This is a genomic window from Glaciecola sp. XM2, assembly GCF_018595715.1.
Taxonomy (GTDB): Bacteria; Pseudomonadota; Gammaproteobacteria; order Enterobacterales; family Alteromonadaceae; genus Glaciecola.
The window spans coordinates 1-57671 of the sequence record NZ_JAHEOJ010000026.1; the positions used below are offsets into that span (position 1 = coordinate 1).

The 57671-nt window shown below is 44.0% G+C and carries 54 protein-coding genes (1 of these 54 running past the window's edge); 22 read left to right on the top strand and 32 right to left on the bottom strand.

All coding sequences use genetic code 11. The annotated features are described in order from the left end of the window. Positions 1–115: 115 nt before the first annotated feature. Positions 116–1270, top strand: a complete 1155-nt coding sequence (locus KJ365_RS13585) for an IS110 family RNA-guided transposase (protein ID WP_214449579.1) — start codon at positions 116–118, stop codon at positions 1268–1270. A 398-nt stretch (positions 1271–1668) separates the two neighbouring features. On the opposite strand, the gene KJ365_RS13590 is transcribed toward KJ365_RS13585, so the two are convergent. The 8 genes from KJ365_RS13590 to KJ365_RS13625 all read right to left on the bottom strand — a co-directional run bounded on the left by KJ365_RS13590 (position 1669) and on the right by KJ365_RS13625 (position 8339). After that, entirely contained in the window at positions 1669–1980 is a 312-nt protein-coding gene (locus KJ365_RS13590) for a hypothetical protein (protein WP_214452225.1), read from the bottom strand. 163 nt (positions 1981–2143) lie between these two features. Further along, on the bottom strand, positions 2144–2497 hold the full coding sequence (locus tag KJ365_RS17060; protein WP_352109414.1) for a DUF2845 domain-containing protein: 354 nt from the start codon (positions 2495–2497) through the stop codon (positions 2144–2146). Between the two features lie 116 nt (positions 2498–2613). Further along, positions 2614–2781, bottom strand: a complete 168-nt coding sequence (locus tag KJ365_RS13600; protein WP_214452227.1) for a hypothetical protein — start codon at positions 2779–2781, stop codon at positions 2614–2616. 91 nt (positions 2782–2872) lie between these two features. Then, the gene (locus KJ365_RS13605) at positions 2873–3376 is read right to left on the bottom strand and encodes a hypothetical protein (protein ID WP_214452228.1); all 504 of its coding nucleotides are present in this window, start codon (positions 3374–3376) and stop codon (positions 2873–2875) included. Positions 3377–3514: 138 nt separating this feature from the next. Beyond that, complete coding sequence (locus tag KJ365_RS13610; protein ID WP_214452229.1) at positions 3515–4249, bottom strand: TrmH family RNA methyltransferase; 735 nt, start codon at positions 4247–4249, stop codon at positions 3515–3517. After that, positions 4239–4697: a WapI family immunity protein gene (locus tag KJ365_RS13615; RefSeq protein WP_214452230.1), complete on the bottom strand. Its 459-nt coding sequence runs from the start codon at positions 4695–4697 to the stop codon at positions 4239–4241. Before KJ365_RS13615 ends, KJ365_RS13610 begins: the two co-directional genes overlap by 11 nt. An 872-nt stretch (positions 4698–5569) precedes the next feature. Continuing rightward, positions 5570–5971, bottom strand: coding sequence for a hypothetical protein (locus KJ365_RS13620; protein WP_214452231.1), 402 nt, complete (start codon positions 5969–5971; stop codon positions 5570–5572). Between the two features lie 352 nt (positions 5972–6323). After that, positions 6324–8339 carry a methyl-accepting chemotaxis protein gene (locus KJ365_RS13625; RefSeq protein ID WP_214452232.1) on the bottom strand — a complete coding sequence of 672 codons (2016 nt, stop codon included), beginning with the start codon at positions 8337–8339 and terminating at the stop codon, positions 6324–6326. A 133-nt stretch (positions 8340–8472) separates the two neighbouring features. On the opposite strand from KJ365_RS13625, the gene fur reads away from it, so the two are divergent. Then, positions 8473–8901 carry a ferric iron uptake transcriptional regulator gene (gene fur / locus KJ365_RS13630; RefSeq protein WP_214452233.1) on the top strand — a complete coding sequence of 143 codons (429 nt, stop codon included), beginning with the start codon at positions 8473–8475 and terminating at the stop codon, positions 8899–8901. Here fur and KJ365_RS13635 read toward each other — a convergent pair. From KJ365_RS13635 to KJ365_RS13650, 4 genes are read right to left on the bottom strand one after another with little or no spacing between them, the layout of a single operon-like run. Beyond that, positions 8898–9755: an aminotransferase class IV gene (locus tag KJ365_RS13635; RefSeq protein ID WP_214452234.1), complete on the bottom strand. Its 858-nt coding sequence runs from the start codon at positions 9753–9755 to the stop codon at positions 8898–8900. The genes fur and KJ365_RS13635 overlap by 4 nt on opposite strands. A 36-nt stretch (positions 9756–9791) precedes the next feature. Next, on the bottom strand, positions 9792–10820 hold the full coding sequence (locus KJ365_RS13640; protein ID WP_214452235.1) for a 5-oxoprolinase subunit C family protein: 1029 nt from the start codon (positions 10818–10820) through the stop codon (positions 9792–9794). Then, on the bottom strand, positions 10817–11641 hold the full coding sequence (locus KJ365_RS13645) for a 5-oxoprolinase subunit B family protein (RefSeq protein WP_214452236.1): 825 nt from the start codon (positions 11639–11641) through the stop codon (positions 10817–10819). Before KJ365_RS13645 ends, KJ365_RS13640 begins: the two co-directional genes overlap by 4 nt. Before the next feature lies 1 nt (position 11642). Continuing rightward, positions 11643–12380 carry a 5-oxoprolinase subunit PxpA gene (locus tag KJ365_RS13650; RefSeq protein ID WP_214452237.1) on the bottom strand — a complete coding sequence of 246 codons (738 nt, stop codon included), beginning with the start codon at positions 12378–12380 and terminating at the stop codon, positions 11643–11645. Positions 12381–12454: 74 nt separating this feature from the next. Between KJ365_RS13650 and KJ365_RS13655 the strand changes: the two genes are divergently transcribed. Genes KJ365_RS13655 through KJ365_RS13665 form a run of 3 tightly spaced genes read left to right on the top strand, consistent with a single transcriptional unit; the run spans position 12455 to position 14794 of the window. Further along, positions 12455–13300 (top strand): CvfB family protein, encoded by an 846-nt coding sequence (locus KJ365_RS13655; protein WP_214452238.1) that lies wholly within the window; start codon positions 12455–12457, stop codon positions 13298–13300. A gap of 1 nt (position 13301) precedes the next feature. After that, positions 13302–13706, top strand: a complete 405-nt coding sequence (locus KJ365_RS13660) for an OsmC family protein (protein WP_214452239.1) — start codon at positions 13302–13304, stop codon at positions 13704–13706. Between the two features lie 14 nt (positions 13707–13720). Continuing rightward, positions 13721–14794 carry a hypothetical protein gene (locus tag KJ365_RS13665; protein ID WP_214452240.1) on the top strand — a complete coding sequence of 358 codons (1074 nt, stop codon included), beginning with the start codon at positions 13721–13723 and terminating at the stop codon, positions 14792–14794. A 5-nt stretch (positions 14795–14799) separates the two neighbouring features. Here the strand turns inward: KJ365_RS13665 and KJ365_RS13670 are convergent, their stop codons facing one another. After that, positions 14800–16323, bottom strand: coding sequence for a DNA recombination protein RmuC (locus KJ365_RS13670; protein ID WP_502793493.1), 1524 nt, complete (start codon positions 16321–16323; stop codon positions 14800–14802). 97 nt (positions 16324–16420) lie between these two features. Continuing rightward, positions 16421–17950, bottom strand: a complete 1530-nt coding sequence (locus KJ365_RS13675) for a fumarate hydratase (RefSeq protein ID WP_214452241.1) — start codon at positions 17948–17950, stop codon at positions 16421–16423. Between the two features lie 165 nt (positions 17951–18115). Here KJ365_RS13675 and pabB point away from each other — a divergent pair, with 165 nt between their 5' ends. The 3 genes from pabB (at position 18116) to KJ365_RS13690 (ending at position 21642) form a co-directional block, all read left to right on the top strand. Beyond that, the gene (gene pabB / locus KJ365_RS13680; RefSeq protein WP_214452242.1) at positions 18116–19540 is read left to right on the top strand and encodes an aminodeoxychorismate synthase component I; all 1425 of its coding nucleotides are present in this window, start codon (positions 18116–18118) and stop codon (positions 19538–19540) included. Then, positions 19537–20133: a CoA pyrophosphatase gene (locus KJ365_RS13685; protein WP_214452243.1), complete on the top strand. Its 597-nt coding sequence runs from the start codon at positions 19537–19539 to the stop codon at positions 20131–20133. The genes pabB and KJ365_RS13685 overlap by 4 nt, the downstream gene beginning before the upstream one ends. A gap of 135 nt (positions 20134–20268) precedes the next feature. Continuing rightward, positions 20269–21642: an L-serine ammonia-lyase gene (locus tag KJ365_RS13690; protein WP_214452244.1), complete on the top strand. Its 1374-nt coding sequence runs from the start codon at positions 20269–20271 to the stop codon at positions 21640–21642. 70 nt (positions 21643–21712) lie between these two features. Here KJ365_RS13690 and cysB read toward each other — a convergent pair whose 3' ends face one another. Next, positions 21713–22687: an HTH-type transcriptional regulator CysB gene (gene cysB, locus KJ365_RS13695; RefSeq protein ID WP_214452245.1), complete on the bottom strand. Its 975-nt coding sequence runs from the start codon at positions 22685–22687 to the stop codon at positions 21713–21715. A gap of 221 nt (positions 22688–22908) precedes the next feature. Between cysB and KJ365_RS13700 the strand changes: the two genes are divergently transcribed. Then, positions 22909–23622, top strand: a complete 714-nt coding sequence (locus KJ365_RS13700) for a sensor histidine kinase (RefSeq protein ID WP_250884243.1) — start codon at positions 22909–22911, stop codon at positions 23620–23622. Between the two features lie 34 nt (positions 23623–23656). Beyond that, a complete protein-coding gene (locus tag KJ365_RS13705) occupies positions 23657–24427 on the top strand; it encodes a hypothetical protein (protein WP_214452246.1) in 771 nt (256 codons plus the stop codon). 13 nt (positions 24428–24440) lie between these two features. On the opposite strand, the gene KJ365_RS13710 is transcribed toward KJ365_RS13705, so the two are convergent. The 3 genes from KJ365_RS13710 to KJ365_RS13720 all read right to left on the bottom strand — a co-directional run bounded on the left by KJ365_RS13710 (position 24441) and on the right by KJ365_RS13720 (position 26975). Next, positions 24441–25478 carry an endonuclease/exonuclease/phosphatase family protein gene (locus KJ365_RS13710; RefSeq protein ID WP_214452247.1) on the bottom strand — a complete coding sequence of 346 codons (1038 nt, stop codon included), beginning with the start codon at positions 25476–25478 and terminating at the stop codon, positions 24441–24443. An 88-nt stretch (positions 25479–25566) separates the two neighbouring features. Continuing rightward, a complete protein-coding gene (locus KJ365_RS13715) occupies positions 25567–26070 on the bottom strand; it encodes a GNAT family N-acetyltransferase (RefSeq protein ID WP_214452248.1) in 504 nt (167 codons plus the stop codon). A gap of 5 nt (positions 26071–26075) precedes the next feature. Further along, a complete protein-coding gene (locus tag KJ365_RS13720) occupies positions 26076–26975 on the bottom strand; it encodes a LysR family transcriptional regulator (protein ID WP_214452249.1) in 900 nt (299 codons plus the stop codon). Between the two features lie 108 nt (positions 26976–27083). Here KJ365_RS13720 and KJ365_RS13725 point away from each other — a divergent pair, with 108 nt between their 5' ends. From KJ365_RS13725 to KJ365_RS13735, 3 genes are all read left to right on the top strand, one after another. Continuing rightward, positions 27084–27788 carry a CoA transferase subunit A gene (locus KJ365_RS13725; protein ID WP_214452250.1) on the top strand — a complete coding sequence of 235 codons (705 nt, stop codon included), beginning with the start codon at positions 27084–27086 and terminating at the stop codon, positions 27786–27788. A 3-nt stretch (positions 27789–27791) separates the two neighbouring features. Next, complete coding sequence (locus KJ365_RS13730) at positions 27792–28451, top strand: CoA transferase subunit B (protein WP_214452251.1); 660 nt, start codon at positions 27792–27794, stop codon at positions 28449–28451. A gap of 66 nt (positions 28452–28517) precedes the next feature. Beyond that, the gene (locus KJ365_RS13735) at positions 28518–29852 is read left to right on the top strand and encodes a DEAD/DEAH box helicase (RefSeq protein ID WP_214452252.1); all 1335 of its coding nucleotides are present in this window, start codon (positions 28518–28520) and stop codon (positions 29850–29852) included. Positions 29853–30223: 371 nt separating this feature from the next. On the opposite strand, the gene KJ365_RS13740 is transcribed toward KJ365_RS13735, so the two are convergent. From KJ365_RS13740 to KJ365_RS13750, 3 genes are all read right to left on the bottom strand, one after another. Then, positions 30224–30487 carry an EF-hand domain-containing protein gene (locus KJ365_RS13740; RefSeq protein WP_214452253.1) on the bottom strand — a complete coding sequence of 88 codons (264 nt, stop codon included), beginning with the start codon at positions 30485–30487 and terminating at the stop codon, positions 30224–30226. Between the two features lie 79 nt (positions 30488–30566). Beyond that, positions 30567–31562: an oxygen-dependent tRNA uridine(34) hydroxylase TrhO gene (gene trhO, locus KJ365_RS13745; protein ID WP_214452254.1), complete on the bottom strand. Its 996-nt coding sequence runs from the start codon at positions 31560–31562 to the stop codon at positions 30567–30569. A gap of 122 nt (positions 31563–31684) precedes the next feature. Then, positions 31685–32194 carry a VC2046/SO_2500 family protein gene (locus tag KJ365_RS13750; protein ID WP_214452255.1) on the bottom strand — a complete coding sequence of 170 codons (510 nt, stop codon included), beginning with the start codon at positions 32192–32194 and terminating at the stop codon, positions 31685–31687. A 184-nt stretch (positions 32195–32378) separates the two neighbouring features. Between KJ365_RS13750 and KJ365_RS13755 the strand changes: the two genes are divergently transcribed. Then, entirely contained in the window at positions 32379–34025 is a 1647-nt protein-coding gene (locus KJ365_RS13755) for a tetratricopeptide repeat-containing response regulator (protein WP_214452256.1), read from the top strand. A 152-nt stretch (positions 34026–34177) separates the two neighbouring features. Here the strand turns inward: KJ365_RS13755 and KJ365_RS13760 are convergent, their stop codons facing one another. Then, positions 34178–36289, bottom strand: coding sequence for a TonB-dependent receptor (locus KJ365_RS13760; RefSeq protein ID WP_214452257.1), 2112 nt, complete (start codon positions 36287–36289; stop codon positions 34178–34180). A gap of 267 nt (positions 36290–36556) precedes the next feature. Between KJ365_RS13760 and KJ365_RS13765 the strand changes: the two genes are divergently transcribed. Then, positions 36557–38482, top strand: a complete 1926-nt coding sequence (locus tag KJ365_RS13765) for a methyl-accepting chemotaxis protein (RefSeq protein ID WP_214452258.1) — start codon at positions 36557–36559, stop codon at positions 38480–38482. 515 nt (positions 38483–38997) lie between these two features. Here the strand turns inward: KJ365_RS13765 and KJ365_RS13770 are convergent. Both KJ365_RS13770 and KJ365_RS13775 read right to left on the bottom strand, forming a co-directional pair. Further along, positions 38998–39456, bottom strand: a complete 459-nt coding sequence (locus KJ365_RS13770) for a hypothetical protein (RefSeq protein WP_214452259.1) — start codon at positions 39454–39456, stop codon at positions 38998–39000. 286 nt (positions 39457–39742) lie between these two features. Further along, complete coding sequence (locus KJ365_RS13775) at positions 39743–40585, bottom strand: DUF6279 family lipoprotein (RefSeq protein WP_214452260.1); 843 nt, start codon at positions 40583–40585, stop codon at positions 39743–39745. Positions 40586–40652: 67 nt separating this feature from the next. Here KJ365_RS13775 and KJ365_RS13780 point away from each other — a divergent pair, with 67 nt between their 5' ends. Next, positions 40653–41648: an ATP-dependent 6-phosphofructokinase gene (locus tag KJ365_RS13780; protein WP_214452261.1), complete on the top strand. Its 996-nt coding sequence runs from the start codon at positions 40653–40655 to the stop codon at positions 41646–41648. A 3-nt stretch (positions 41649–41651) separates the two neighbouring features. Here KJ365_RS13780 and KJ365_RS13785 read toward each other — a convergent pair whose 3' ends face one another. Next, the gene (locus KJ365_RS13785; RefSeq protein WP_214452262.1) at positions 41652–42113 is read right to left on the bottom strand and encodes an Mpo1 family 2-hydroxy fatty acid dioxygenase; all 462 of its coding nucleotides are present in this window, start codon (positions 42111–42113) and stop codon (positions 41652–41654) included. Between the two features lie 211 nt (positions 42114–42324). On the opposite strand from KJ365_RS13785, the gene KJ365_RS13790 reads away from it, so the two are divergent. The 3 genes from KJ365_RS13790 to gnd all read left to right on the top strand — a co-directional run bounded on the left by KJ365_RS13790 (position 42325) and on the right by gnd (position 46417). Next, complete coding sequence (locus tag KJ365_RS13790; protein WP_214452263.1) at positions 42325–44136, top strand: M61 family metallopeptidase; 1812 nt, start codon at positions 42325–42327, stop codon at positions 44134–44136. A gap of 128 nt (positions 44137–44264) precedes the next feature. Next, positions 44265–44768 carry a hypothetical protein gene (locus tag KJ365_RS13795; protein WP_214452264.1) on the top strand — a complete coding sequence of 168 codons (504 nt, stop codon included), beginning with the start codon at positions 44265–44267 and terminating at the stop codon, positions 44766–44768. Positions 44769–44950: 182 nt separating this feature from the next. Further along, positions 44951–46417 carry a decarboxylating NADP(+)-dependent phosphogluconate dehydrogenase gene (gnd, locus tag KJ365_RS13800; RefSeq protein WP_214452265.1) on the top strand — a complete coding sequence of 489 codons (1467 nt, stop codon included), beginning with the start codon at positions 44951–44953 and terminating at the stop codon, positions 46415–46417. A gap of 22 nt (positions 46418–46439) precedes the next feature. Here the strand turns inward: gnd and KJ365_RS13805 are convergent, their stop codons facing one another. Genes KJ365_RS13805 through yejK form a run of 3 tightly spaced genes read right to left on the bottom strand, consistent with a single transcriptional unit; the run spans position 46440 to position 49178 of the window. Continuing rightward, positions 46440–47273 carry a M23 family metallopeptidase gene (locus tag KJ365_RS13805; RefSeq protein ID WP_250884244.1) on the bottom strand — a complete coding sequence of 278 codons (834 nt, stop codon included), beginning with the start codon at positions 47271–47273 and terminating at the stop codon, positions 46440–46442. Then, on the bottom strand, positions 47266–48153 hold the full coding sequence (locus KJ365_RS13810; RefSeq protein WP_214452266.1) for a 6-carboxytetrahydropterin synthase: 888 nt from the start codon (positions 48151–48153) through the stop codon (positions 47266–47268). Before KJ365_RS13810 ends, KJ365_RS13805 begins: the two co-directional genes overlap by 8 nt. Then, positions 48150–49178, bottom strand: a complete 1029-nt coding sequence (gene yejK, locus KJ365_RS13815) for a nucleoid-associated protein YejK (protein ID WP_214452267.1) — start codon at positions 49176–49178, stop codon at positions 48150–48152. Before yejK ends, KJ365_RS13810 begins: the two co-directional genes overlap by 4 nt. 181 nt (positions 49179–49359) lie before the next feature. Between yejK and KJ365_RS13820 the strand changes: the two genes are divergently transcribed. Next, positions 49360–49596 carry a YejL family protein gene (locus tag KJ365_RS13820; RefSeq protein WP_214452268.1) on the top strand — a complete coding sequence of 79 codons (237 nt, stop codon included), beginning with the start codon at positions 49360–49362 and terminating at the stop codon, positions 49594–49596. A gap of 9 nt (positions 49597–49605) precedes the next feature. Continuing rightward, on the top strand, positions 49606–51102 hold the full coding sequence (locus tag KJ365_RS13825; RefSeq protein WP_214452269.1) for a DUF3413 domain-containing protein: 1497 nt from the start codon (positions 49606–49608) through the stop codon (positions 51100–51102). Positions 51103–51122: 20 nt separating this feature from the next. On the opposite strand, the gene mmsB is transcribed toward KJ365_RS13825, so the two are convergent. The 4 genes from mmsB to KJ365_RS13845 are packed head-to-tail and all read right to left on the bottom strand — an operon-like array spanning position 51123 to position 55871. Beyond that, positions 51123–52025: a 3-hydroxyisobutyrate dehydrogenase gene (gene mmsB, locus KJ365_RS13830; RefSeq protein WP_214452270.1), complete on the bottom strand. Its 903-nt coding sequence runs from the start codon at positions 52023–52025 to the stop codon at positions 51123–51125. A 15-nt stretch (positions 52026–52040) separates the two neighbouring features. Next, positions 52041–53204, bottom strand: coding sequence for an enoyl-CoA hydratase/isomerase family protein (locus tag KJ365_RS13835; RefSeq protein ID WP_214452271.1), 1164 nt, complete (start codon positions 53202–53204; stop codon positions 52041–52043). After that, positions 53204–54358: an acyl-CoA dehydrogenase family protein gene (locus KJ365_RS13840; RefSeq protein WP_214452272.1), complete on the bottom strand. Its 1155-nt coding sequence runs from the start codon at positions 54356–54358 to the stop codon at positions 53204–53206. The genes KJ365_RS13835 and KJ365_RS13840 overlap by 1 nt, the downstream gene beginning before the upstream one ends. A 22-nt stretch (positions 54359–54380) precedes the next feature. Next, positions 54381–55871 (bottom strand): CoA-acylating methylmalonate-semialdehyde dehydrogenase, encoded by a 1491-nt coding sequence (locus KJ365_RS13845; RefSeq protein WP_214452273.1) that lies wholly within the window; start codon positions 55869–55871, stop codon positions 54381–54383. Between the two features lie 313 nt (positions 55872–56184). On the opposite strand from KJ365_RS13845, the gene KJ365_RS13850 reads away from it, so the two are divergent. Beyond that, positions 56185–57671, top strand: partial view of a tetratricopeptide repeat protein gene (locus KJ365_RS13850; protein WP_214452274.1) — the 5' portion only. The gene runs 151 nt beyond the window's last position; the window shows 1487 of its 1638 coding nt (coding positions 1–1487); it begins with the start codon at positions 56185–56187; the stop codon falls past the right edge of the window.

Sequence of the window (57671 nt, forward strand, 5' to 3'; positions counted from 1 at the left end):
ATAGACATTATGACTCCCTTCAAAAGTGCTAGTCTCCGCATTTTCGTGGGTTAGCTACAATAGCCAGTGCCATAAATAATTGTCGATTAAACATTATATAAATTTGGAGACTAGCATGAATAAACATAGCATAATTTTTATTGGATTGGATACTCATAAAGAATTTCACGAAGTGGCGTATTGCGAAGATGGTAGAGGGAAAGCACCGGTTCATATGGGACGCATAGCCTCTTCAAAAGTAAGCGTGAAAAAGCTTGTGCGTCAGTTTGAATCCAAATACCCAAACGCAACTCTGCACTTTGTTTACGAAGCAGGCCCTTGTGGCTATTGGATTTATCGGTTTATCACCAGCTTAGGTCATTGTTGTTATGTGGTAGCGCCGTCACTCATTCCTAAAAAGCCTGGTGATAAAATAAAGACCGATAGACGCGATGCACTTAAGCTCGTGAAATTACTAAAATCTGAAGATCTATCCCCCATCTATGTCCCCGAGCCGGAAGATGAGGCTGTACGTGATTTATCTCGTGGCCGTGAAACAGCCATGAAAGATTTAAAGGATGCAAAGTACCAATTAAAGGCACTTTTGCTGCGAAACAATATTCACTACGACGGAGTGGCTAACTGGTCTAAGAAACACCTTCGTTGGCTCACTGAAATGGTACTGCCGCATCCTGCACAGCACATCGTGTTACAAGAATACATTCAAACCATCACTGAACGAATACAGCGCTTAGAGCGACTCGATAATGAACTTGAACATCAAGTACGTCAGTGGCGCTATTATCCTGTGGTCAAGGCGATTCAATCTATGCGAGGAGTAAGACTATTGGTTGCTGTTGGTGTAGTGGCTGAGCTGGGTGATTTAACCCGCTTTGACCACCCAAGAAAGCTAATGAGTTATTTAGGTCTGGTGCCCTCAGAACATTCCTCTGGTGGTAAACGCCGTATTGGGGCCATTACCAAAACAGGTAATGGCCGTGCACGACGATTACTTATCGAAGGCGCTCATAGTTACCGATTCGCCGCTAATATCTCTACCGAGTTACAAAAGCGACAAGAGTGCTTACCCAAAGATATTTTGGACATTGCTTGGAAGGCGCAACTACGATTGTGCAAGCGCTATCAACGCATGAGTAAGCAGGGCAAACACTACAATTTAATCATTGCAGCGATTGCCAGGGAGATGGCGGCTTACATATGGGCGATTACCAAAGAAGTGGTACTCACACCGGTCAATCCAAAATTGCGCACTAGTAGAGTGCCAGCATGATAAAGAGTTTTAAGCTAGCGCATTTAGATCAGGCCGCGGATGTGGTGCAACCTCCGAGGGTGTTAGGAAGGCAATAAACAACACGTTTTTGACCCACGAACATAGAGTGATGAGAAGGCACTGCGGCGGAAAAAGTAAGGTCAGCTCTGCTTATTGAAAAATAAGTAACCTACGGATACCAGCATGTAAACCGACGACAATACTGCCTCATCTGATGCGTTAGCTTAATTTTTAAATATCTTATGGACCGAAAGAATGTCACAGGATTGTTTTGTCAAACTTGACAAAGGGAGTCATACCAACTTCCAAATATGGGGCGCAGACACATGTGCAATAATGGCGAAGCTGCGCACGTGTATGCGTCCCAGCGAGCGGCAGCGAGTGCCATAATTTGTTTGTTATGTTTCTTCACTCGAAACTTCCTTTTTAACCGACTCGATATCAATATGGGGACTTATGAATTGCCATTGCTTACGTGCGGAATCTAGGTAGATTACAAAGCCATAAGCAATTCCAGAAAAAGCTGCTATTGCTAACAAGTACAATCCAGTAAAACCTAGAAAATGCAAAAAGAAAACAATCACAATCGCGAGCCATGACATACCAGTCAAAAGCAAACTTTTCCTCTTTAGTTTTAATGCGTGTTTTTCTGGATTCTCAATCGAAGAAAGAATGCTTTTCAAAGTCTTATCTTTTAATTGATTATTCACAATTCCTCCATGAAACATAACTTTGAGCTAACGGGCAATAACGGAATGGCAAAATATGCGCAGCATGCCATTGCGTTATTGTCCCAGTGACCGAAGGGAACGTGTTAAGCGTGTTGTTATGTGCCTGCCTGTGCGAAGACAAGAGCGCGCTTTAAAAAACAGGCTATTTAATCATACCTATATGAGTAACTTTCCCTCCGCTGAAGGAAATTATATAGTCTTTGCGCTTGATGACGAAAAGCAAATCCTCGTTCTTAACCATGTTAGCGCCAGAAGTTATATCTGAGAATTTAGGCTGCCCGCAATATGAGATTACTTCCAGTTTGCTGGTGCCTTCTGTTACCCAACCCCCTTTACACTTAACATTCCTAACTCTTGTCGTATCAGTCGCAAGCGCAGATATACTTATAAAAAAAAGCAAAAAACCAAAAAAACGCATTAAAAAATTCCTTCTTAGATACCTTGGTCTTATTGAGTCTAAAATAGAAAGTTGATCTTTGCATGTCAACCAGCACATAACACTTTACATAACCGGTTTTGGCCGCTCTCGCCAAAATCCGGTTTATGTTTTTGTTATATGCCAAAACAACCACGTTATTTACTCACTCTAAACATTTCAATCATTGTAGATAGCTAGTCATATATAAATTTTAACTTGCTGCTTTGCCTTCTCTCTTTCACTTCTTTTTTCAAGAGGCGTTTTTCTACTAAAAGCTCAATATTATGCTCAAACATATAATTCTGAAATTCAGCACTACCGTAACCAAAACCAGATTCTTTGACAACCTGCTTAACTGTCATGTGAATACTCTTAGACATATAAATCTCTATGCATATAACACCAAATTAAGCGGCGTTGCCCGCTCTTGGTAATGTCCGCTTCAATTTTTTGTTATAAGTCAAAGCCACGTTCCCTGACTATATCTAAAACATCACCATGACCCTGTAAGTAAGCCGAAAGACGAACCTTTTTTCCAGATTTAAATTGAAGAGTATACCAATACATTGAACCATTAAATGCAGCCGATACGAGATCATCCCAACGTTCTTTTTTAGAGCCAGTCCAAGGTGTGTAAAAATCTATTTCATTGGAATCAAAGTTACCACTGACTTTAAAATATTCAGCAAAACAAGCAAGGGCGGCCATTCCAAAGCCGAAGAATAACAATAATACTGAAACAAACTCGCTTGTTTCCTGATGGACATCTTCATCGTAAAAAAACATCCAGGCAGCAAATATTGAAAAGGCCATACAAGCCAATGCTAATACGAAAATTAATAGCCCATGCTTTAACTTTCCATTGGTATTTTTTCTACGAGCAGCTTTTGTTACTAAAGTACCTATAACAACAGCGATTAACCCGCCAACTAAGCCTGATGTTATGCTTGAGTCCATCTACATCCTCCTTGACTTATAACGCCGCGTTAAGTGGTGAACAACGCTAACCACCAAACTTAAACCATTGTACCTTAAACACTAAATTCAACTTGAACTGAAATCGCCAAGCGTTGTGAATCCGCCTTAAACGCCTTGTTAGGTCTTTTTTCGAATGGCACGCTTATATTTAGCTTGATACTCTCTACGCTGTTTTGTGACCTCGTAAAGAACGATACCTGTCGTAGTTGCCAAGTTTAGGCTCTCGATCATGCCAAACATTGGTATTGATATACAGGCTTCGCTTCTTTCAACCACTAGATCACTTACACCACGAGCTTCATTTCCAAACCAGACAGCAAGTCTAGTTTGAGTGTAATCAGCTTCGTGCAAGACAAAATTGTTCTTTCCTTTGATATGTGGAGATGTCACCATCGATGTGAATCTATTTTTTTCGAGATGCTCCAAACACTCTTCCGTGCTATCAAAACGCTTTACGAAAGTCCATTTTGATGCGGAAACTGATATTTTAGAAAGAGATTTTCGCTCTCTTATTTCTTCCCAATCATCAGGTAATGATTTTCTACTGTCTACAACATATATTTTTTCGACACCTAAAGCATTGGCATTTCTAATTACTGAGCCGATGTTTTTCACATCCATTGGGTTTTCTAACACTGCAATGAGGTTTTTACATTGATACTCTTTAATTTCATCAGCTCTTTGGCGAACTGAACTCTTTGAACTTTCCATATTTTTCTCTACTTGCCCCAATAGACCTAACGCCGCAAACAGCTGCGGCTTTGTAGTGGATTGTTTTGTGGTAGCGTAGCGTAAAACCACAAAACAAGTAACGGAAAAGCCGTCAGACTGATTTGCCTTGTTAGCTCCCACGCACCGGATACTTTTCTAGAGCCATTTTAATGCCACCACGTATATTGGCAAAGTCATTTGCATGCAGTTCAGTTACTATACTCCAATCTTTTCTCTTAACCCTAAACTGCTCAATTTTAAAGGGAGGCTTAAGCTCGTGACTTAGATTAATGGCTATTCTTACTACACCATCATTAAATGCCAAAAAATTAAAACTAATACATGGCTCAGTAAATGTTAGGCAAGAGTAACGCGGTAACCGCCCCTCTGCCAAACTTGAAAACCAGCGTAATAGTTGCACCAATTCTGTGGCTTCCATAGCCGGATCGACAAGCTCGCATCTATCGCTACCCTGATCAATTTTTACCTTTAGCAAGCACCAATCATCTTTCTTGCTATCTGGAAATTGGTATCCAACTACCTCCAGAGAAAAATCAATATTGCCTTCTACATTTTTAAGCTTGAACATTCCGATTACTTGTTTGTGAGCTAACGCTCAGTTAACGAGTTAGCAGATTATGGCGTGGCGTTTGCGAATGCAAGCGACATGACATGAGCTGATAATCTCTTTTGAACGCCTTGTTACGTGCTTTCATATCATCTTTATCAGCTGGTAAATAACGGATATCCACATAAACCACAATGAAGATGTTGCAAGAACTGAAAAACATCTCGCGCGAATACTGTAAACACCCCAATATCGCGAATAACCGGCAATTAAAAAATAACCCAAGCATTCTGGAGTCTTACTATGAACTGTGAAGAATATAGGAAGATGACCGCCGATATGGTCATACCAAGCCGAATCAGTTTTTTTTAAATGGTTGAGAGAAACGTTGGCAGAGACGAGAAAAATTAGGAAAGATGAAATAAAAAACCACATTATAATAGTGCCACCATTGTTAACTGTACACGTAACATTGGCTGATAGCCGGCGCGCAATGCAGTAAAAATAACAAGGGAGCGTAAACCGCGTCCGGCTGATTAGCGTTGTTATACGAGCACGACATGATAATCTCCTTTGTTACTTCGATGCTGTTCCGATAGGGTAAAGCCTTTGCATGTTCATCCGATGCCACACGGGCTGCCAACGATGTTTGATTCTACACTTTAGGCGTTTGCTGTGCCGTAGTAAGCTAGCTTCTGCGGCACAGCAAACGCCTAAAGCGTGACATAAAAAACCAAACTCTTCCACTGGACTTCGATTCAGATCGCTAAGCTATCCTACCTGAATAACGTAATAAGGTTGAATGCCCGTGTCGTATAACACCCGGTTAAAGTGCTCCACGAAGTGGTGTCACAGCGCAGCGCATTAAACCGTTTGTTATGTGCCCGCTCCATTTAAACCTCTAAAGTTTTTCCATTTAATTGTAGTAAAGGACCAGAATAGACCGTGGTACTCCCCAAAAAAAACTGACAAATTGGAAGCGGTACATCTTGTTGGTCCCATTGAAACGGCCCCATTTGTTTGTATGAACCGTGCACTTCATAAGCGCTATGTTTTAATACCAATACACCGTTGTCATTAGTAGCAGTTGCAGAAGTATTTAATTCTTTTGCAATAAGTTCGGTAATACTTCCCAGCTCACCTTTACACTCGAAAGAAACACCGCGAATTGGTATTTGTTCTTTATCAATAAATGTAATTTTGTATTCTCTATCGGGAAGCACTCCATGCCATGAAACATGGGATACACAACCTGACAATACTAAACCTAAAACGGCATATATTATTGATTTCATCACTGGCACATAACACTTTATTAGCTAACCACCTGTGGACAAAAAATCTGTCCCGAGGTCGGGTTAATGTTTTTCAATAAATTTAATATATTTGTGTAGGCCCCAAAGCACAAGCATTTTTGTCATGCCGCCTTTTTGCGGGGAGGGAAATGCGGAGTTTTTCGCAAACATGCTGTTAGGCGGTTTGGATAACTTTTTTAGCATAATGTTTGTCGATTACGCATGTAAAACTTTGACGTGCAATTATGCTGGAATAAAGCGGTGTGATGGACCTTTGTATAAGACAAGGCTTACTTAAGCTATAGTAGATGCTTAATGTAAGCCTGGTTAAACATGCAATAGACGTACTCTGCTATGCCATTCTAAATTGTTTAACAGCAGCACTTAATCCATCCATTTGCACTTCTATCTCATGGATGGCGTCGTTAGAGGCTTGTGTGCTTTTAGCGCTATTTTCACTTAGTTGAACAATGGTAGTTAGGCGTGTTACCACGTCGTCTAATAACGTATCTTGCTGACCGGTGTCCTGCACGATTTGTTGATTAAAATCAGCCAAGCTTTGAATAAGGGTTTTGATGGTGAGCACCTGGGAGGTGACTTCATCGGTTATTTCAACGCCCTTTTGTACTTGTTCAGAGCCGGTTTTCATTGCATCGACTGCTAGCTGAGCATCCCGTTGCAGCGATACGATCATTTTCTCAATCTCTTCTGTTGAATCTTGAGTGCGAGTGGCAAGGGTGCGAACTTCATCTGCAACTACGGCAAACCCCCTCCCCTGTTCACCTGCTCGAGCGGCTTCAATGGCTGCGTTTAGTGCCAATAAGTTAGTCTGTTCAGCAATGGTCTTTATCACGTCTAAAATACCACCAATCTTGTGACTGTTCTCTCCCACACGATTAACGATTTCAGCCGATAACGCTGCCTGTTCAGACTGTTCGGTAACCTGTCGTTTAGATTCTTCAACCAGTGCCACAACGGTTTCGCTTTGTTTAATTGCAACGTCAATCTGCCCATCGGCAGCATGTATTTTGCTTAAGTTGGACTGGCTAGTAGCTTTAACCTGTTGCGTATTGCCACTGGTGGTATGAATTTGATCCTGTTGCTGGGCAACGTGTGCAAGTGAGCTGTCACCCATCTCCACACTTTTCATCATTACTTCACGTAAACTTTGCTCACGTTCGCCTATACTGCCAATTAAGCTACGCAACGATTTGATAAGCTGATTAACACTCTTTGCAAGCGCCGAAAACTCGTCGTTCCCGTCTTCTTTTAACTGCTGAGTTAAATCTCCACTGCTCAATATGGTCAGCTTTTGATTCACGTAAGCCAGAGGTTTTGCAATGCTTCTAGTGGCAATTACGGCAAGTGCAATGGTGGCAATGATACCCACTATCGATATTGCAATGTTTTGTATACTGTTTGCGCTTACCGCATCTAAAATGTCTTGCTGTCCTTCTAACGCAGCATCATTAGTAATCTTAGAAAGGTTCGAAAGCTCAATGATTGCCTGATTGATTTCACGTACCGAAGTCGCACGGTGCTCTGACGCTTGCTGTATAAGTGCAAGCTGTGCCCGTTTTAACCCAAACACCCCCGCTTCACCAACAAGCGCCCCTTTCATGCTTGCGAACTCTTCATCAAACATGTCAAAAATACCTTGGTCATCAATTCCCTCACCAAGGCGCTTTGCATAATCAACGTCTACTTCAATATTACTAATGTTGTACTCAAGGTCGCCAATCGACAATTCTGCGTTTTCAGGTTCCGTGGTTGTTGATAAGTCTTTTATATTGCTTAGCAACAATCCAATTCGGTTATCAATGTTGGTAGATGTGCCAATCATTGCATCAAGGTTAGCTTCATCGCCTTCTAGATAACTTAAGTCAAGCATCAATGCACTAGCTTCGTCTGCATGCATCAAAGCAGCACTTGTGGAATCCATGAGCTTTTGATTGGTATCTAAAATTGAAAACTTGACCGCAAACATCGCATCACTTGCATCAAGATATGCCTGTGAGTTTAATTTTACCGCGTCTACGAGCGCTTGATTTTGTTGTGTGACAAGTTCAGATAGCAGCATAAGTTGTTCGGCATATTGTGCATAACTGTCGCCAAACTGCGCTTTAAATGCGGTGAGTTGTTGCCTGTCAGTTTCAAAATAGGTGTTTGTTGTAATTGTGCCTAAGCGCAAAATATCGACGTTGAGCGATGATACAACGCGTTGAATTGGCATCTTCTCTTGCGCTACTTGTTCAGCAGAATGTTTAATGTCGTTCAGTCCTAAATAAGATAAAAAGCTGGTAAATAGCAGTAGCAAGGCTAACACCGTAAAGCCTATGACCATTTTTCGAACAACCGTGAGTTGCATACAACAATTCTTCCTATAATCGATACGCTTTGAGAAAAAACGAAAAAAACCCTAAGTTAATTGTTCGGCAAATACTGTTAAAACTTGAATTCTTACTTATAATGTACCCTGAGTTTCCAAAAATAAGACGCACATGGACCAAAATAAAGAATTAAAAAAAGCTGGCCTGAAAGTTACGCTCCCGCGTTTGAAGATTTTAGAGATCCTTCAACAGCCTAATAATCAACATATTAGCGCTGAAGACGTATACAAGTTGCTTATTGATATGGGCGAAGAAATTGGCTTAGCAACGGTGTACAGAGTACTAAACCAGTTTGATGATGCTGGCATTTTAAATCGCCATCATTTCGAAGGTGGTAAGTCGGTGTTTGAAATCAGCCACAAAGACCATCACGATCATTTAGTGTGCTTAACCTGTGGCAAGGTCATTGAGTTTGAAGACGACATGATTGAAAAACGCCAAGAAGAAATTGCCTCGGCGAATCAGATGAAATTAACCAATCATAGTCTTTATTTGTATGGCGAGTGCATCAAGGTCGATTGCGAAAACAACGTCGACTAACACGTAAATTTATAAGCGTTGTAGGCCGTTTGTGCGGCCAACCACATTTTCCCAGGGCGTCCGTCCCCTAATGTTCTGTCGTCTATCTTTATCACTGGGCCAATTTCTTTGCTCGATGATGTCAGCCATACTTCGTCACAATCATCTAACATCGACAACGCAATAGGCTCCTCTCTAACGTCAAAGCCACCTGCATGCGCTAACGAGTCGATAATGATGCGGCGCGTTATGCCAGGTAGGAGTTGATTGTCTAACGGCGGTGTGTAAATGACATCGTCTTTTACCACAAAGATATTACATGCCGCCGCTTCGGTGATTTGACCATGCTCGTTATATAAAATCACTTCATCTTTACCGGCGTCTTGCCCTTGCTGAAAATGCATCACATTACCGAGTAATGAGGTAGACTTTATGTGGCACCGCTGCCAACGCAAGTCTTCAGTTACCGTTACGGTAAAACCTTTGGCTTTGTCCCTATCTAGCGGCTGAGGCGAAGGTATTTTAAAGGCATAGGCAAATACAGTAGGCGTAACATTCTGCGGATAAGCGTGATATCGCTTGGTATCGGCGCCGCGGCTAACGTGAATATACACGCCCATATCAGGGGTTTCATATTGCGAAACCAAATGCTTGATAGTCTCTTGCCACTCCTCGATCTTCGCTTCGTATTGAATGCCAATTTCTTGCAGGCCGTTGTTCATTCGCTGAAGGTGCAATTTTAACCCAACAGGTCTGCCGCCGTAACAGGGAATGACTTCGTATATACCATCTCCAAACAAAAAACCGCGATCCATAGGCGAAATACTTGCCTTGGTTTCATCAACAAAACTGCCATTTAGTAATACGTGTGCCATTAGATTGTCTCACTCACATTTAACACTACAATATAATCATGAACTTAGCATTTGGTCTACTGTTGTGCTTATTTTTTCGATGCTCGCCTTCCACATCCGAACATCGGCGACGCTACGTAACACATCAACAAACGTAAACTGCACCGCGCTGCCGGGTGTCATCTGTGCTAATTGAGCACGTGAACATGCACTAAGCGAACCTAAAACAGGATAACCACCAATACTCTGGCGATCGTTTAACATAACAATGAGTTGACCTGCACCCGTACACTGTATTGCGCCATTGCACAAGCCTTGAGAGCTTAAGGTGGTTATGCCGCATTTTATCGGTCGCCCCTCTAGCTTCACAGCCATGCGATTAGCCTCCGCGCTGACCTTATATATACTCGACAGCAGCAGCGCTTTTTGTGAGGCTGAGAAATGGTTAAACTGATAGCCGGGTATGATCTTAAGCGGCATAGCTTGTGCAACATCATCAACACGCTTAATGCTTTTAAGAAAATCCGCCGTCGCCTTGTGAACATCTTCAATATGCGCGCTACTCACTGCTTGCGGTATGTTAGCGCATGTAGGCAATATGTCGCCCGTTAGCAGCCCTTGCCCGTTTTGATGAAGTCCTCCACGCCCCTCTCGCATCACATTCGACGCACTGCTAAATAACTGAGGTGTTTCAAGGCCATTTCTCACGGCAATATAGACATGTTGCCCATAGCCCTGAGTGCCATGACCAATGTTGCTAATACTTAAAACGTCGCCCTTTTTAAGTAGCAACGCTTGATACATTGAGCAGGGTTTATGGTTAACTTTACACAGCGCATTAGCGCCAGTTATCGCAATCATGCAGGGCTCATGAAACTTCAATTGTGCCTCACCAAGCGTGATTTCAATAGCCACATGATTGCGCCCTTTACTGCGCGGCTTAGATGTATTACCCACCAAAGCATTGGCTACGTCAAAACTCTTCCAATCGAGCGCGCCGGACTCACTATATCCATGATGCGATGCATGTTTGCGTCCATCATCCACAAGCTGGGCATAAAAGCCAATATGCTGACATTCAATCATTGTCGTTGACCACGCGGGGTCAGCGCGCCATATTTTTGCTGATATTCAGCAATTGAAATTGGCTTGAACACAACCTCGTCCCCCGCACTAAATACAGTGTCACCCTGACCGGACAAATCAAAAGGGCAATAGCCCAATATATGCCAGCCGCCTGGTGAGCGCTGCGGATAAATCGCGGTTTGGTTATCAGCTATTGCCACGGCCCCCGCAGGAACCGCTTTTCGTGGTGAGCTTAATCTAGGAATGTGTAATGCATCGATGGTAAACCCCATGTAGGCAAAATTAGGCAAAAAGCCCACCGTAAACACCCTATAAACCTGCTCACTGTGCATTTGGATTATCTCAGGCACTGCCATGTTTAAAGTCTGACTCATTTGACTTAAATCATTCGGACGTAGCTTGTCGTTTTCTTGCACGCTTTGATTGTGCAACAGCGCATCTTCTAGACCTTCATCGTAGCAAACCTCAATAACATGCTGCTTGGTGACCGGCGCGTTATTACGATATTCATTAAGCGCTAGCGATTTAAGAAAGGCTTTTACCTCAAAGCAATCTACCTGCATTGGGTCAAACATGATCAGTAGGCTGTCATATGACGGTACATAGTTTGTCAGCCATGGCGGCGCTCCCGCCGATAGCGCACGTGCCCATAAAAGCACATGAGCGTTAAGCAATAATAGCTCTTGGGGCTTATTTGATGGTTTTTCCCCTTCTCTTAAGTGTATCTGTAAAAGTGCGCTACTCTCATTTACCCATTGAATGTGCGTAAAATCGTTGAGAACCTCAAGGGGTAGCGAACAATGGATAGGGTCGTTAAACAAGTTAGACGCCCTGCTGCTGAAGAATTTCACGGATTTGCGAAACCATCTTCAATGCATCTGGGCTGTCACCGTGCACGCACAAACTATCGGCAACAATGCTAATACGCTTGCCTTGGTCTGTAATAACTTCTCCTCTTTCAATGAGCAGTCTTGCCTGCGCCAAAGCTTCGATAGATGAAAGCACTGCATCCGGGTTTTGACGAGATTCAAGATACCCTGTAGCGGTATAACGCCTATCTGCAAAGGCTTCAAAAATTAAGTCAATATTATGATGGCTAGCAATTTGACGATGAAAGTCGTTATTAGCAAGCGCCTGAATCATTAATGGATAGCGCTGATGATACTCAGCCATAGCGCTAACCACATCTTCAAACACCTGGGCATGTTGCATCATGTCGTTGTAAAGTGCGCCATGAGGCTTTACATATTCAAGTGCCACGTTTTGGCATTTTGCCATGCCTTCAACAATGGCCATCTGTGCATGTATCATCGGAATCAACTCGTCAGCCGGAATGCGCATGCTACGCCGGCCAAACCCCTGTAAATCAGGGTATGAAGGATGCGCACCTAAACTCACATTGTGACGCTTAACCAGCGCAACCGTGCGCTGAAGGACTTTAGGGTCGCCCGCATGATAGCCGCATGCTACATTGGCTTGGTCGATGTAGGCCATTATGTCTTGGTCGCTTGTGGCCTGCCAATGACCAAAGCTTTCACCCAGATCAGCGTTTAGTTTCATCAAAGAAGATACTTCCTACTCAAGATGTTGATATACTGTCAAAAAGTAACACATTGGCGCAAAAAAGAAACCATATGCTAAACATCGGAACACTTAACACTCTCACGGTTATTGAAGCCACCCCTATGGGCTACCTGCTTAGCGATGGCGACAGCCATCATGAGCACGACATTCTCCTTACGACCGAAGACCAATCACTGGCTGAAGGACAATCCATTGATGTGTTTTTGTACTATGGTCAAGACCGTAATATTCACGCCACTTTAACCAAGCCAGCTATTACTGTTGATGAATTTAAGGCGCTTAGGGTAGTTGGTCTCTCGGACGCTGGCGCGTTTTTTGACTGGGGTTTGCCAAAAGATTTATATGCCCCCAAACAGCATACCCATAGCGAACTCGCTATTGGCATGCCCGCGGTGGTCAAATTAGTCGTGGAAGATAAGCAACACAAGCTCTACGCCACCACTAAAATTGAAAAGTTTTTATCTCCTGCGCCTGATACGTGGAGCACGTCAACCCCCGTACAGCTGCTGGTGTACGCAAAAACGCCTTTAGGTTTTAAAGTGATTATTGACGATACCTACGCTGGCCTTCTTTACCATAGCGACCTATTCAAGCCTGTGCATATTGGCGAGGTACATCAGGGGTTTATCAAGCGCATCAGAGAAGATGGAAAAGTAGACGTAACGCTACAACGCCACGATAAAAAACAACGTGCGTCTCTAGCAGAACAAATTCTGGATGATTTAGAAGCCCATGGTGGTTTATCATCGCTTACCGACAAAAGCAGTCCACAAGATATTCAAGTACGCTTTAACGTAAGCAAAGCCAGTTATAAAAAAGCGTTAGGACAGCTTTATAAAGAAAAGAAGATTGTCATTACGCCTAAACATATAAAACTAACCAACGAGAATTCTTAATATGAAAGCGAATGTAAAATGGGTCCCCTCTGAAGACGGATTAGCGTTTGATGGCACGATGGATAGCGGTGAAACCCTACACCTAGATGGTTCAAAAAAAGCGCTCTCTCCGATGCAGGCAGTTTTAATATCGGTAGGCGCTTGCTCGTCAGTTGATGTAGTAGAAATTATGCGCAAAGCACGCCAAGGCATTGAAAGCTGTGAATGTGTACTCGATGCCACACGCGCCGAAAGCCCACCTCGCGTTTTTACACACATCAACGCACATTACGTGGTGTCAGGAACCAATGTAAACGAAAAGCACCTAGCTAGAGCGGTGCAGCTCTCTACAGAAAAATATTGTTCTGTTATGCTAATGCTTAACGACAAAGTCGATATTAAAACAACTTATGAGATTAAAAGCTGAGTTAGTAACTTAACATGACTGTTCGCATTGCTGTATGGCTTACCGCGCTGCTTGGCATCGTATTTTATGCGGGTTATTACGTGGGTCAAAACACTTCTTCACCGAGCCAGACAGGCTGGGTGGCTCCTCAGCGTGCGACCTCTCAAATACAAAGTGAAACTGACACCCCGCACAATTGGTTCATTAATCTCGATGAGAACTCACCAGAAGCACAATCGACGCTAGCGCAAAGCGATGATAGTTTAGACGATGGGCTGCAAAGCACCCTTGATGAAACGAATATCGACTCGCAACTCGAATGGGACGACCCTAACGATATCGTGAGCATGTTTAATCAACTTCTGGACTTATCATCGCCACAAACTGACGAAGATATGCGCTTATTTTCCCAGGCCATCGACCAATTTAGAGCATCGCTAAGTGATTCACCCACGCAATTGGCCATTATGATGGATTATTTACAAGGATTGGAGTTTGGCTCTAAAGAATATCATTATGTCACATCGATTATGCAGGGCTTACCCGATGGGCAAGGACGTGCAGCGCTCGAAAACCTTGCCTTGCAAATAAGCGGCAATACCGACAGTGCATCACGCCAGCAGTTTTTGCATCTCGTTTCAAACTCGTATGCAAGCGCTGATAACCCAGAAATTATTGCTAGCCTTGTCGACATCGCGATATATTCTGAAGAGTCCATGGACACTAAATTATCTGCCCTTGATAACATGATGCCGTTTCAAATTAGTGATGTTGAGCGCCAGCAAATACTCAGCGGCTTAGATGGCATGATTGAACAGTCAAACGTTGACGAAAAGTCGGCATTGCTCAATCACGTTTTGCGATTTAGTAACCGCGACCAACGCCAAGAATTGGCGATGACGTATATCAGTGATCAAAACGACGTTCAGTTGCGGTACAGCGTGCTCGACGGCATCCACTCAGGCAACATTCCACGCACTGATGCACTCAAAGAGCAGTTATTTAGTATCGCGTCCAACCCGAGCGACCCACTTCACCAGCAGGCGAAACACGCTTTGATGTACACTTTCGATATTACCAATCAAGAATATCAACGCTTACAACCCTAAAGCGCCTACTCCTGATTGTCATTATCCTGCAGGTACTTCGCATCAAGTTGCTTGGTGCTAGTGACGCCGAGCTCTTTAAATCCTTGAGCCTGGCGAAGGAGATTACCCCTACCCGTTGACAGTTTATTCATAGCCGCTTCGTAGGTGTTACTGAGGGTATCGACATTTTTGCCAATCTTTTCCATATCACCCACGAAGTTAGCAAGCTTGTCATACATTTTTGCGGCTTTATCTGCAATTATCTTGGCGTTTTGATTTTGGTATTCATATTGCCAAATGTTGTTGATGGTTCTAAGCGCTACCAGCAGATTTGTAGGGCTCACTAACATGATTTGGTTATCGAGTGCGAGCTTTATGAGCTCTGGCTCTGCTTCAACAGCATTGTAAAAGGCCGATTCAATGGGCACAAACATCAACACATAATCCAGCGATTTAACACCCGGTAAGTCTTGGTAATCCTTTTTACTGAGTCCTTTAATATGGCCCTTCATCGACGCAACATGTTCTTTCAATGCACGCTGGCGGTCTTCTTTACTTTGCGCGTTGACCACTTTTTCATGGGCGATAAGCGATACCTTAGAGTCCACCACGATGTCTTTTTCATTAGGGAGATGAATCACTACGTCAGGCTGTAAGCGCTTGCCGTCGTCGTTAGTCACGCTCTTTTGTACTTCGTACTCATGGCCATTGCGTAAACCCGACTCAGTTAGAATACGCTCTAACACCAGTTCGCCCCAATTACCTTGTTGTTTGTTGTCGCCTTTGAGCGCATTTGTAAGCGCTGCCGCCTCTTCGGTAATTTGTTTATTGAGTTCTTTAAGCCCCAGTATTTCTGTTTTAAGAGACGCACGCTCTTGCCCTTCTCGGGTGTATTGCTCGGTAATTTGACGTTTAAAATCATCAATTTGCTGTTTTAGGGGAGATAAGATTTGGTTAATACCCGTTTCACTGGTCTTGGTGAATTTCTCTGATTTTTGCTCAAATATTTTATTCGCAAGGTTTTCAAACTGAGTGTTGAGCTTGTTTTCCGCATTCTCAAGTAGGCTGAGTTTCTCATCAAACCCTCGGCGCTCTTGCGCGACGCTCGCCAATGTGGCTTCATTTTTAGCTTGTAGTTGAGAATACGCAGATTGCAGTTCGTTGAACTCTTGTTTTAATCGCTCAAGTTGTTGTTTCGCATCCTCTAGCTGCAACGCTTGTTGACGTGACTCACCTAACTTGCGTTCACTCTCATATAGCTTTTCTTGATATTGCGAGAGCTGTTGCTGAAACTTAAGCTGCTGGGCGCCATGCTGCTGCTCGGCTTGCTGATGCTGTTGTTGTAGCTGGCTCACGGATCTTTGCTCGAGCGCTAACTCATACTGCAGCGCCTGCTGTGCTTGCTGAAATTCGAGCGACTGCTTATGCAAACTCTCTTGATGCCGCTTGTTGATAAATACCACCAAAATCAACACCACCAAACCAACAAACACGGCAGTCAAAATGGGGACATACATCGGCATGGAAACAGCCACAAGCAATGACGACAAAGCACACTCCTAATGAATTATTATTGTGAGAGGATAATACTACAGAAAATACATAGGGGCGCTGAAAATCAACGCCCATCCGCATGGTTTGGAGAGCTTACTTACTCAATGCTGCGTCGAGTTCAGCAATGTTCGCTTTCCAAATCGCAGGACCTGTTTCGTGCGCGTTTGCACCATTGCTATCTACCGCAACGGTTACCGGCATATCTTCCACTTCAAACTCGTATATCGCTTCCATACCGAGGTCTTCGAAGGCAACCACACGTGCTTTTTTAATGGCTTTAGAGACTAGGTAGGCTGCACCGCCAACGGCCATCAAATAAACCGATTTATGTTTGGCAATACTGGCCACCGTTGCCGGACCGCGCTCTGCCTTACCAATCGTACCTAATATGCCGGTTTTTTCTAACATCATGTCGGTGAACTTATCCATGCGCGTGGCCGTTGTCGGGCCCGCTGGACCAACGGCTTCGTTACGAACGGCATCTACCGGGCCAACGTAATAAATAAACTTACCGGTAAGGTCAACACCCTCTGGCATACCTTCGCCATTATCGAGCATGCTTTGCAGGCGTTTATGGGCAGCATCCCGGCCGGTAAGCATCTTACCGGTTAACAATACCGTCTCACCCACTTTCCATTCGGCAATATCTTCTTTGGTCACGGTATCTAGATTGACTCGGCGAGTGTTTTCGCCCACTTCCCATGTGATTTCAGGCCAATCTTCTAGTTTCGGTTGTTTAAGATGTGCTGGGCCACTGCCATCAAGATAAAAATGCGCGTGGCGCGTGGCGGCGCAGTTGGGGATCATGGCTACCGGTTTTGATGCCGCATGAGTTGGCACCGATTTAATCTTGATATCCACAACGGTAGTTAAACCGCCTAGACCTTGCGCGCCTATTCCTAACGCATTGACCTTATTAAAAATATCGACACGCAGCTTTTCTTCGGTCGTTTGCGCACCGCGCTCAATAAGCTCAGGCATGTCAACAGGGTCCATCAAGCTCTCTTTTGCCAGCACCGCGGCCTTTTCTGCCGTGCCGCCAATACCTATACCCAACATACCAGGCGGACACCAACCTGCGCCCATAGTTGGCAATGTTTTAACTACCCACTGTGCAATGTCGTCACTTGGGTTGAGCATCACCATTTTCGATTTGTTTTCAGAGCCGCCACCTTTGGCCGCAATCATAACTTCGATTTTATCCCCAGGTACCATATCGATATGCACCACCGCTGGGGTGTTATCTTTAGTGTTAATGCGTTTTCCAGCAGGATCTGAAACAATCGAGGCACGCAGCGGATTGTCGGGGTTTAAATACGCGCGGCGAGTTCCTTCGTCTACCATTTCTTGCACCGTCATATCGGTTTTATCCCAACTGACTTGCATACCAATCTTAACAAAGCAGGTGACAATTCCTGTATCTTGGCAGATGGGTCGTTTTCCTTCCGCAGACATTCTAGAATTGATGAGAATTTGCGCCATTGCGTCTTTTGCCGCTTGGCTTTTTTCCTTATGATAAGCAGCTTCTACTGCCTTTATATAGTCAAGCGGATGGTAATAGGAGATAAATTGAAGTGCATCTTCAATACTATCAATTAAATCTTGTTGACGAATGATGGTCATAAAAAAGCCTCATATAAAAAAGAGTGTTGCGGGTATTGTTTGGCACGTATACTACCGACAAATTGACCATACACCAAGCCTTCGCATGCAGACTTTGGTGGATGAGTTTATAAATAATAGAAGTCAGCGTGACTTTTTTAGCATTATGTTGTCTCACTGAGCGTTATGACAAAAAGAAACATTCAAATTAAGCCTATACCGACCTTGTCTGGGATAAAGGCCCAAACGGTTTTTGCTGCAATAGAGCATCTTCCTTGGGCAATGTTGCTCGACACCTGCGACAATACATTATCAGACGGACGCTACGACATAATTGTATATGCACCGAGCGTGCGCTATCAGTTTAAAGATGCTCAGCCTCAGCTATCGGTTGACAGCGATGATTTTGCGGCGCTTAAAAACATACCGGTCACGCAATCACCGTTTACGCATTTGGCGGTGCTTCACAAAGCATTTGCTGAATATTTTGATGTCGGTGAACTCAAAGCAAGCCAACTCCCCTTTTTGATAGGTGCAGTGGGCTTATTTGGGTACGACATAAACGTGCTGACCGATGCAATCACAGATGCCAAACCTAAGCAGTATCAACTCGACGACATTGCCGTAGGCTTTTATCAACAGTCACTCATATTTGATAACCATAGCGGCGAAGTGCACCATATTTGCCCTCACGGACTGATTGATAACTGGCTTGAGCCCTTGCTTAACTATCAAACATCAAATGCCACTGAGCACTTCGCTTTAACGAGTGACTGGCAGTCGAATGTGAGCGAACCACAATATATCGAAAGCATGCAGAAAATTAACGATTATTTGCATGCGGGCGACTGCTATCAAGTCAACTTTGCACAGCGTTTTAGCGCAACCTATCGCGGCAGTGAGTGGCAAGCTTATCAAATGCTTACCGAGGTCAATAAAGCGCCGTTTTCTAGCTTTATTCGATTAGATAAAAGCTGTGTGTTGAGTGTCTCGCCCGAACGGTTCTTATCTGTCAAAGATGCCCAAGTTGTTACCAAGCCCATAAAAGGCACACGTAAACGTGCTATCGACCCCATTGCCGACAAAGCCCTAGCCGACGAATTGTTGCAGTCTGAGAAAGATCGTGCTGAAAACTTAATGATTGTCGATTTATTGCGCAACGACATTAGCAAACATTGCGTGGCGCACTCGGTTAAGGTGCCCCATTTGTTCGCGCTTGAAAGTTATCCTGCGGTGCATCATATGGTAAGCACGGTAGTAGGCCAGTTAAAACCGAGCTCAGGTCCCTTTGATTTATTGGCCGGCGCCTTTCCAGGGGGCTCTATTACTGGTGCGCCTAAAGTGCGGGCGATGCAAATTATTCAAGAATTAGAGCCAGATAAGCGCAGCATTTATTGTGGCAGTATTGGGTACGTAGGGATTCGAAATGATATGGATACCAGCATATGCATACGTACCATACTCGCTGAAGATGATACCTTATTTTGCTGGGCCGGCGGCGGGATTGTATTAGATTCCCAAGCCCAAGACGAATATCAAGAATCGTTTCATAAGGTGGTTAAGATTTTACCTGTATTACGGGATACGTTAAACAAGGAAGAGTTTAAGTGAGAGAGGAAGATTTCTTATCGGCATTTAATCAACCCTGGCTGATTGACAAAGACGCCAGTGAACCCTTCCCTGCTGCAAAACGCCCCGCAGCGGTACTCATATGTTTAAACCCCAGTGAAAATGGCCTTAGCGTCATATTCACTCGCCGAGCAACACACCTTAAACATCACGCAGGGCAAGTAAGCTTCCCAGGGGGCAAGGCTGAAAAAAGCGACATGGGTGTAATACATACTGCATTTCGAGAAGCCGAAGAGGAAATTGGCCTAGCACCCGAGCATTTAAAAGTCATTGGTCGCCTTCCGCCCTATCGCACCATCAGCGGCTTTGCAGTCACACCGATTATCGCTAAACATCAATATGGCGTCAGCGTCCCCCACGAATTGACCATTGATACTAACGAAGTGAGGGAGGTATTTGAGGTTCCCTTAGCTTATCTAATGAATAAGAAAAACTATTTCGTGCAAGTAATACATAGAGGCAGCAAAGAATTCCCCGTGCATTACATTACCTATAACGACCAAGTTATTTGGGGCGCAACAGCAGGAATGATGGTTCACTTGCGCGATCATATTCTATATCACCAAAGCAACTAAGCGCTTTATTTCTCTAAAATTACCGTTGTTTCTTGCAACAATTTATTAACATTACTAATATTACGCATTAGGAAAATTCACTTGTGAGTGCACCGATTTGTGCAACACTTGCAGCTCTATAATTAGGAGTGCAGCATGATTAGCGTTTTCGATATGTTTAAAGTGGGAATTGGCCCCTCTAGCTCTCATACGGTTGGTCCGATGCGAGCCGCTCGTCAATTCGGCCTCGACGTTGAAGCGCAAGGTTTACTTGAAAAAATCGATACCGTGCGCACCGAGTTATACGGCTCACTTGGTCAAACCGGCAAAGGTCATGGCACGGGTAAAGCCATCATCCTAGGCTTGTTAGGCTATACGCCAGACGACGTTCCCGTAGAAGACATTGACACAATGCTAGCAAAGGTAGAAGCACAACAATCTTTGCAGTTCATGAATAAGCGCGCTATCACTTTTGCCAGCCAGGGCGCTATCGTCTTTCATCGCCGTAAAACCTTGCCGCTTCATGCTAATGGTATGACCCTTTTCGCGATGCACGGGGATGAGTGCGTGTTTCAGCGCACCTATTATTCTATTGGCGGCGGATTTATTGTTGAAGAATCAGAGTTTGAAGCGCAAAAGAAAGAAAAAATCTCTGAGCAACAAATGGACGCCCCCTTTCCCTTTTCAACTGCAGCAGAGCTGCTTGTACATTGTAAGGAAAATAGTTTTCGCATCAGCTCACTGATGCTTAAAAACGAAGCTATTTTGCGCGATGAGAAAAGCACACGTGCACAACTCGTAAACATATGGCGAGTTATGCAGGCGTGTATTGCTCGCGGCATCGATACCGAAGGTATTTTACCCGGCGGCCTGAAAGTACATCGCCGTGCACCAGCACTGCATCATCGTTTGATGAATGAAAGAAATGACGACCCCATGCAGGTAATGGATTGGGTAAATATGTATGCCCTAGCCGTAAATGAAGAAAATGCTGCCGGTGGTCGCGTTGTCACCGCGCCTACAAACGGTGCTGCGGGCATTATCCCTGCTGTGATGAGCTACTACGACAAATTCATTCGCCCAATGGATGATGATACTGCCTGTCGCTTTTTATTAACCGCAGGTGCAATCGCCATTTTATACAAAAAGAACGCCTCTATCTCTGGTGCTGAAGTGGGCTGCCAAGGTGAAGTCGGCGTTGCCTGCTCGATGGCCGCAGGCGCACTCACGGAAATTTTGGGTGGCTCAGTAGATTCGGTCGAGAATGCTGCCGAAATCGGCATGGAGCACAACTTAGGCTTAACCTGCGATCCGGTAGGTGGATTAGTGCAAGTACCTTGCATTGAACGAAACGCAATGGGGGCAATCAAGGCTATCAATGCGTCTCGTCTTGCCCTTCGTGGTACTGGCACACAAAAGGTATCTCTAGATAAGGTCATTAAAACCATGTGGGATACCGGTAACGACATGAAGACCAAATACAAAGAAACCGCGCGAGGCGGTTTGGCAGTCAACATTATTGAGTGCTAGTGAATAACGCATAACATAAAGCCGTCATTTTTGACGGCTTTTGTATATCACTGAACATTGATGTCAGCGGTTATTTTACAGGAAGGGTTAAGCCTTTAAACATCGCCTCCACTTCCTGATTATTCTTTTGCATCATCGCTTTTTCTACCACGTCTTTGGTTAAGTGGGGAGCAAAGCGCTCAATAAACTCATACATGTAGTTGCGTAAAAACGAACCTTTTCTAAATCCTATCTTAGTTGTACTGTAGTCAAACAAATGGCTGGCATCTATCTTTACTAAATCCGCATCTAACTCGTCATCCACTGCCATAGTCGCAATTACCCCTATGCCTACTCCCAAACGTACGTAGGTTTTTATGACATCAGCATCGGTGGCGGTAAACACAATTTTTGGCTCTAAACCCGCTGCGTTAAATGCACGGTCGAGCTCTGATCGACCGGTAAAGCCAAACACATAAGTTACCAGCGAATATTTCGCGATATCTTCAATGGTTATGCTGGTTTTCTTTGCCAAAGGATGAGCTTTGTTCACAATCACCGAGCGATTCCAGTGATAACAAGGCAGCATGACTAAGTCGTTATACAAATGCAGTGATTCGGTGGCAATGGCAAAATCAGCCTCGCCTTTTGCTGCTAAATCGCTAATTTGCGATGGCGTACCTTGATGCATATGCAACGACACTTTTGGATACTTTGACATGAAGCCTTGAATCACATCGGGCAGCGCGTAACGCGCCTGAGTGTGTGTGGTAGCAATATTCAACTTACCTTGATCAGGCAAGGTATGCTCTCTGGCCACCGATTTAATGCTCTCAACTTTCGCTAGAATTTGGCGAGATATGTTAATCACCTCTTTGCCGGCTTCAGTGACATGGGTTAAGTGCTTTCCGCTTCGCCCAAATATTTGAATGCCGAGCTCATCTTCAAGCATGCGCACTTGTTTGCTGATCCCAGGTTGCGAAGTGAAGAGGTTTTCTGCGGTTGCCGAAACATTCAAATTATTGTTTAGTACTTCCACGATGTAGCGTAGTTGTTGGAGTTTCATTAAAAGCCTTAGCGTATTGTCATTTAGGTTGGCACCTAAACATGTTTGCTGTGGTGTTTTGGTTAAGCAATTTACATCCTAGCCGATACCCACTTATGTAGTTGTGCTGTAAACCATAGCAAACAGCTAACTTTATTGCATAAGAAAACCGTATTTTATAAGCGAATGCAAGAAAAACCAGCATTTTCTTCGTCAAGCACGCAACATAGGTAATTAAGAATTTGAGCGACTTACACGACAACGCAAATGATCCTAAAGCGCTTGTAGATTTTTCATCGGTGATTGCTGTCGCCATTCACGATATGAAAAATTCACTCAGCCTATTGATGCAGTCCATTGAACATATGTCTAGCGTGATCCCACAAGAAGTAAGCCAAGCACATGTCAGTCTCAATAGCGTGCACTATGAAGCGAATCGAATGAATACCACTTTAGTCCAAGTGCTTTCATTATATCGTGCAGAAATTGACGCATTACCTGTCAACATCGACGAAGTGTTTATCGCAGAACTGTTTGATGAAATCGTAGAGTCAAATCAGGTTTATACTGATCAGCAAGGCATAAAAGTGACCATCATCGCAGATGAGGATCTCTCTTGGTACTTAGATCGCGAACTCATATATCTGCTTTTACATGATGTGCTGATTAATGCAGTGCGTTATGGATGCAAGCACATAGAAATAAAAGCCAGTGTAGATGACAACCAGCTGACGATTTGTGTGGAAGACGACGGTCCTGGCTATCCAGCAACCATGCTAGAAATGTCGAACAAAGTACTCGACCAACATTGCATCAGTGAGGGACGTACCGGTTTAGGTCTATTCTTTGCGCGATTGATGGCGCAGAATCATAAGAATATGGGCAAACAAGGCAATATTCACCTAGCTAACAGCGACGTTACCGGTGGCAGCGTATTTACGCTGACCTTACCTTAGTGAACGTAAGCAAACTAAACAGATATTACTTACGATGAATCAAACTTACACCATCATCATCATTCTCATCGCTGCACTCATTGTTGCAGGCATTGCCGCAAGTGCCGTTCAGCAACACAATGAACGAAAGGCAGCGAAAAAGCGCGAGGAAATAAACAAGCATCGTGCGGTGTTAGAAGAAACTGAAATGGCTGCAGGCGCGGCGCAACATATGCCCGTATCCAAACTGCTCATCTCCATACTAAGAAAGCGCAGTTTAGCGGCATTGATTGAAATTTATGAACAAAACCCATCTCCCGACTTGAAGTCAAAGGTCACCGAATTGCAAAAACTTATTCGTGAAATAGACGTTAATGAAAAGCCGCCAGAACTCTCTGGTTTCAAGCTTCCGAAGTCTGATAAAGTCATCATTAAATACATTCAGGCGATTAAAAAGCTTCGCATAATTTTGCGAAGTGAGCGCAAAAAAGAAAATATCACCAAAGAGATATTTTTACGTGAAGACAAAACGCTAGAAAGCCTGCAACTTCGTGTCAATATCGACACCTTGCTCAAACGAGCGAACGACGCGGTAACAAACAATATGCAAGGCTCGGCTCGTCAGTACTTAGAAAAAGCCATTGGTGCGCTTGTAAAACACACTCCGCAAGATGAATATACTACTAGCCGTTCGCAAGAACTGACCGAGATGCTAAACGGGCTTGAAAGCTCGCTGAAAGATAAAAATGTTCAGAATATTCTAGAAGCGAAGGCGCGAGAGAAAGAGGATATCGATACCCTCTTTGCTCCTAAAAAGAAATGGTAGCGTTCGCTACACTTTACTTATCTTTTAAGTAAAACTGTGCAACTACCGGCAAATGATCGGCCAAATCATCTTGCTTTTGCGGTTCAAAATAATACACAGGTTTGACAGAGTTAGGCACCATTTCGCTCAGCATGTTTTCGTTCATGATTGCATAGTCTAAACGTCTTAACGGCTCTATCGCGGTATGTGTGAAATCATCAGGTCCTAAAGGATCAATAAAACGATTCCCAGCATTGCTTCCTGCCAAAAACGTGCTTAATTCGATGGTATCGGGCAAGGCGTTAAAATCGCCTACCACCAAGATATTGCGCTGTGGGTCTTCCCATAAAAACCGTTCAAATTGCGTTTTCAAGAATTCAATCTGTCCTAAGCGCATACCAATGTTGCGCTCGCCTCTCCCTGCCTTTAGATGCACCGACGTCATTAAAAATGAATATGCTTGAGACGGAAAAACGTCAATGGACCACATGCGCGTGTTTAAATTACGCTGGGTCTCCACTTCTCCATTTTCATCAAGGTAATTAAGCACTGGCGTGTTCGCATTGCCATAGCTATACATGACACCCAGTGGAAAACGACTCATCACCACCACATTCATATACCAGCCGTGTGAAGGTGCATCGGCAAAAAACATATAGCCCATATCGGCGAGCTCATTTTGAGCAATATTACGCAGCAGTTTTGCACTCTCAAACTCTTGCAGTACCACAATATCCGCATCCGCTATTTTTAGCGCCTCAACCAAGTACTCGCGTTTATTGCCCATACTTTGCGCTGAATCATTTTCACGCTCGTTATCAATGTAAGGGTCATCATGCTCATCTAGAAAATGCTCCACGTTCCAAGAGATCACCTTAAACGTGTCTTGCTCTGGGTATTGATATCCTTGTGGCAAGATTAGGCTTTGTCTGTACAAAGGATTGCCGTTGTGAAGCGCCGGACTAGGCTGCTCATTGACTGTAACAGTTTCTGGCGCTTCAGTATTCGATGAAATGGAGCATGCGGATAATAAACCCACAAAAATTATGGATATAAGTGATTGAGTTTTCATTGTTTTTTCACATTATCTAAGGTGCTAGAAATGTACCATGGGTTTATGTCAGAAAAAAGAAAACCAACACGCATTCAGGGGGTTATTTTTACCCCTGATATTGATACAGGTGATTGATACAGTCATACAACTCAATATTATCGACATGTACAAAACCTAAGGTCTGCAGTAACCGTTGTGAAGCGATATTTTCTGGCTTTGTTACGCCCAATATCGCGTTAAGTTTATGCACATTAAGCGCATCGAACATAACGGTTTTGCTCGCTTCTTTGGCATATCCTTTTCCCCAATAGCGCTCCAAAAAGGCAAATCCTAAATCCGGAGAGGCTAACTCGGGGCGTTTGACTAAGCCGCACATGCCAATCGGGATTTGTGTGTCTTTCAACATGACCATATTCAGACCAAAGCCATTGCTTTGATAACTCGCAATCGGAGCATTTTGTAAATAGTTTTTTGCATCAAGACGTGTGCGAACGCCTCTATCTGCAATAAAATCAATAAAGGGCTTTTCGTTTAATTGGCTGAGCACATAGTCGGTATCGTCTAGCGTAAAGTGGCGTATTAACAGCCTGTCGGTTTCAAATAAAATCACTTTTTTTACTCCATAACGTTATGATGCTCATCGGCCAGTTGCGCCCACAACTTTTTAGCAGCACTTGATAGCGCCTCTTGTGAAGTGGCAATCATCCCCACTCGCTTTTGCAATATACCGCCTTTTAAGGGCACACAGACCAATTCTTTTGCCTGCATTTGTTGCTCACACAGCTGCGGCACAATCGACCAACCCAATCCTTGTTTGACAAATTGCCCTAAGGTACCAAGCTGAGAAGCATCGGCGACGATGGTAGTTTCCAAATTATGTGCCTCAAATACAGCGTCTAGCCATCTGCGTATGGATGAGCCAACATTTGTCATAAGCAAAGGGTGTGCGGCAACGTGTTCTAAGGTTACCTGCTTTTTGTTAGCATATATATCGTCTTTGCGCATCACCACACAAAAGTTATCCGTCAGTAAAGGGTGAAAAATCAATCCTTTTAAATTCTCTGGCTCAAACACAAAACCAATATCGGCGCGTTTACTTAACACCGCCTCAATCACTTGCTCCATTATGACATCTAACACTCGTAGGCGAATATTGGGATGTTGCTGATGATAAAGCGCCATGACACCCGCCAAATGGCCCTCCGCAAAAGACGGCATCGCTGCTACGGTTAACCGCCCTTGCTGCACGCTAAATAGGTTTTGTACATCGCTTAAGGCTCCGTCCCAATCGGCAATGAGGCGCTTTGCGGTAGGTAAAAATGCCTTTCCTTCTGGCGTGAGCATCACTTTGCGCGTAGTTCGAGCAAATAATTGCCCGCCTAATTGAGTTTCCATATTCTTGATGGAGGTTGATAGCGCTGGTTGCGAGAGATAAAGCTTTTCAGCCGCTTCCGCGAAAGTTGCCGATTGCGCTACACTCACAAACGCCAACATGTTTTTGTATGAAACGGACACTTCTTATTATTCCAATAAATTTATCAATATCAATATTAAATCAATTTTACAAAATTTAACAAGTCGTAAATACTTCTATTACTATTTAGTAAACATCAGAGGCAGTTTATGGCAGGTTTTGACAAGGTGGTGTCGAGTTATGAGGAGGCTATGCTAGGCCTTGAAGATAACATGACGGTCATCGCAGGTGGTTTTGGTCTTTGCGGAATTCCAGAAGGCTTAATCGCACAAATTAAATCAATGGGTACAAAAGGCCTAACCGTGGTTTCAAACAACTGCGGTGTTGACGGATTTGGTCTAGGTTTGTTGCTTGAAGACAAACAAATTAAAAAGATGATTTCTTCATACGTTGGCGAAAACGCGTTGTTTGAACAACAGCTATTAAACGGTGAACTAGAAGTTGAACTAACGCCGCAAGGCACCCTCGCTGAAAAAATGCGCGCTGGTGGTGCCGGTATCCCTGCGTTTTACACCGCTACAGGATATGGCACCCCGGTTGGTGACGGTAAAGAAGTAAAAGAGTTTGATGGTCGCCCATACATTATGGAGCCAAGCATTACCGGAGACTTTGCCATTGTAAAAGCTTGGAAAGCAGACCGCTACGGCAACTGCATCTACCGCCACACGGCAATGAACTTCAATCCTATGGCTGCAACGGCCGGTAAAATTACGGTAGTAGAAGTAGAGGAAATAGTAGAGCCAGGTGAGCTTGAGCCCAGCCAAATTCATACTCCCGGTATCTATGTGAATCGCGTCATCAAAGGCAGTTTTGAAAAACGCATCGAACGCAAAGTTTTGGCGAAGGAGGCTTAAGTCATGGCATTAACTCGTGATCAAATCGCAATGCGCGTAGCACAAGAATTCAAAGACGGTGATTATGTTAACTTAGGTATCGGTATCCCTACGCTAGCGGCTAACTTCGTCCCTAAAGATATCAGCGTAATGCTGCAGTCTGAAAACGGTTTACTGGGCATGGGTCCTTACCCTACCGAAGACCAAGTAGATGCCGACATGATTAACGCAGGTAAAGAGACCGTTACCGCATCAACCGGAGCATCTATCTTTAGCTCAGCAGAAAGCTTTGCCATGATCCGCGGCGGACACGTAGACTTTACGGTACTCGGTGCATTTGAAGTAGACGTAAACGGCAACATTGCATCGTGGATGATACCCGGCAAGCTTATCAAAGGTATGGGCGGCGCGATGGACTTAGTCGCGGGTGCGAAAAACATTATCGTTACCATGACTCACGCTGATAAGCACGGTAATTCTAAGCTTTTACCCGCTTGCACCTTACCGCTAACTGGCGTTAACTGCATTACACGCATCATTACCGATTTGGCAGTATTAGAAGTAAAAGACGGCGCGTTTCATTTAACCGAGCGAGCACCAGGTGTGAGTATCGACGAAATTCGTGAAAAGACAGCAGGTAAGCTTGTGGCCGAGGGTGATATTCCTGAAATGCAGTTTAGTTAATTTAACCATTTAGCTTAACGCCTTAAAGCATTATACTGGCGCTCTTATCTATAAAAGAGCGCCATTTTGTTATTTTCTGACCTTCCCCTGGACCATCGAATTCTCACTGCCCTTAAAACGATGCAGTTAGACGACGCTACCGATATACAAGAACAAGCTATTCCTCATGCAATTATGGGCAAAGACTTGCTTGCGTCCTCCAAAACAGGCTCAGGTAAAACCTTAGCGTTTTTGGTGCCAACTGTGCAAAGGCTCCTCACCCAGCGCGCCTTGTCAAGGAGAGACCCGCGGGTGTTAATTCTTGCCCCGACGCGTGAACTTGCCAAACAGGTCTTTTCGGTTGCCAAAGCACTTACACAAAAATTGAGTTTGCAATGCGTACTCATTTTAGGCGGTGAAAACTACAACGACCAAGCAAAAGCGCTTAAACGCTATCCAAATATAGTGGTGGGAACTGCAGGCAGGATTAATGACCACCTAGAAGCACGCCACTTGTTTTTAAATGGCTTAGAGCTACTTATTCTAGACGAAGCCGATCGCATGCTTGAACTTGGCTTTAAAGACGCGTTAGAAAATATCCATCGCAGTGCTGACCACCGTAAGCGTCAAACCATGATGTTCTCAGCCACGATAGACAGCGCTGAGGTCAACGAAGTAACCGAGCTCATGCTAAAAAGCCCGGTCAAAATAAACATCGATAAAGTCGCTACCCCTCATGAGGATATTACCCAAGCTTTTTATCTATCAGATGGCGTATCTCATAAAGACAAACTGCTACTTGCCGCGCTTAAATTGGATGGGCGCGATCAAGCACTTGTGTTCACCGCCACTCGTGAGGACACAAAACGCTTAGCTGAACACTTACAGGCAAACGAGATCAGTGCCGCTTTTTTGCATGGCGATCTTTTACAAAACCAACGCTCAGCCATAATCAACGACTTTAGCCGCGGCAAAACTGCAGTGCTTGTCACTACCGATCTTGCCTCTCGTGGTCTAGATATTAGCAATATTGCAAGGGTCATTAACTACGATTTACCCAAGTTTGCCGACGAATATGTGCACCGTATTGGACGAACTGGACGAGCCGGTAAGAAAGGGGACGCACTATCGTTTGTTAGCCGTAAAGATTGGGCGAGCTTTTTGATGATTCAAAGTCGTTTAGAACAGCGCTTTATATTTGAAACCTTTGAAGGATTAGCAGCGAAATTTAAAGGTCTTGGTTTGAAACCCCGCTCGATGCAAAAAGACGCTCCCAAGCCCAATAAACGCGTTGAAAAGAAAGTCAGCAAACCCAAGCAGAAGAAGCGTTTTGATCCAATGCAATCTGAAGATATGGGCTTCGCCCCAATCAAACGCAAGCCTAGAAATGATACCTCTTTTGAACAGGATGACGACGAATAACGGGATGTTTTAACGTAAATGATGAAAGCCAAGCGACGCTTTCCTGTATTACATACTTTATAAAATAAGAATTAATGAGTTTTATGCACTTTTTGGCACATTTGTAAGCATTTAATTGCAGTTAAATACATTTAAGTGCTTTAAATTTTTCCTAGATAAATTAACGTTACTCTTTTTTCGACTACGTTTGCAACATTTAGACTCAATTAAAAGCCATTTTAAGCATTTAAATTTTTTATTATTTGTGTGCTTTTTGCAACATTTAACACCTAAGTTTCTAGGTGTTTAGGCCATGAAAATCATTTTTCTCTTTTTTGATGCACAAAAAAAGCGCTTTTAAAAAGCGCTTTCTTAAAATACAAAAGGGAAGATTAATACTCCCACCATCCTTCTTGCCACCAAGCAAGAAACTCTTCGAAATCAATATGACCGTCACCATTACTGTCGATGATGTTAAATCCTTCTTGGACATGATTGATCTTTGTCTTTGGCGACAATATGGTCAACAAGTCTATAAACTCTCTCAAATCAATTTGACCGTCTTGGTCGCGATCAAAAAAATCAAAGTCTTTACGGATGCTGTCTTTTTGTTCAGCGGTCAAATCATTAGCCGTTGGCGTTTTAGTATCGCTCATGGGCTTTCCCCTTTCGGTGAGTCGTTAACACAAGTTTACTCTGATAACAGAGCCACTGTCTAGGAAAAAACCCGATGAATTACGCCTTGTCGGTCTTTTTCGCCAGTGCTCTTGCGCGCTGTGCTTGTGCTTTTTGCTCTCGCTTTTGGTGCATCAAATCTCTAGCGCCCGTGCCAACGTGCTCTTGCTGACGCTGTTTTGACAGATTCACTTGTTTTTCGCGCTCTCTAAAGCGCGCAAGTTGCTCCTCGCTATGGGTGCCAAAACATTTTGGACACGTTACGCCTGCTTCATATTTATCCGATTGCTTATCTTCTTGAGTAATGGGCAATCTGCAGCCATAACATTGGTCATAGTGACTTTTGTCGAGAGAATGATTAACTGCAACCCGGTTATCGAACACAAAGCAGTCTCCTTCCCACATGGAGTTTTCTTCAGGCATATCTTCAAGGTACTGCAAAATACCGCCCTCAAGATGATAAACTTCATCAAAGCCTTGCTCTTTTAAGTAAGCGGTAGACTTTTCACAGCGAATACCACCGGTGCAAAACATCGCTACTTTTTTATGCTGCTTTGGGTCAAGTGTTTTGGCAACATATTCAGGGAATTCTCTAAAAGACTCAGTCTTAGGATTAATTGCGCCTTTGAATGTACCAATTTCAATTTCGTAGTCATTGCGGGTATCAATTAGCGTAACCTCTGGGTCACTTATCAGCGCATTCCACTGCTCGGGCTTAACGTAGGTACCGGCGGTTTTGCGCGGATCTATCCCCTCTACTCCCATGGTGACAATCTCTTTTTTCAACTTCACCTTGGTGCGATAAAAAGGCTGTTCTTCGTGCCAAGATTGTTTATGAGAGATAGGACGAATGCGCGGATCGTTATTGAGGTATTCTAACAGTGCATCGATACTTTTTGACTCACCCGATACCGTGCCGTTTAAGCCTTCAAGCGCCAGTAAAATGGTGCCTTTTATGTTGTGTGTTTCCATAAAAGCGCGAAGCGGTTCGCGCATGCTTTGATAATCTTCAAGCGTGACAAATTTATACAAAGCGCAAACTAAGTAGTTGTTCATAATGTTTCCTTTGCGTGTTGGAACGTAAAACCAATGCAAAAATGCGGCGCCGAGCCTACCATAATTATTGATGTGTATCGAGGGTGTAGCGGATAAAAACAGAAAGTATAAGACGAACGTCGTTACATTGAATAGGCTTGTGAGGCCTCAATTACATCGTTTAACAGCGATAAATCTGGCAATACCTCACCATCCTCTCGCACATCTTCACCTAAATAATCGTCTTGTTGTGCTTGTTTAAAAGCCTGTTGCGTGTGTACAGAGCAGTTTTCTAACACATCTTCGTTAATGCGTGTAGCGTCATCATAAATCGATAACGGTGTTGGCTGGCTGCATAATAACCATTTTGCATCATGCATTCTAGATTGTTGCATGGATGCGGATATATGTGACGTGCAAGCATAGTCAGCGTCACATGCCTTGGTACGAATCGTGGCGTTTGTATTGCGGATCAGCTCATCGAATAACGATTGCGCACCACCTTGTATTTGGTCTTGCACATGCTCACGCTCAAATTCCAAGCGCTCTGCAAACATTGCGTGAAATAACGCATAGTCTTCACGCCTTACATGCTTAAACTGTAGCGCTTGATTAAAATCCTGTTGTACATTGATGTAATGTTCAACCTTCATATGCGTAAACTGCGACCTAGACCTTTGTGTTTGCTATAAAGAGGTATCGGCAGATATACGAAATAACTCAAGGCTTGGGCGTATCAAACGATATAATGTATGTGGTAGAAGTGCGTATTACACTAGCTTGACTCGCTAATGACGTATATTTTGATTGATAAGAAAGAGTGTAGATTTAGTGTAGATGGAAAAACTCGATTATTCAGACAAACGATGCTTGGTAGTGGAGGACAGACGTCCCTTCCTTATGCTATTGCGCGGTTTGCTAAACGCATTAGGCGCGAAAACCGTGGATACCGCACAATCTGCCGAAGCAGGCCTTAAAGCATGTAAGCAACACAAATACGATATTGTGATTTGCGACTTGCATTTAGGCACCAACCGCAAAAACGGCTTTGAATTTTTAGAGGAAATCAGAAAACTGGCGCTCATTAAACCCTCTGCTGTGTTTGTGATGATAAGTGGCGATAGTGCCCGCAGTATGGTGCTTGGCTCCCTTGAAAAACAGCCCGATGATTATTTAGTTAAACCTTTTTCACAAGCTCAACTTAACGCGCGGATTACTCGAGCAACACACCGAAGAGTCACGCTGGCCGCGTTGTATAGTCAAATCGACCATCAAAAGTTTGAGTTAAGCATTGAAACGTGCAAGCACTTTTTAGAAACCGAGCCACGTTACACCAACCATCTGCTACAAACCATCGTCAAACTATATTGGAAATTAGAAAAATACGATGCCGCTGAAAAGGTATTGCAAAAAGTGCTTGATGAACGCGCTTTGCATTGGGCTGTGTGCTCAATGGCAAAGACTCACCTTCTCAAAGGAGAGTATGATAAGGCAATAGAGCTCGCTAAGCGCGTCATTGAAAGCTCTAAAAACACAGTAGAAGCTTACGATATTATTGCCGATGCCTACTTACAAAAAGACAAAAAGCCAGAGGCACTAAAATACATTTTAGAAGCACTCAACCTTTCGCCGTTATCCATTGATAGGCACTTTAGAGTATGCGAAATTGCTCGTGAAAATGGCAACTATGAACTTGCAATGAATAGCGCAAAGTCAATTTACGAGCTATCTCAACGATCGGTCCACAAGAATATCAATCATGTATGTGGATTTGTTCGCTCCGTTCTAGACATTGCAGCAAATGCGGATTCTAAAAGCATTAAAAATCGTTATCTTCAAGAAACCATGCTGACCATGCAGCGAATGCTGAACGACGACTCCATTGTTGAGAACTCAGAAGATTTTGATTTTGAGATTTTTCAGGCCATCATCAATGCTCGTATGCTGTTTATTGAAGGAAAACAATCAGAATCGAAAAAGAGTTTTGAAGAAACACAGATTAAAATAGAGCGTAACTTCACTGAATATCCTGTTTCTATGGCCCCTGATAGCCTTAAGATGATGATTGATCATGGCGATTTTGAAGAAGCAGGGAAACTAATTGACGTCATCAAAGCAAACGAAGACAAAGTAGATGCATCTATTGCGTACTTAATCGAAACCGAGATGGCCAACGCCAAAGATACAAGAAAACAATATGTTCAGCATAATAAAAAAGGCATTGCGCTATACAGTGAAGGCAACTATCAGCAAGCCTATGAAGAGTTTTGCACCGCAAAAAATGTATGCCCACTCAACATAAACGTTAACCTGAATTTAATGCAATGCCTTGTGAAACTCATCGAGAAAACAAACCGACCTGAAGGTCAGCACATTGTTCAAGCTCGCGAACTCTATCGATTTATTAGCAACATGCCACTTAAAGATACACATAGAGAGAAGTTTAGAAGTATGCGTGAGGATGTGGAAAAGGCGATTAGCTAAACCCCTTTACCTTCAGATTTCAAGGCGTGTTCTAGGAGTCTGGCTGCGAATAAGGCAATATGTTTACCGTCGCGCAATAAAAAAGGCGTATTTAAAGTGCATTAAATACGCCTTTTTAAAAGTCTATTGGATTATTTCATTTTACTTAGAGGCTAGAACTGATAATTAAGTCTTACACCAAACTCGCTAGCATCATTGCTGAGGATCACGAGCACATAATCACCGGTATTAAGGCGAGCATTATCGTAGCGCTCATCAAAAATATTTCTTCCGTATGCTGAAACGCTCCAGTTCGCATCATTTGGTGCGTAAGTGACATTTACGTTTGTCAATGTACGACTGTCTATTTGCGTTAGGCGACCGGGATCAGATGATGGCTCACCAAACATCTCATCTCTATATGAAATATCCATACGAAAATTAAGCGTACCACTTCCAATCGGCATTGAGTAGCTTGGACTAATCGAAGCGGTGATGTCAGGCGTTAGCGGTGCAACGGGCTTTACTCCATTTTGTTCATCTACATCAACATCGATAAACCCAAAGCTAGTATGCAGATTGAATTGTGCACTAGGTGCCCAAGTACTCTCGAGCTCGATACCACGAGACGTTTGACCAACCACTAGATTAGCAGTGTTGAAGCCACCCTCTGCTGTCGTGCTGACTTGGTAGGGAAGATCGTCATATTCGGTGTTAAATATCGCAACGCTCATACTCAGGTCATCTGTTAACTCGCCTTTGATACCTGCTTCAAAGTTTGTTGCAGTAATATTCTCAGTTGCAATAAAACAATTAGGATCGCCAAACAGACAGAACGGCCTGGCTGGGAACTGACCTGATTGATATCCGCTTTGAATACTACCGTAAACATTCATTCCATTTTCTAAAGTGTAACTTGCAGATAGATCATATGACACTTCTTGCCAGTCGCGCTGAGCATTTGCAGGCCCAACGCCAACGTCGGCAGTCGCTATCTTTTCGTCGTCGTTGTAACGCAGACCGGCGGTAATGCGTAAATCGAGAGTAACATCGTAACCGACATTAACAAAGACCGCTTTGCTAGTTGTCTCTTGGTCTAGAGATAGAAGGTTGGGTCCGCCGTTAAAGCTTGAGTCCTCGCCCTGACGGTTACTACCCTCTTCATTAAAATAGTAAAGCCCTGAAACGAAATCCCAAGTATCAAAAAAACCATTAAATTGAAACTCAGCTGATACTTGGTCGGCGTCACCGCGCTCAGGGAAATGGTCTAAGGAAAAAACGGTACTGTCATCGTCAAGCCCTGCTTTATAATCTGAGGTACGATTACTGACAATCACTTTTGAAGAAAAAACCTCACTCCAATTGTAATCAACCGTAGCTGATATACCTGAAGCAGCATTCTCAACAGTACTAACTGCGGCGGTTCCTGTTGCGTTATCATACGGATTGGCCGCTACATCAGAGTTACGAAGTGGACCAGCAGGCGTTGGCGAACCAAATCGCTGCCCTGTAAAATATCCGCCTGTTGGAACCTCATCAATCAATGTTGTGTAGGGTCTTAAGCCACCTTCCCCATCATTTGCATCGGCGGTAATAACCAAGCTAAAGTCGGCATTAGGTGCATAGCGCAAAGAAAAACGACCGTATACTTCTTCAGTTTCGCCAACATCATATTCTGCATTAGGAAGATTGATGAACGTTCCAATGCCGTTGCGTGTATTGTAACCTGCATTTAAGTTAAACGAGACGTGATCATTGATTGCCTGGTTGGTAAAAACATCACCTTTCAAACGGCCACGACTACCAAGCTCTGCACTTAACTGGGTTTCTGCTTGGTCGTTTGGCGCCTTGGTAATGATGTTAATTGCACCACCGATTGAGTTTCTGCCATATAGGGTGCCTTGAGGCCCTCTTAATACTTCAATTCGTTCAATGTTGCTAAGGTTCCAGTTTTGCCCAACTTGGCGTCCGAGATAAACACCATCTACATAAACGCTAACACCTGGATCTGTCGTGATTAAATGGTCTTGCAGACCAATACCACGAATAAATGGATTAACTGAGGATGTGTGGCCCGCCGAGAAGCCGGTTACGTTTAAATTAGGTACAAACTTACCCACATCGGTTAAATCAGTGACACCTTGTGTTGCTAATGCGTCGCCTGAAAACGCGCTTATTGCAACCGGCACCTCGTAGATAACTTGTGAACGTTTTGTTGCAGTCACTGAAATGACTTCTAAGTTGCTAAGGTCAGCCTCTTCTGCCTCTTGCGCAACTACAGGCATGCTAAGTGCTAAACCGATAGCAAGTGTTAATAAAGAGGGACGAGCAAAAAAAGGGAGGATTGTTGAGTCAATGTGTGTTTCATGTAGTTTCCAAGATTGATGTCGCTTACCACTAGAGAACTTGGATGCGAAGGATAGTCTTTTTTGAAGAAAAGATCATGCTTTTGCCATAAAAAATTCATAAATTTATCATGTTTTCAATTTTAATCGGCTCATATTTTGCATAACTAATTTACTTAACATTTCTACTCTTAGAGTGCCCAACAAATGACAATACAAACGAAATTCTTTTATGCTGTCGCGTCAGTAATCGCTCTTTCAGCCATTATTATGGCGGCCCTAGGTGCGATTGACAGCGCAAACGCGACTCGCGACAACATTGCGACGCAAAGCCAATTGCAGTCAGAGAAAATACTGCAAGTATTAGATATTACCGACAGTATTATGGCTAAACGCGTTCAAAACAGTATGCGCTACTTACAACAACGCGCATCTGAACTTGGAGAGCCACGTCAACAGGGAAGCGTCACGGTCAATGGTGTTGAGGCAAACAACATCTACTTAGGTGATATCGCACAAGGGAATGATTTTACACTCGTTGATGGTGTGACAGAAATGATGGATGGAACTGCTACCATCTTTAGTAAATCAGGCGATGATTACATTCGTATATCTACCAACGTTATAAACAATGGTAAACGCGCTATTGGCACAAAGCTGTCGCCCTCCGGCAAGGCGATAGGTAACATTAAACAAGGGAAACCATATTATGGTGCCGTTGATATCTTGGGTATGCCTTTTTTGACGGGCTATGTGCCTATGAAAAATACGAATGGGCAAACCATCGGCATTTGGTACGTTGGTTACTCAGCAGATCTGTCTGTGTTATTTAAGTCAATAGAGACTGGCCGCATTTTAGATAATGGGTTTATCGCATTATTAGACAATAAAGGGCAAGTGCGCACGCATTCGAATAACATTACAAATGAGCGGCTTGTTCAGGCACTTAGCAACGAAGATAGTGATTTTGACATTCAGCGTATTGATTATGATAAATGGGGTTATCAAATCGTTTTGGGCATAGACAGCAACGAAGTTAGCAGTCAAATCATGTTAAGTGTGATAAGAGGCGCTGCCGCACAACTCGTTGCCGGCATTATTATCTTGTTTGTGATATTCATTTTACTCAAAAATATCTTGGGTAAGCGCGTGCGTACATATGTAGACGCAATAAATGAAATAGCCGACGGTGATGGTGACTTAACCGTGCGTTTTAATGAACAAACAAAAGATGAATTTGGGCAAATGGCAAAAGGTCTCAATCGCCTGTTAGCAAAAGTTCACAGCACTATAGTAGACGTCAATAAGTCATCTTTACGCCTCATCGAAACAACCCATACATTAAATACGCTTGCCGAAAGTACGCAATCGTCTATCGCCACATTGAATGATGAAATAACAGGTATTGCCACGTCGGCAATAACACTTGAGCAGCAGGCATCTTCAGTTGAAGATAATACGTTTAAGGCAAACGAAGCTGCTCTTGTCGCTGATAAAGAGACCAATTTATCAGTTTCAACACTTGCAACGACCATTGAAGATATTCGCAAGCAAGCCGCTAATACCGAAACGTCGGTCAGCGTAATTGAAGAACTCGCTCGCTCAAGTGAAGAAATTTCAGGCGTAATGGATGTAATCAGAAATATCGCGGAGCAAACTAATTTGCTCGCGTTGAATGCTGCCATTGAGGCTGCCCGCGCGGGTGAACAGGGACGTGGCTTTGCTGTAGTGGCAGATGAAGTTCGTTCGCTAGCTAGCCGCACTCAAACCTCAACCGAAGAAATTCGTAGCATGATTGAAAAGCTGCAGGCTGGCAGCAAGCAGGCGTCAAGCACCATGGCCCAAAGCAACGAGTCAGCTTTAAATACAGTAGAATCGACCACAAAAACAGGTGAAGTATTAAAACAAGCGCTAGCATCAGTTGATACAATTAAGTCACTCAACCAAGCCACCGCTACAATGGCTAGTCAGCAAAAAGCGGTTTCAGTCAGCATTAAAACAGGTATTGATAGCGTTAATGTTATCAGTGGTCAAAACACCAAAAGTGCTTCAGATATCAAGGCGAAATGTGCTGAATTATCAACGTTGGTAAATGAAATTAAAGACAAGCTAGCAGGGTATGTAATTGATTAAACGAAAGTATCATTAAACCACTAGCAGAATTATGACTATCTTCTAGAGTTTTCTACAAACAATGACGGATTTGTCCGTACATATTTATGATTAGGTAATTTACTAGTAGTTTTGCCCCGAGCACGATATTCTCGGTGCGTTGTTTGTTGGCGAACTTTATCGTTTTATCAGAAACATGCCACTTAAAGATACAAATCGAGAAAGTGCATAAGTATGTGTGAGGAACCGGAAAAGACGATTGACTGAAAATAAAAAAAGCCTCGTCATCAAAGCGAGGCTTTTAGTTTATATCCTAAGAACATATCTTATTTTTTTGGTCCGCCAATTTTTTGTGGACCGTTACCGTTTTTAGATTCGACGATATAAATGACAAGACAGCTTCGCGACCTGAGTAAGTTAGTGTCGTTACGCAAAACGGGAAACACGATTCATTTATCTCGCAGCGAAGCAAGACCCGATTAAATCAATTTGATCAGATAATACATGTGCTTCGCCCAGAAGAGCTTAACGATAACTTAGGCTTTGTATCCACGCCGCGTTGACGCTAGTACAAATATTTTTGGGGTTTCGTCGGTGGCTCGAATAGTGTCGATAAGCGCTAAGTTTTCATGTTGCGCGGCGATGTCGTTGACCTCAGTGGTATCTAGAGCGAGCGTTTGCACTTGATACAGACCACCATCGGTTTCCACATAAAGCTGAGTGAATGTAACCGAATCACTGCTCATGTCTTTTACATGTGCACCGTTGTAAGCAACGTTACCAGTGCGCTTAGCGCCCATCATATTGGCAATTACATTACCTGTATTAGCATCGCGTAAGGAGTAGGCTATTTCAGCGTCAAGTTGTTTGAGGATGGCATCGGTGGATTCTTTCGTCATCGCAATATGAGTCACTTCAATCATTGTGCCCTTTATATTTGCAAAGTAGCGCATATCATCATTGCTAGGCTGGAGAGTTTGCTTATCTATCGTCATATTGTTCCTTTATACAATTTAGGCAACGACATCGTTGCTTACGCAAAGGTGTACCATAGGTACTGTGCGGCACGCAAGAAAAGTCGCTACTGCATCTTTGCTTTTTTGTTTTTATTGAGAACAGCGGGAGTGGTAAAAAATGCCGATGCCCTATGCATCAAATGACGAATACAATTCGATAAGGTACAAAATTATGCATAGCAACACGTCCCTACCCGGTTTAATAGACGTTCAGTTTCCAACCGAGCGTCTACGCTAACCTGTTAGGAGCGCATTGCATGTTTGATTACTCCAATAAATCCACCACATCATCACGCCATTTATTAATTTCTTTGATTAAGTGCTGTCTTTGTTTGTCGGTGCTGTATGTAAACAGACTAAGTAAGTAATACCTGCTCGCTTCTTCGTTCGCCGCGCTACGTGTTTGCATTTCATCGCTTCTATACACGTCAGGATCGTTAAGTAGCGTAAGCATCGCTTGCGCAAATGCTTCTCCCCTATCGGGTACATCAAACACCTCGCGCATTGCCGCTTGATAGCGCCTGCGATAATCTATCCACAACATACCGTTTGAAGTGAAGTTGTCGTAACGATTTTCGATTAAGGTAATTTGTTCATCATTTAATTTACCCAGCCAGTTTTCTAGATTATCGATATTACGCTTTATCCATCTGTCTCTGCGCTTTTCTTCGCTTCGCTCTGCACGCTCTAGGCGCTCTTTTTCATCTTTTTTATTCTCTTTTTCAAGCGCTGTAAAAAAGTCGTCAACTTGTTCATCGCTCATCGTTGCGGCTAGTTTGACTAAATCGGGGGTTACATGGCTTCTTACTCTCACCCAATGATCACGGGCTTTTTCTTGATGATATTCCATGCGAGCAATACTGATGTTTTGAGTGGCAATGTCGGATGTCAGCTCTTCGAAATGCGCTAAATATAAAGGCAGCTGTGTCTGCTTATGCCAACTTAACCAGTTTGCAAAATCAGCATCAAACTGGTCTTTCTGAGTGCGCGTCAAATCAACATAGTCATCGATAAACCAATGCACTAACCAGTCTGCGTTTTTATATGCAAATTTAGTTGAACAGCCACCGAGCATTAACACTGCCAACAAAATAACGATTTTCTTCATGCAGTTGTTCTCCTTTATTTAGTTTTTGTTATGCTACATACGCGCATATCAATAAAAAAGGTTTTGTATGGCGGTGAATAAAATAGCGGTGTTAACATCTGGTGGTGATGCTCCGGGCATGAATGCCTGTATTCGTGCAGTGTTTTTGGCAGCACAGAGCGCTGGCATTGAGCTCATTGGTTATCAACATGGCTATAATGGGCTTATCAATCAAGAATATTTTACCATCACCCATAAAGACATACGCAACCTCATCCAACGAGGCGGCACTATGCTGTTTAGCGCTCGTTGTGAAAAGTTTAAGCACGAGCAACACCGACTAACCGCCGCTAAGCACTTAACTGAATCGGGCGCAGACGGTTTAATCGTAATTGGCGGTGACGGCTCGTTTAAAGGCGTAGAGTCACTTCAACCGCTTTGGGACAAACCCATTGTGGGCGTGCCAGGGACGATTGATAACGATGTAGCAGGCACGGATTACACCATTGGATATCACACTGCGATTCAAACAGCGGTTGAAAGTATTGATAAAGTCAGAGATACCGCCGATGCTTTTGAGCGAATATTTATTGTCGATGTCATGGGTAGAGAAGCTGGCTTTATTGCCCTTAACTCAGCCATTGCTGGGGGGGCCGACCATGTTATTTTACCCGAAACCTTTGACTCAGCAGCCGGTGAGTTGTTGCGCATTCTAGAAAAGCTCAAGATACGCAGAAAAAACAACGTCAACGGTAGTCATATCATTGTCACAACAGAACAGTTATGGCCCGGCGGACTCAACATATTACAAGAATCGTTACAAAGCGAAACAGGTATTGATACTCGCATACTTACCTTAGGGCACGTGCAACGAGGGGGCTCGCCTGTTTGGCAAGACCGAGTGTTAGCAAGTAAGTTAGGTACCTATGCCGTTGAGATGGTGTTAAATGATGAACGCGCGTGCATGGCAGGGATACAAGACCGCTATCCAAAAGCGGTTAGGATTAGCAACACTAAAGAAAGTCGCAAGCAGCTCAATGAGTTTTCATTGAGCATGCTCGAAAAGATGGCCTTGCTCGGGTAACCTTTAGTACTGGATATTTAAGCGCTTAAGCCAATGCACCCACCACCAAGCGGGGCCAACTAATAAGTAGCGTAAATCTTCAAAAAACGAAGGCTTTTTGCCTTCAATCTTATGCCCGACAAACTGCAAAATCCACATCACAACAAACAGCGCCAAACAAAATTGCCACACGGAGATTTCGAGAAACAGTAACAGCTCAATACCATAAAAGGCGGCAATGGTAAGCAGGGTCATCGCCGCGCCGATCGGGCCAGATAATTTAAAATAATAATATAGAACCGGCACCGCGAGTATGTGTGCAAAGGTAATATTAAACTCAGCAATAAAAGCAGGTACGGGTATGGACCACACTAAACCAATGGTAACAAAATAAATGGCCGGAACCGCAATGGCGTGAATCCAAACATTCGTCGAATTTTGATGGCTTTCACCATAGTTATTAATTAATCGTTCTATTTCGCGCATACATCACTCTTAATGTTGATTTAGTGCCAATAGCTGCAATCGATTCGATTATGGGTTTAGGCGCTTAACTCCAAGCAATCCCATCATATCGCACAGCGGTTAAAGCAAAGTTTACAACGACCTTACCAGTACAACAAGCGAAAAGCGAGTTGCCCTGTGCAAGCTTTGTGTTGATTGTTACTATAGTTAAAATACCTAACTTTAGTAGCCCATGTCTGAGTTTAATATTTGTTATCAAGTCTCACCTGTTAATTTAAGTGAGCATCTTTTAGAAGTTCAACTAACCGCTAACCTCCCGCAACAAGACGTTTTCACACTGACGCTTCCCGCTTGGATCCCTGGTAGTTATATGATTCGCGACTTTGCGCGTAATATCATATGCATCAATTGCGAAGACAATGGAATATCACTCACAAAGCTTGACAAGCAAAGCTGGCAAGTGCGCAGAAAAGACCAACAAACTTTTGGTCAGTTTGTCTTAACGTATAGAGTATTTGCATTTGACTTGTCGGTCAGAAGTGCATTTATTAACCATGAATATGCGTTCTTTAATGGTACAAGTGCCCTTCTCAATGTTGTAGAACACGATGACGTGTCTCACTTTGTCCATATCCAACACACAGAGTTCACCAAAGACTGGCAGACCGTCACTGCGATGCCTGTTGCTGAAACCTCCCCATTTACACTTACCGAACCACATGCCTTGGTTTACCATTGCCCTGACTACGCCACTTTGATTGACAGCCCAGTGCTAATGGGTCAATTGTGCATGCAATCATTTGAAGTGGAAGGCGTCCGCTTTCATGTGGTATTCACCGGTGACCAAACTATGGACTTAGCGCGCATATGCGAGGACTTAACACCGATATGCGCACACCATATTCAGCTGTTTGGCGAGTCGCCGGTCAGCGAGTATTGGTTTATGACCTTGCTCTGCGATAAAGGCTTTGGTGGCTTAGAGCATAAAGCGTCTACGGTTTTACAATATTCACGATTCGATTTACCGATGCTAGGGGCAGCACAAGAGAAAACTGAGAGCTATCAGCAGTTTTTGAGCCTGTGCTCTCACGAGCTCTTTCACACTTGGCATGTAAAAAGAATTAAACCAGAAATTATGGTTAACCCGAACCTAAGTGAAGAGACCTACACGCCACAGTTGTGGATATACGAAGGGTTTACCTCCTTGTATGACGACCTTACGCTTGCAAGAACCGGCGTAATAACCCCCGAACAATACTGTCAAATATTGGCGCAAAGCATCACACGCTTAATGCGAAATCCCGGTCGACACCTGCAAAGCGTCAGTGAATCGAGCTTTGATGCGTGGACGCGGTTTTATAAACAAGACGCAAACTCTGTTAATCATATTGTGAGTTATTATCTAAAAGGCTCCATTATCGCTCTTGCCTTAGATATTAATATTCGCCAACAAAGCGGCAACACCAAGAGCCTAGACGACATCATGCGCAGCTTATGGCATCGCTATGGGAAGCATGAAATCGGCACGCCCGATGACGTGATTTCGATGCTCTGCAAACAAGATTTAGACCTAGATTTAGATAGCTTTATTCATGTTGCGGCCAGTACGACTATGGATTTACCCCTATCCACCTTAATTAACAGCGTCGGGCTTACCTTGCATATGCGATGTTCAGAAGGGTACAGCGACAAAGGCGGTAAGCCAGCATCAATAGTGAATAGCAGAGATATGGGGGCTAATTTAAGCGACGATATTCAGGGCGTAAAAGTCAATCAAGTGCTTGCGAGTAGCGCAGCGGCCGCCGCTGGCTTGCAGGTAGGAGATATTATTATTGCCTGCAAACACTACAAAGCAACGCTAGAAAGACTCAGTCAATTTTTAGAAAGTACAGCCTTAGGAGAGTCGGTTTTACTGCACGTAATGCGCGACAACCAGCTAATACAGTGCAAACTTGAAGCTAGAGAGGCTCCATTGGATACTTGCTACATTAGTATAAATAACGAAACCCTTTTGTATAACTGGTTAGGTATTGACACGGCTTAGGTATATTTTACGGATAAATGGTGCCGACACATACAACGTTTTTGCTTCATAAATAGCGTATAAATAGTTATCGCTCAACACGACTGCCAGAGAACTATGTATAATCTTTTTATTGGGGTGAATTGACAATGACTTCCTTTAAACAAATCAAAAGCAATGCAAGACGCATCAACATATTTAGCGCCAATGTGATCATAACCATGGTGTTATACGCTGGACTTTTGCACCGCGCTCACATTACTCGCGACCCTGGGGTTCAGGAGCTTGCGAGCGTGCTTCTGTACCCGAGTAGTTTAGTGATCTTACTACTCATTTTAGCTATTTTATATCTGCAAAGAACCAATGCGCATTTTGAAGTGAAACTTGAGAACAAAATGCTACACGTCAGCGACTCATCTTCGCCAGACTGCACATGGTCGGTTAACGTAAAAAAAATCGTGACCATTGATCAGCAATGCGACATTGATGGAAAGTTTAATGCTATTTTTGTATACCTAAACGACGGTTCTTACAAAAAACTCAGTGCTCAATATAACTTCAACCGCGCGAAATTTTACAAAGCGCTCAAAAAGGCGAACCCTTTTGTGCGACTCCCAAAAGACCCTAGCGTCTTTCGTCAGGTAAATCATTAAGTTTTAAAACGGCACCCTCCCAAGGTGCCGTTTTTCGTTAGCGCAGCATAGATTGCCCCTACTTCGCTTAAATTCGCATTAATCACTTGTCATACGTCCACCAGAATCTACAATATAGGCACACGTAGCACGCTTTGGTCAGCGCTCAATAACGCGCATACAAACAAGGAAAGACTAACTTTATGAAGACACAATCTGATATCGCCGTTGTAGGTTTAGCCGTAATGGGTGAAAACTTAATCCTAAACATGGCGAGTAAAGGCTTTACGGTGACCGCTTACAACCGTTCTTATCATAAAGTAGAAGCATTTTTACAGGGGCGCGCAAAAGGCAAAAGCATTCGCGGCGCAGACTCCATCGAGAGCTTAGTGGCCTCGTTAGCTTCACCGAGAAAGGTAATGCTTATGGTTAAATCGGGCCAGCCTGTCGACGATTTTATCCGTCTTTTACTCCCCCACCTTGATGAAGGCGACATCGTAATAGATGGCGGTAACAGTCAATTTGAAGATTCCAATAGACGTACTAAAGAGCTCGCGAAAAGCGGAATTTTATACGTCGGAGCAGGCGTATCGGGCGGTGAAGAAGGCGCATTGCTTGGCCCCTCTATCATGCCCGGTGGAAACCCACAGGCATGGCCATACGTGAAGCCGATTTTTCAAGCCATTTCGGCAAAAGTCAAAGATGCAAACGGCGAACTCACCATCCCATGTTGTGATTGGGTAGGCGAAGATGGGGCTGGGCATTTTGTAAAAATGGTGCACAACGGCATTGAATATGGCGATATGCAAATTATCTGTGAAGGTTATGTATTGATGCGTGACCTATTAGGCATGAGCGTTGATGACATTCAAGCGGTCTTTGCCGATTGGAACACCACCGAACTGTCGAGCTATTTAATCGAAATTACCGCCGACATCTTAAGTTTTAAAGAAGACGGGGAGCCATTGGTTGAGAAAATTCTCGATACCGCAGGGCAAAAAGGCACCGGCAAATGGACCGGTATTACCGCCCTTCACTTAGGCGTGCCGCTGACCTTAATTGGCGAGGCTGTATTTGCCCGTTGTTTATCTTCTCTTAAATCTCAACGCGTGTTAGCAGCAAAAGCCATATCTGGGCCAAAAGTAGCGTTTACTGGAGACAAGCAGGCTTTTATTAATGACTTAAAACAGGCCTTACTGGCCGCCAAAATTGTATCTTACGCTCAAGGTTTTGCACTGATCCAAGAAGCGGCAAAAGAATATGATTGGCATTTAGACTATGGCTCCATTGCGATGATGTGGCGTGAAGGATGCATTATTCGCTCGGTGTTCTTAGATAACATTAAACAAGCTTACGACAATCACCCAGAGTTAAATAATTTAATGCTCGATGATTATTTCAATAACATGCTCGCCAGCGCGCAATCAGGCTGGCGTAAAGTAGTCGCAGCCGCTGCCATCAATGGTGTCGCAGCACCGTGTATCGGAGCATCTTTAAGCTATTTTGATGGGTATCGCACAGAAAACCTACCCGCTAACCTATTACAGGCTCAGCGAGATTATTTTGGTGCACACACTTACGAAAGAAAAGATAAGCCAAGAGGTGAGTTCTTTCATACTAACTGGACCGGACGTGGAGGCAATACTTCGTCCTCCACCTACGACGTATAAGCGATATCTCTGCGAGGACTCGTTAGTTATCTAATGCCTCAGATTCAAGTAGTAATGCAGGGTCGAGTCGTTCTTTATACCAGTTGATTCGCCAATCTAGGTGCGGGCCAGTCACTCGGCCCGTTGCGCCAATCTCGCCAATGACATCTCCCTGCTCAACTCTTTGGCCAGTTTCAACATGGATTTTACTTAAATGGATAAACGTCGAAGAGACCCCAAAACCATGATCCATGATTAAGGTGCCGCCAGAATAATACATATCATCATGCGCTAAGCTTATCACTCCGCCCACAGGGGCAACCACTGGCGTTCCGACCTGATTTGCAACGTCCAGACCAAAATGAGGACGTCTTGGCTCACCGTTAAAGTAGCGTTGAGAGCCATACACCCCAGAAATCCTTCCTTGTGCAGGCATAATAAAAGTATCTAGAAAGTCTTTTAACTGTGATTGCGTTGCCCGTGCGTTTGCAATCTCTCGGTTGTCTTGGCGAATCCGTGCTAATACCGCTTCAGGCGGGCTGACATATTTTTGAGCCACCCCTTCTATTCGCTGAATATCATATTCACGTGCCTTCAACGTAATAGGCATGCTTTGCTTAGTGTCATTTAGCTGCCATTCAAGAGTGTGTTCAAGCGCAGCGTCACGACCAAAACCAAATACAAATTCACCCGTGGGTGACACCGCGATTTGATTACCGTTTAACCAAACTTGTGCGCCTGGGCTAATGTTTGCGCGAATAAGGCTACCTTGGGTCAACTCACCTTTTAAAGATGGTGCAGATGCTAGTGCCGAGACACTCAACAAGGTGCACACAATCGATACCAACAGCATGAAACCCAGCGATACCTTATTCATTACCAATCATTGCTCCTTTACCAACCCCTTCAAACGCGCTCACACGATAGCGCGCATCACTTTGTTCAGACAAGGTCTCTAGTACATATTGCGCTAAACACTCAACAGTGGAATCATATTCAATGATTTCACAAGCGTGCTTTGGAATAGCCATTTCAAACACCCCTTGGGATGCTTCATATGAAAAGCAATAATGTGTTTGATCACTAATCCCTTGCGTGTTTAGCTGAAGCTGCTGCACCGAAACAAGATCTTCACGTGTGCCAATGTATATATCAGACCACCGTTTCGCCCATTCGTTTTCTCGAGCGGCACTACGCTGGCCATCTTCGATAATGACAATTTTAGAACGATGACCATGGGCAATTCGCTGACAGTTACCATCGTGCTTTTTCAAGCCATGGGTATAGTGATAAAAAGGCGTATCAATCACTTCTGCGCGTAATAAAATTTCAATACCCTGCACGTTCTCAGGCAAGTGTGTCTTAATGACATCTTTTAAGTACGCCGTCACCGATGCCATATCTACCTCAGGCGCATAAACAAAGGCATAGGCTTCAGGTGGGCACAGTAAATGAATTGAAGTGTTTTGCTGCTGCGCCTTATGATAGGTGAAATCAACACTCACGCGACCTTGCGTCTGGTCATGTGCAATCTCAACACCTTCATAATCCGCGGGGATCACCAGTTTATGATCCACATATTCATCGATAAGTTTTTTTAGCTGCTTTTTGACGATACCGAAATCTTGCACCATGCTTTCTTCATTTAAGCCGCCGTCTAAAATAATATCAACAATCCAGCTCTCCCCTACCATTCCGCGCCTTGGGCACAAGTAGGAAAAGTCCATTACGGTCAAGTCATTGACGAATAACTTCATTCATCTGCTCCGCTTTTCAGCGATTTAGTTAACTGATCTTTTAGGTTAGGCGGAATGCCTTTGATCATCAAGGTGTCTGTTTGTGGGTCGTACTGAACCCTCTCGCCCAATAGATTTCGATCAAAACTCACCGACACACCACCACCTGCGCCTGAAAACTTCTTCATCGCGGTCATTATACTGCGATCAGGTTGGAACGTGGGCTCAATAGGTTGAGCTAATGACGCGTTGTAGCTCGAAAAACCATCTTCGGTGGAGCCCTGCCTAGGTAATACATTATCCAAATCACTGATTTGCACCTGTTCACCTAAGTCTACTTTTTCTTTGTAGTACGCCGCGAGAGATTCACGGTGAGCCTGCTTTTCTTGATTATCGAGTGATTCACCAGAGAGATATTCATCAACCTCATGCAACAAACGCTTGTTTTGCTGCTTTACATCGACTTTTTCTTCGCAGCCAATAAATTGCATAAAGAAATCGCCTACTTTGCGGCCCATCCTACCCTTTAAAAAGCTAATGTAGCGATTTTGCTCCGGCTGCACGTCGTACTGCGTTAAATCGATGCGCACGGCAATTTGCATCTTCGATAAATCTAGATGCTGGCTTTGGCTTATTTCAAGATGCTGATTCACTTCAACGTGTTCTTTCGTATCAAGCATCGCAATCATTAAGTAATCAGTAGCCAAATACTCGTAGCGATTAAAAATCACAAACCCTGTTTCAAGCATAGCTTCGTTGACAATTGTATCTAGCAGGTGCTTACCGGCGATAAGACTAAACTCATGAAAATCTAATTGGCCGCTGATCACTTCTGGTAGAAGATCTTTAATCGGATTTTCTTGATCAGTATTAAAACCGCCCACGCCCTTACCCGGCTTGGTATTAAAAGTGGTATGCAGCTGCGCGCACAAACTCGTGATTTCTGCACTCACCTCAAAACAACTGCCTCGCGGCAAAAAGTGGAGTTTTCCGTCGTTGGTGAGCATAATTCTGTGCACAACAAACTGCTGAACGTTAGCACTCATAAAAAATAAAGAACCTTTTGGTTGGCTTGTTGCCCCATAAGAGTATGCTAATCTTTGCTTAGCACCTGAAAAGACAACAAAAGTTGGTGATCGTGATAACTGCCTTTATACTTCGTTATCGCGATTTCGATATCTCGCGCAATTGTACCGAGTTTTCGAGTAAAAATCATAGGACAAATACATGCCCATACAGTCAAAATACAGTAATCAAGAGTTTGAAGCCTTGATGCAGGACGTATTTATCGCACTAGAAAAAAACCAAGCCGATAGAGATTTATCAATAATGGCCCTTGGAAACGTGCTGGCAACTATTTTTACCAATCAGGTAAATGAAAAAAATCGAGCGGCAATGGTGGATAATTTTTGTAAAGTTTTGCAAAAAACCACGCTCAGCGCCGCCACTAACAAAGACGCCTAATACTACACTATGATCTATTCTGAATCTCCAAGACGTCAACAAATCACCCGTCAGGTGGCATGGGGCCATTGGTTTGCGCTAGCCAATATTCTAATGGCGATTGTCATATCATCGGTCTACTTGTTTGCCACGCCGATGGCAGACACGCCGTTGAGCTTTATCTACATGCTACTAACTTGGTTTGGTCACACAAGCTTTGTCACCTTTTTGGTCTTTGTAGTGCTTATATTGCCCTTGTGTTATCAAGTTACCAACATGCGCGCCTTACGCGGTGCATGCGCGGTCATCTCCGCCGTCGGTCTAGCACTACTGGCTTTCGACGCACTCATTTACAACAACACTGGTTTTCATATTAGTTTTAGCTCTGCCGCCTTGTTAAGAAGTGAGACGCAAGTTCAGGTGAGCGCATTTAGCTGGCTACAATGGTTTTATCTATCCCTCTTGTTTATCATTTGGTTGATGTTTCAACTGGTTGTTGCCAACGCAATTTACCAGCGTCTGGACCGCCTGCAACGCTTACGAATTGGACCGTATATCACCAGTGTGCTGGTAGTCTGTTTTGTCAGTAGCCATGCAATTCACGTATGGGCAGATGCCAAACTCTATACGCCCGTCCTTAAACAAGACAATATGTTCCCGCTCAGTTATCCGGCCACAGCAAAAACGCTTATGGCCCGATACGGCTTACTTGATTTAGAAGACCGTCAACAGCGAGAGGATTTACAGCTACAAGGTGTGAGTAGCCGATTTGTTTACCCACCGCAAAATGTATATTGCAGCGTAAATGCTCAACAAAAGGTGGTAGTGCTTTACACCGATGTCGCTGTGACTGCTGATACCACCGGTACATTATTGTCTAATGATTTTCATTTAAGCACGCAAAGCGAACCATCAAACATATTGAAGCACTTGCAATATGGTATCCCTTATAATTTGATTATGCGGACCTCATCGCCTGCCGTGATGTTGGATTTGCTCAACGCGTTTTCGGTTCCTAATACCGTATTTAATTACGCCGACAGTTCTGATGAGCAAGCAAACACGTTCATGACGTCATTAGCGACTGCTTCTGCCGGACTATACATGGGAATTGTTAATGCCCAGCAACTTGCACAGCTAAACGTCAATACCCTTAGCGCTGGCGCAAAAGTATTACTCATTGCGCCAGATGACAGCGGTATGCACAAGCTTTACTCTAACTTTACAGATACATCTCAAGCATCCACTAATGAAGATATTGCGCCTACGGTAATGCGTGAGTTTGAATGTTTAGCAGATGTATATAGATTCTCTACAGGACAGGCCTTACAGGCGCCTTCAAGAAAATGGTTGGTCAGTACAAAACAAGACAATATTTTGTTCTATAGCGCTCCCTACCTCACTCAAGTGACCCGTGATGGCAGCTATAAAGTGACCGATATGCGAGACCAAAGCGAAGTGCTCATTGATATCGATACGAATATGCTAAGTCGTTCAATCAAGCATTTAGAAAACTTCAGTCGATAAAAAAGGCTGCGAAAGCAGCCTTACTTTGTTTTTTGTTGAAGAGACTCAAATATACTCGAAAAGTCTTTTCCGCCATTGCCGTTTAGAGCGTGCAGTTGATAAAGCGACTGCGCTAATGAGCCCATCGGTACCGCCGACTGATTGCTAGCAGCTGTGGCCATCGCCAAACCTAAGTCCTTATTCATCAAGTCCACCATAAACCCGCCTTTATAACCGTTTGATGAGGGCACGTTTTCCATTACGTTAGGACAAGGATTATAGGTTTGTAAGGTCCAGTTGTTGCCCGAACTCTTTTTCATAATTTCTGACATTACGGTGGCATCAATACCATTATCAATGGCCAGTTTCAGTGCCTCACTTGTGCCCGCCATGAGTACCGCTAAGAGCATGTTGTTGCAAATTTTTGCAACCTGACCTGCACCCGCATCACCTGCATGAAAAATGTTTTTGCCCATCGCTTCAAGCACTGGAGTGATTTGCGTCACGACCGACTGCTCACCACCTACGATAAAGGTTAGTGTGCCGGCTTGGGCACCTGCTACACCGCCTGAAACCGGTGCATCAGCAAAGGTGAAGCCTTGTGCAAGCAACTGCTTGCTGATTTCTCGCGCATCATCCGCTTCAATAGTCGAGCAATCTATAAACACCGTTGCAGCTTTAGCGCTGGCGCAAATGCCTGGTGCGTCTTGCGAACCAAAATATAGCTGTTTTACGTGACGCCCTGCCGGTAGCATACTAATCACCACATCAGCGTCTTTCACCGCATCTTGTGGAGTCGCGGCACCAACAGCGCCCTTGTCTACCAAAAGCTGCACTTGGCTGGCCACCAAGTCAAACACCGTCACCGTATACCCTGCCCCGAGCAAGTTTGCCGCCATGCCAGCGCCCATGTTTCCTAACCCATAAAAAGCAATGTGCTTCATTTTGTGCTCCAAATCTTACGCTGCGAAATCTTCTTCGAGCTTTGCTAGAGGGTGAACTAAGCCCTCAAACTGAGAAAAATGTGCTTGAATAACCGATTCTGGTACCTCGGACGGTCTTGCATATTGCCACTTCGGCTGATTATCTTTATCGATAAGCAATGCACGTACGCCCTCTTCAAACTCACCTAAGGCAGAGCAAGTAAACGCCATGCTCAACTCCATTCTAAAGCAGTCTGCTAATGACATATCTTTGCTTCTGGTGAGTTGTTCTAAAACCAAGTTGGCGGTAATTGCACTGCCGTGATGAAATGTCTTTAACGCTTTTTGAAGATAGGTATTGTCAGGGGCTTCGCTCACCAATGCTTCGAGCGCTTTTTCAGCTGCGCTAACACAATGCACTTGATGAAGCGATGATAACGAAGACAATATCGGCGCAATATTGGATGGACGAAGCACCGAAGTATCGCTGTTAATCTCTTTGGACAATGACGCCAAGCTCTTAGCATCTATGTGTGACAACTGTGCTAACTTATTTAAAAAGAGAGGTTTGTCTTGATGGGCAATAAACGCATCAGCCAATCCGATTTCTAATGTATCTAAGGTGTTAATACTGGCAGCAGTTAAGCCTAAAAACATGCCCACGCCGTTTGGCATTTTGTTTAAAAAGTAGCTTGCGCCAACATCTGGAAAAAGCCCGATACTGATTTCGGGCATAGCAATGCGCGCTGTTTCAGTCACTATTTTAAAGTGAGAGCCGGCAAACAAACCAAGGCCACCCCCCATAATAATGCCGTTACCCCAAACTATCACAGGCTTTGAAAAAGTATGTAAACAATAGTCTAGGCGATATTCTTGCGTGAAGAACTCCTGTAAAAACGCTGGCGTCGAAGGGACTTCATTTACTTGCGTTGCGTGAGCATTGTCTTTCATGGCTTTGTGCATAGAGACGATATCGCCACCTGCACAAAACGCTTTATCGCCTTCGCTATCTAACAACACCGCACTAACATCATCGTCTTTAGCGATGCTATCAAGGGCGTCGAGCATCAGGTTCACCATATCCAAATCCAATGCATTTAGGGCTTTGGGTTTGTTTAAGCGAATGTGAGCAATCTTGCCCGAAACCGCGCTGATATAATTTAGCTGAATCTTGGCGTCAAAGGCCTTTTCATCGCTCATTACAAGACCTCTTTGTCGTCGCTCAAGAGTCTGCGCCCTACTATCACTCGCATGATTTCATTGGTCCCTTCAAGAATTTGGTGTACGCGAACATCACGCACATGTCTTTCAAGAGGATATTCCTTGATATAACCATAACCGCCATGAATTTGGAGGGCTTGATTACACACTTCAAAACCAACGTCAGTGGCAAAACGTTTGGCCATTGCACAGTAAGTGGTTTTATCAGCATGGTTTGTATCTATTTTGCTAGCGGCCAGGCGCACCATTTGACGCGCCGCCACTAACTCAGTCGCCATATCGGCAAGTTTAAACTGAAGCGCTTGAAAGCTCGCCAGAGGCTTGCCAAATTGCGAACGCTCATGCATGTATGCACGCGCAGTGTTAAGAGCCTGCTGAGCAGTACCGATGGAACACGTCGCTATATTGATACGGCCACCATCTAAGCCCTGCATGGCGAATTTAAAGCCTTCGCCTTCTTCGCCTAAAAGCTGGTGCGCTTCTACCTTTACATTGTCAAACGTGACCATGCGCGTAGGCTGGGCATTCCAACCCATTTTCTCTTCGGCTTTGCCATAGATGATCCCTTCGCTGTCGGCGGGTACGACAAACGCGCTCACCCCACCTGCGCCAGCATCGCCAGTACGTGCCATCACGACGAGTACTTGTGTCGCACCTGCCCCAGAGATAAATACTTTTGAGCCGTTGAGAATATAGTTATCGCCATCGCGCTGCGCACTGGTGCGCAAAGAACCCGCGTCTGAACCAGCACCAGGCTCGGTTAAGCAATAACTGGCAATGGCTTCACCGGTCACCAGTTGCTCCATCCACTGCTCTTTAATGGCATCGGTGCCCCACGTTGCGACCATCCAAGTCGCCATATTGTGTATGGTAAGCATGGCGGTTGTCGTGGTACAGCCCATGGCTAATTGTTCGAAGATAATGGACGAATCAAGACGGCTCAAACCTAAGCCACCCGCCTCTTCTGGGGTGTATAAGCTACAAAAACCGAGCTCACCGGCTTTTCTTATTACATCCACAGGGAAGTGATGCTCTTGATCCCATTTTGCCGCAAACGGCGCCATTTCTGCCTCTGCAAACTGCTTCGCAGTATCGCTAAATGCAATTTGATCTTCGTTTAACTCAAAATTCATATTTATGCCTTCCTACCGTAAATTAGCGTAAGTTGATGGTCATGTTAGGACCACTGTCGGTCTCATCGTCAAACCAGCGTGCGGTAATGGTTTTGGTTTCGGTGTAGAAACGCACTGCCTGCTTACCGTAGGCATGTAAATCGCCATAGAACGAATTTTTCCAACCAGTGAAAGAGAAAAATGGCATTGGCACAGGAATAGGCACGTTAATACCTACCTGACCTACTTCCACATTACTCTGGTAGTAGCGGGCTGCCGCACCGCTTGCAGTAAAGATACTGGTACCATTTCCAAATGGATTCGCATTTACAAGGGCAAGCGCTTCTTCTAGGGTTTCTACCTGCATACAGCACAATACTGGGCCAAAAATTTCTTCTTGGTAAATCGCCATATCTGCGGTCACGCCAGCGAATACCGTTGGGCCAACCCAGTTTCCTTGCTCGTGGCCTTCTAGCGTAAAGTCGCTGCCATCCACTAGGCATGTTGCGCCTTCATCTTTGCCTTTTTGAATCAGCGATAATACGCGTGCTTTGGCTTGTGGGCTGATTAATGGCCCATAACCGGCAGATTTGTCATCCCAAAGGCCAGGTTTTACTTCGCCAATTAATTCTGCTAATTCAGGTATCCAATTTGCACTGTCACCCACAAATACAGCAACAGAAATAGCCATGCAGCGCTGGCCTGCAGCACCAACCGAGGCGCCAACAAGGTTGTTCAATACTTTTGATTTATTCGCATCAGGCATGATGACTGAGTGATTTTTCGCACCCGCAAAACACTGAGCGCGCTTCATATTCGACGTCGCAGTGCGATATATATGCTGACCTACAGGCACACTACCCACAAAAGAAACCGCTTTGATGTCTGGATGCTCTAGCAAATGATTCACCTGATCACCACGACCGTGAACGATGTTTAAGACACCTTCAGGGGCGCCGGCTTGGATGAATAGCTCAGCCAGCTTCATCGGGGTTGCAGGGTCTTGCTCAGAAGGCTTAAGCACAAACGTGTTACCGCAAGCAATAGCCATTGGGAACATCCATAATGGAATCATGGCAGGAAAGTTAAATGGGGTAATACCAAGGCACACACCTAAAGGCTGAATCATGCTATAGGTATCGATATCTCTGGCAACGTTTTCAACGGTTTCGCCCATCATCATTGATGCTACGTTCGCGGCTTGTTCAACCACTTCTATGCCGCGCCAAACATCGCCTTTTGCGTCATCAAAGGTTTTACCTGTCTCTTGTGACAAGATGGTGGCAATCTCATCGTGATGCTCTTTGAGCAAATGTTGATAACGCAGCATCACTCTTGCGCGCTCTGAAATTGGCACCTTTTTCCAAGTTTCGAATGCGTGTTTTGCACTTGCGACGGCGCGTTCAATTTCGCTTTCAGTAGAAACCGGCAAATGCGCGATCACCTGATTGTTGGCAGGGTTGGTCACTTCAATCATATCGCTTGAAGTGGATTGCTCAAATTGACCATTAATTAATTGCTGAATTGTGTGCATATTGGCTCTCTAGTAGCTGCGGTTTGTCGATGAAAATCGTTTTACCTTTACGTTAACGTAAACTATAAATGATCGGCCCATTGCTTGTAAATCTTTTGTTAAGCAAACGCGTCATTTTTGCCCAATCTCACTGTAAATAAGAAACGCTTGCGTATGGCTAATAACACCTAAATAAGCTCCAAGATTTTTGCAAACGTGCCGATAAATTACACAGAAGTATGAATTTAAATACAGAAGAAGAGTAAATATTCCGTAATATGAGATGTAGACCAATTTACTTGTTTTATAAGCAATCTGATAAAAGTAACTAACTATGATCAAGCTTGAAGGATACAAACTACCTCAAAAAGCAAACTTGCGTATCGCTATTGTTGAAGACAACAATACCGCACGCCTGAATCTTCGCAGCCATTTAATGTCAATCGATGGATTTGAAATATCGAGTTACAGTAACGGCAAAGAGCTTCGAAACGGTCTACGTACTGTCAACTTCGACATGGTCTTTATCGATTTTCATTTAGGACAAGCTAAAAATGGCGTAGAGTGGATTCAGCAGCTCATTGAAGCCAAAGCATTTAAGCCATCAATGGGTTTGTTCTTTGTTACCTCAGACAGCCAGCCGCAAACTATCGGTCAAATTTTAGATTTACATCCCGACTTCATCTTAATTAAGCCATATACCATGAAAAGCTTGGCGACTAACGTGCGTCACTATTTGTCAGCACGCAGAAGCCTGTTACCCGCACTTAAATACATGGACGCTAACCGCAACCAAATGGCAATTCATTACGTTAATGAACAGTTAGACAAAGGCGTACCAAAACGCATCGAAACCGACTTTATTAAATTAAAGGGGCGTCTGCTCATTATTGAAAAGCGTTACGACGAGGCAATCAGCTTATATTCAAGCGTACTAGACAAGGCCAATGGCGTGTTATGGGCGCACTGGGGCCTCATCAAAAGTGAATTCTTTACGGGTAAATGGCAAGAATGCCAAAAAATGCTAGACCGATTAATCGATGAAAGTCTTACCAAAGAAAAAGCGTACGAATGGCTTGCAAGCGTGGAGATCGGCCGTAAGAATTTTATCCATGCTGAACAATTATTAGATAATATTAGAGATACCGACCTTACCATTCAAGCCACGCGATTAAAGGTACTTTGCTATAAAATGCAGGGCAAAACTGCAGACGCACTCGCATTGCTTGAGAAAAAAGTACAAAGCAACTTGAGCATAAAAGAACGCTTAGTGGATTACGCAATGGAGCTGGCCCGCTATCACCTGCACGTAGCTGAACTAGAAGCCGATGGCGATAATAGTCAAAGCGTTTCGGCCGCCCGTGTAATGCTTGGCAAAGCCGGACGAGGGATCTCAGACCGTCAGTCTGAACAGCAAAAAGACAACATGCTCGCACTATCGTTTTTACTAGATGACGATAAACCACGAGCAGAGCGTATCATCAGTGAATCCAGCCATAGCTTACAATTGCGTAATGCCAACGTGAGCAGCATGGTTGACGCGGTAAAAGTGTGGTTTGGTTTAGGACACCTAGATAAGGCCAAAGAGCTGTTAGAAGCCTGCGATAACTTAATGCTTGAACAAGAGAGTCATATCGATAGCCTCATCGCCAATGAAGTAGTCGCTAAAGCTGAAAAGTCATTGGGTCTGGAAAAAGAGCGCGCTATTTCAGTTAACGAAAAAGGCATGCAAGAATACCGCGCACAAAACTTTAGCGCTGCCTTAGCCCATTTTTATAAGGCCTACTGCACCTTCCCTGGCGTGCCTGCCTTTGCCTTGAA

Excerpts from the sequence above, each read along its gene's own strand:
- KJ365_RS13585 (WP_214449579.1), top strand. The coding sequence starts at position 116 with ATGAATAAACATAGCATAATTTTTATTGGATTGGATACTCATAAAGAA.
- KJ365_RS17060 (WP_352109414.1), bottom strand. The coding sequence starts at position 2,497 with ATGTGCTGGTTGACATGCAAAGATCAACTTTCTATTTTAGACTCAATA.
- KJ365_RS13600 (WP_214452227.1), bottom strand. The coding sequence starts at position 2,781 with ATGACAGTTAAGCAGGTTGTCAAAGAATCTGGTTTTGGTTACGGTAGT.
- KJ365_RS13605 (WP_214452228.1), bottom strand. The coding sequence starts at position 3,376 with ATGGACTCAAGCATAACATCAGGCTTAGTTGGCGGGTTAATCGCTGTT.
- KJ365_RS13615 (WP_214452230.1), bottom strand. The coding sequence starts at position 4,697 with ATGTTCAAGCTTAAAAATGTAGAAGGCAATATTGATTTTTCTCTGGAG.
- KJ365_RS13620 (WP_214452231.1), bottom strand. The coding sequence starts at position 5,971 with ATGAAATCAATAATATATGCCGTTTTAGGTTTAGTATTGTCAGGTTGT.
- KJ365_RS13625 (WP_214452232.1), bottom strand. The coding sequence starts at position 8,339 with ATGCAACTCACGGTTGTTCGAAAAATGGTCATAGGCTTTACGGTGTTA.
- fur (WP_214452233.1), top strand. The coding sequence starts at position 8,473 with ATGGACCAAAATAAAGAATTAAAAAAAGCTGGCCTGAAAGTTACGCTC.
- KJ365_RS13635 (WP_214452234.1), bottom strand. The coding sequence starts at position 9,755 with ATGGCACACGTATTACTAAATGGCAGTTTTGTTGATGAAACCAAGGCA.
- KJ365_RS13640 (WP_214452235.1), bottom strand. The coding sequence starts at position 10,820 with ATGATTGAATGTCAGCATATTGGCTTTTATGCCCAGCTTGTGGATGAT.
- KJ365_RS13650 (WP_214452237.1), bottom strand. The coding sequence starts at position 12,380 with ATGAAACTAAACGCTGATCTGGGTGAAAGCTTTGGTCATTGGCAGGCC.
- KJ365_RS13655 (WP_214452238.1), top strand. The coding sequence starts at position 12,455 with ATGCTAAACATCGGAACACTTAACACTCTCACGGTTATTGAAGCCACC.
- KJ365_RS13660 (WP_214452239.1), top strand. The coding sequence starts at position 13,302 with ATGAAAGCGAATGTAAAATGGGTCCCCTCTGAAGACGGATTAGCGTTT.
- KJ365_RS13665 (WP_214452240.1), top strand. The coding sequence starts at position 13,721 with ATGACTGTTCGCATTGCTGTATGGCTTACCGCGCTGCTTGGCATCGTA.
- KJ365_RS13675 (WP_214452241.1), bottom strand. The coding sequence starts at position 17,950 with ATGACCATCATTCGTCAACAAGATTTAATTGATAGTATTGAAGATGCA.
- pabB (WP_214452242.1), top strand. The coding sequence starts at position 18,116 with ATGACAAAAAGAAACATTCAAATTAAGCCTATACCGACCTTGTCTGGG.
- KJ365_RS13690 (WP_214452244.1), top strand. The coding sequence starts at position 20,269 with ATGATTAGCGTTTTCGATATGTTTAAAGTGGGAATTGGCCCCTCTAGC.
- cysB (WP_214452245.1), bottom strand. The coding sequence starts at position 22,687 with ATGAAACTCCAACAACTACGCTACATCGTGGAAGTACTAAACAATAAT.
- KJ365_RS13705 (WP_214452246.1), top strand. The coding sequence starts at position 23,657 with ATGAATCAAACTTACACCATCATCATCATTCTCATCGCTGCACTCATT.
- KJ365_RS13710 (WP_214452247.1), bottom strand. The coding sequence starts at position 25,478 with ATGAAAACTCAATCACTTATATCCATAATTTTTGTGGGTTTATTATCC.
- KJ365_RS13725 (WP_214452250.1), top strand. The coding sequence starts at position 27,084 with ATGGCAGGTTTTGACAAGGTGGTGTCGAGTTATGAGGAGGCTATGCTA.
- KJ365_RS13730 (WP_214452251.1), top strand. The coding sequence starts at position 27,792 with ATGGCATTAACTCGTGATCAAATCGCAATGCGCGTAGCACAAGAATTC.
- KJ365_RS13740 (WP_214452253.1), bottom strand. The coding sequence starts at position 30,487 with ATGAGCGATACTAAAACGCCAACGGCTAATGATTTGACCGCTGAACAA.
- trhO (WP_214452254.1), bottom strand. The coding sequence starts at position 31,562 with ATGAACAACTACTTAGTTTGCGCTTTGTATAAATTTGTCACGCTTGAA.
- KJ365_RS13750 (WP_214452255.1), bottom strand. The coding sequence starts at position 32,194 with ATGAAGGTTGAACATTACATCAATGTACAACAGGATTTTAATCAAGCG.
- KJ365_RS13755 (WP_214452256.1), top strand. The coding sequence starts at position 32,379 with ATGGAAAAACTCGATTATTCAGACAAACGATGCTTGGTAGTGGAGGAC.
- KJ365_RS13760 (WP_214452257.1), bottom strand. The coding sequence starts at position 36,289 with ATGCCTGTAGTTGCGCAAGAGGCAGAAGAGGCTGACCTTAGCAACTTA.
- KJ365_RS13765 (WP_214452258.1), top strand. The coding sequence starts at position 36,557 with ATGACAATACAAACGAAATTCTTTTATGCTGTCGCGTCAGTAATCGCT.
- KJ365_RS13770 (WP_214452259.1), bottom strand. The coding sequence starts at position 39,456 with ATGACGATAGATAAGCAAACTCTCCAGCCTAGCAATGATGATATGCGC.
- KJ365_RS13775 (WP_214452260.1), bottom strand. The coding sequence starts at position 40,585 with ATGAAGAAAATCGTTATTTTGTTGGCAGTGTTAATGCTCGGTGGCTGT.
- KJ365_RS13780 (WP_214452261.1), top strand. The coding sequence starts at position 40,653 with ATGGCGGTGAATAAAATAGCGGTGTTAACATCTGGTGGTGATGCTCCG.
- KJ365_RS13785 (WP_214452262.1), bottom strand. The coding sequence starts at position 42,113 with ATGCGCGAAATAGAACGATTAATTAATAACTATGGTGAAAGCCATCAA.
- KJ365_RS13790 (WP_214452263.1), top strand. The coding sequence starts at position 42,325 with ATGTCTGAGTTTAATATTTGTTATCAAGTCTCACCTGTTAATTTAAGT.
- KJ365_RS13795 (WP_214452264.1), top strand. The coding sequence starts at position 44,265 with ATGACTTCCTTTAAACAAATCAAAAGCAATGCAAGACGCATCAACATA.
- gnd (WP_214452265.1), top strand. The coding sequence starts at position 44,951 with ATGAAGACACAATCTGATATCGCCGTTGTAGGTTTAGCCGTAATGGGT.
- KJ365_RS13805 (WP_250884244.1), bottom strand. The coding sequence starts at position 47,273 with ATGAATAAGGTATCGCTGGGTTTCATGCTGTTGGTATCGATTGTGTGC.
- KJ365_RS13810 (WP_214452266.1), bottom strand. The coding sequence starts at position 48,153 with ATGAAGTTATTCGTCAATGACTTGACCGTAATGGACTTTTCCTACTTG.
- yejK (WP_214452267.1), bottom strand. The coding sequence starts at position 49,178 with ATGAGTGCTAACGTTCAGCAGTTTGTTGTGCACAGAATTATGCTCACC.
- KJ365_RS13820 (WP_214452268.1), top strand. The coding sequence starts at position 49,360 with ATGCCCATACAGTCAAAATACAGTAATCAAGAGTTTGAAGCCTTGATG.
- KJ365_RS13825 (WP_214452269.1), top strand. The coding sequence starts at position 49,606 with ATGATCTATTCTGAATCTCCAAGACGTCAACAAATCACCCGTCAGGTG.
- mmsB (WP_214452270.1), bottom strand. The coding sequence starts at position 52,025 with ATGAAGCACATTGCTTTTTATGGGTTAGGAAACATGGGCGCTGGCATG.
- KJ365_RS13835 (WP_214452271.1), bottom strand. The coding sequence starts at position 53,204 with ATGAGCGATGAAAAGGCCTTTGACGCCAAGATTCAGCTAAATTATATC.
- KJ365_RS13840 (WP_214452272.1), bottom strand. The coding sequence starts at position 54,358 with ATGAATTTTGAGTTAAACGAAGATCAAATTGCATTTAGCGATACTGCG.
- KJ365_RS13845 (WP_214452273.1), bottom strand. The coding sequence starts at position 55,871 with ATGCACACAATTCAGCAATTAATTAATGGTCAATTTGAGCAATCCACT.